This is a genomic window from Streptomyces atroolivaceus (assembly GCF_000717025.1).
Classification (GTDB): Bacteria; Actinomycetota; Actinomycetes; order Streptomycetales; family Streptomycetaceae; genus Streptomyces; species Streptomyces atroolivaceus.
The window spans coordinates 1-57,671 of sequence record NZ_JNXG01000011.1 but is presented as its reverse complement, the minus strand read 5'-3'; the positions used below and the strand labels follow the sequence as shown (position 1 = coordinate 57,671).

Annotated in this window: 41 protein-coding genes and 1 riboswitch (1 of these 42 running past the window's edge); of the genes, 24 read left to right on the top strand and 17 right to left on the bottom strand. The window is 71.5% G+C overall.

Annotated features, from left to right (window positions below):
* Positions 1–1,441 carry the 5' portion of an NADPH-dependent 2,4-dienoyl-CoA reductase gene (locus tag OO67_RS20985; RefSeq protein WP_033302818.1) on the bottom strand. Its footprint begins 575 nt before the window's first position, so only the first 1,441 of its 2,016 coding nucleotides appear in the window; its start codon is at positions 1,439–1,441; its stop codon lies off the left edge, out of view.
* A 206-nt stretch (positions 1,442–1,647) separates the two neighbouring features.
* Between OO67_RS20985 and OO67_RS20980 the strand changes: the two genes are divergently transcribed.
* Entirely contained in the window at positions 1,648–2,190 is a 543-nt protein-coding gene (locus OO67_RS20980; protein WP_033302594.1) for a DoxX family protein, read from the top strand.
* A gap of 39 nt (positions 2,191–2,229) precedes the next feature.
* Entirely contained in the window at positions 2,230–3,072 is an 843-nt protein-coding gene (locus OO67_RS20975; protein ID WP_078598131.1) for a DUF1206 domain-containing protein, read from the top strand.
* Positions 3,073–3,124: 52 nt separating this feature from the next.
* Here OO67_RS20975 and OO67_RS20970 read toward each other — a convergent pair whose 3' ends face one another.
* The 4 genes from OO67_RS20970 to OO67_RS20955 all read right to left on the bottom strand — a co-directional run bounded on the left by OO67_RS20970 (position 3,125) and on the right by OO67_RS20955 (position 7,476).
* The gene (locus OO67_RS20970; RefSeq protein WP_033302592.1) at positions 3,125–4,504 is read right to left on the bottom strand and encodes a cryptochrome/photolyase family protein; all 1,380 of its coding nucleotides are present in this window, start codon (positions 4,502–4,504) and stop codon (positions 3,125–3,127) included.
* Positions 4,501–6,012, bottom strand: a complete 1,512-nt coding sequence (locus OO67_RS20965) for an SDR family oxidoreductase (RefSeq protein ID WP_033302591.1) — start codon at positions 6,010–6,012, stop codon at positions 4,501–4,503. The genes OO67_RS20970 and OO67_RS20965 overlap by 4 nt, the downstream gene beginning before the upstream one ends.
* A 127-nt stretch (positions 6,013–6,139) precedes the next feature.
* On the bottom strand, positions 6,140–6,379 hold the full coding sequence (locus OO67_RS20960; RefSeq protein ID WP_033302590.1) for a twin-arginine translocase TatA/TatE family subunit: 240 nt from the start codon (positions 6,377–6,379) through the stop codon (positions 6,140–6,142).
* Between the two features lie 128 nt (positions 6,380–6,507).
* Entirely contained in the window at positions 6,508–7,476 is a 969-nt protein-coding gene (locus OO67_RS20955; protein WP_033302817.1) for a sporulation protein, read from the bottom strand.
* Positions 7,477–7,649: 173 nt separating this feature from the next.
* Between OO67_RS20955 and OO67_RS20950 the strand changes: the two genes are divergently transcribed.
* Positions 7,650–8,144, top strand: coding sequence for a MarR family winged helix-turn-helix transcriptional regulator (locus tag OO67_RS20950; RefSeq protein ID WP_033302589.1), 495 nt, complete (start codon positions 7,650–7,652; stop codon positions 8,142–8,144).
* Positions 8,145–8,259: 115 nt separating this feature from the next.
* Positions 8,260–10,389 (top strand): MMPL family transporter, encoded by a 2,130-nt coding sequence (locus OO67_RS20945; RefSeq protein ID WP_033302588.1) that lies wholly within the window; start codon positions 8,260–8,262, stop codon positions 10,387–10,389.
* A gap of 58 nt (positions 10,390–10,447) precedes the next feature.
* Here the strand turns inward: OO67_RS20945 and OO67_RS20940 are convergent, their stop codons facing one another.
* The gene (locus OO67_RS20940) at positions 10,448–10,777 is read right to left on the bottom strand and encodes a GrpB family protein (protein WP_078598130.1); all 330 of its coding nucleotides are present in this window, start codon (positions 10,775–10,777) and stop codon (positions 10,448–10,450) included.
* 21 nt (positions 10,778–10,798) lie between these two features.
* Between OO67_RS20940 and OO67_RS20935 the strand changes: the two genes are divergently transcribed.
* The 3 genes from OO67_RS20935 (at position 10,799) to OO67_RS20925 (ending at position 13,345) form a co-directional block, all read left to right on the top strand.
* Positions 10,799–11,467, top strand: a complete 669-nt coding sequence (locus OO67_RS20935) for a TetR/AcrR family transcriptional regulator (protein ID WP_033302586.1) — start codon at positions 10,799–10,801, stop codon at positions 11,465–11,467.
* Positions 11,464–12,240, top strand: a complete 777-nt coding sequence (locus OO67_RS20930) for an SDR family NAD(P)-dependent oxidoreductase (protein WP_033302585.1) — start codon at positions 11,464–11,466, stop codon at positions 12,238–12,240. The genes OO67_RS20935 and OO67_RS20930 overlap by 4 nt, the downstream gene beginning before the upstream one ends.
* Positions 12,241–12,304: 64 nt before the next feature.
* Entirely contained in the window at positions 12,305–13,345 is a 1,041-nt protein-coding gene (locus tag OO67_RS20925; RefSeq protein WP_033302584.1) for an NAD(P)-dependent alcohol dehydrogenase, read from the top strand.
* Between the two features lie 54 nt (positions 13,346–13,399).
* Here the strand turns inward: OO67_RS20925 and OO67_RS20920 are convergent, their stop codons facing one another.
* From OO67_RS20920 to OO67_RS20895, 5 genes are all read right to left on the bottom strand, one after another.
* Complete coding sequence (locus tag OO67_RS20920) at positions 13,400–14,884, bottom strand: SulP family inorganic anion transporter (protein WP_033302583.1); 1,485 nt, start codon at positions 14,882–14,884, stop codon at positions 13,400–13,402.
* A gap of 1,286 nt (positions 14,885–16,170) precedes the next feature.
* Positions 16,171–17,037: an energy-coupling factor ABC transporter ATP-binding protein gene (locus OO67_RS20910; RefSeq protein ID WP_033302582.1), complete on the bottom strand. Its 867-nt coding sequence runs from the start codon at positions 17,035–17,037 to the stop codon at positions 16,171–16,173.
* Positions 17,034–17,783, bottom strand: a complete 750-nt coding sequence (gene cbiQ, locus OO67_RS20905) for a cobalt ECF transporter T component CbiQ (protein ID WP_033302581.1) — start codon at positions 17,781–17,783, stop codon at positions 17,034–17,036. The genes OO67_RS20910 and cbiQ overlap by 4 nt, the downstream gene beginning before the upstream one ends.
* A 6-nt stretch (positions 17,784–17,789) precedes the next feature.
* A complete protein-coding gene (locus OO67_RS20900) occupies positions 17,790–18,158 on the bottom strand; it encodes an energy-coupling factor ABC transporter substrate-binding protein (protein WP_033302580.1) in 369 nt (122 codons plus the stop codon).
* The gene (locus OO67_RS20895; RefSeq protein WP_033302579.1) at positions 18,155–18,862 is read right to left on the bottom strand and encodes an energy-coupling factor ABC transporter permease; all 708 of its coding nucleotides are present in this window, start codon (positions 18,860–18,862) and stop codon (positions 18,155–18,157) included. Before OO67_RS20895 ends, OO67_RS20900 begins: the two co-directional genes overlap by 4 nt.
* 30 nt (positions 18,863–18,892) lie before the next feature.
* Positions 18,893–19,076, bottom strand: a riboswitch (cobalamin riboswitch).
* Between the two features lie 283 nt (positions 19,077–19,359).
* Here OO67_RS20895 and OO67_RS20890 point away from each other — a divergent pair.
* Positions 19,360–21,018, top strand: a complete 1,659-nt coding sequence (locus OO67_RS20890; protein WP_033302813.1) for a catalase — start codon at positions 19,360–19,362, stop codon at positions 21,016–21,018.
* Between the two features lie 282 nt (positions 21,019–21,300).
* Here OO67_RS20890 and OO67_RS20885 read toward each other — a convergent pair whose 3' ends face one another.
* Positions 21,301–21,939 carry a Dps family protein gene (locus OO67_RS20885; protein WP_033302578.1) on the bottom strand — a complete coding sequence of 213 codons (639 nt, stop codon included), beginning with the start codon at positions 21,937–21,939 and terminating at the stop codon, positions 21,301–21,303.
* A gap of 225 nt (positions 21,940–22,164) precedes the next feature.
* Positions 22,165–22,815 (bottom strand): hypothetical protein, encoded by a 651-nt coding sequence (locus OO67_RS20880; protein WP_033302577.1) that lies wholly within the window; start codon positions 22,813–22,815, stop codon positions 22,165–22,167.
* Between the two features lie 125 nt (positions 22,816–22,940).
* On the opposite strand from OO67_RS20880, the gene OO67_RS20875 reads away from it, so the two are divergent.
* Together OO67_RS20875 and OO67_RS20870 are read left to right on the top strand one after the other, a co-directional pair.
* Entirely contained in the window at positions 22,941–23,375 is a 435-nt protein-coding gene (locus tag OO67_RS20875; protein WP_033302576.1) for an Hsp20/alpha crystallin family protein, read from the top strand.
* A gap of 285 nt (positions 23,376–23,660) precedes the next feature.
* Positions 23,661–24,095, top strand: a complete 435-nt coding sequence (locus OO67_RS20870; protein ID WP_033302575.1) for a DUF2267 domain-containing protein — start codon at positions 23,661–23,663, stop codon at positions 24,093–24,095.
* Positions 24,096–24,285: 190 nt separating this feature from the next.
* Here OO67_RS20870 and OO67_RS40505 read toward each other — a convergent pair whose 3' ends face one another.
* A complete protein-coding gene (locus OO67_RS40505; protein WP_279626906.1) occupies positions 24,286–24,414 on the bottom strand; it encodes an LPFR motif small protein in 129 nt (42 codons plus the stop codon).
* A gap of 976 nt (positions 24,415–25,390) precedes the next feature.
* Here OO67_RS40505 and OO67_RS20865 point away from each other — a divergent pair.
* The gene (locus tag OO67_RS20865) at positions 25,391–27,007 is read left to right on the top strand and encodes a phytoene desaturase family protein (RefSeq protein WP_033302574.1); all 1,617 of its coding nucleotides are present in this window, start codon (positions 25,391–25,393) and stop codon (positions 27,005–27,007) included.
* 60 nt (positions 27,008–27,067) lie between these two features.
* Here OO67_RS20865 and OO67_RS20860 read toward each other — a convergent pair whose 3' ends face one another.
* Positions 27,068–29,464, bottom strand: a complete 2,397-nt coding sequence (locus OO67_RS20860) for a SpoIIE family protein phosphatase (RefSeq protein ID WP_033302573.1) — start codon at positions 29,462–29,464, stop codon at positions 27,068–27,070.
* Positions 29,465–29,715: 251 nt separating this feature from the next.
* Positions 29,716–30,723: a mannose-binding protein gene (locus tag OO67_RS20855; protein ID WP_033302572.1), complete on the bottom strand. Its 1,008-nt coding sequence runs from the start codon at positions 30,721–30,723 to the stop codon at positions 29,716–29,718.
* Positions 30,724–31,238: 515 nt separating this feature from the next.
* Here OO67_RS20855 and OO67_RS20850 point away from each other — a divergent pair.
* From OO67_RS20850 to OO67_RS20835, 4 genes are all read left to right on the top strand, one after another.
* Positions 31,239–32,042: a type VII secretion system-associated protein gene (locus OO67_RS20850; protein ID WP_033302811.1), complete on the top strand. Its 804-nt coding sequence runs from the start codon at positions 31,239–31,241 to the stop codon at positions 32,040–32,042.
* On the top strand, positions 32,039–33,325 hold the full coding sequence (locus tag OO67_RS20845) for an RICIN domain-containing protein (RefSeq protein WP_033302571.1): 1,287 nt from the start codon (positions 32,039–32,041) through the stop codon (positions 33,323–33,325). Before OO67_RS20850 ends, OO67_RS20845 begins: the two co-directional genes overlap by 4 nt.
* 146 nt (positions 33,326–33,471) lie before the next feature.
* Entirely contained in the window at positions 33,472–36,783 is a 3,312-nt protein-coding gene (locus OO67_RS20840) for a right-handed parallel beta-helix repeat-containing protein (RefSeq protein WP_033302570.1), read from the top strand.
* A complete protein-coding gene (locus tag OO67_RS20835; protein ID WP_033302569.1) occupies positions 36,780–38,027 on the top strand; it encodes a S8 family serine peptidase in 1,248 nt (415 codons plus the stop codon). The genes OO67_RS20840 and OO67_RS20835 overlap by 4 nt, the downstream gene beginning before the upstream one ends.
* A gap of 68 nt (positions 38,028–38,095) precedes the next feature.
* Here OO67_RS20835 and eccCa read toward each other — a convergent pair whose 3' ends face one another.
* On the bottom strand, positions 38,096–42,142 hold the full coding sequence (gene eccCa / locus OO67_RS20830) for a type VII secretion protein EccCa (RefSeq protein WP_244300275.1): 4,047 nt from the start codon (positions 42,140–42,142) through the stop codon (positions 38,096–38,098).
* 409 nt (positions 42,143–42,551) lie between these two features.
* Between eccCa and eccD the strand changes: the two genes are divergently transcribed.
* From eccD to OO67_RS39945, 9 genes are all read left to right on the top strand, one after another.
* Positions 42,552–43,961, top strand: coding sequence for a type VII secretion integral membrane protein EccD (gene eccD, locus OO67_RS20825; RefSeq protein ID WP_033302567.1), 1,410 nt, complete (start codon positions 42,552–42,554; stop codon positions 43,959–43,961).
* A gap of 45 nt (positions 43,962–44,006) precedes the next feature.
* Positions 44,007–45,617 (top strand): type VII secretion protein EccB, encoded by a 1,611-nt coding sequence (gene eccB / locus OO67_RS20820; RefSeq protein WP_033302566.1) that lies wholly within the window; start codon positions 44,007–44,009, stop codon positions 45,615–45,617.
* A gap of 467 nt (positions 45,618–46,084) precedes the next feature.
* On the top strand, positions 46,085–46,420 hold the full coding sequence (locus OO67_RS20815; RefSeq protein ID WP_033302565.1) for a hypothetical protein: 336 nt from the start codon (positions 46,085–46,087) through the stop codon (positions 46,418–46,420).
* Positions 46,421–46,513: 93 nt separating this feature from the next.
* Positions 46,514–46,822: a WXG100 family type VII secretion target gene (locus tag OO67_RS20810; protein WP_033302564.1), complete on the top strand. Its 309-nt coding sequence runs from the start codon at positions 46,514–46,516 to the stop codon at positions 46,820–46,822.
* Positions 46,823–46,956: 134 nt separating this feature from the next.
* Positions 46,957–47,421 (top strand): type VII secretion system-associated protein, encoded by a 465-nt coding sequence (locus tag OO67_RS20805; protein ID WP_033302563.1) that lies wholly within the window; start codon positions 46,957–46,959, stop codon positions 47,419–47,421.
* Positions 47,422–47,548: 127 nt separating this feature from the next.
* Positions 47,549–51,343 carry an AAWKG family protein gene (locus tag OO67_RS39340; protein ID WP_033302562.1) on the top strand — a complete coding sequence of 1,265 codons (3,795 nt, stop codon included), beginning with the start codon at positions 47,549–47,551 and terminating at the stop codon, positions 51,341–51,343.
* Positions 51,344–51,522: 179 nt separating this feature from the next.
* The gene (locus OO67_RS20795) at positions 51,523–51,975 is read left to right on the top strand and encodes a YbaB/EbfC family nucleoid-associated protein (protein WP_033302561.1); all 453 of its coding nucleotides are present in this window, start codon (positions 51,523–51,525) and stop codon (positions 51,973–51,975) included.
* A 2-nt stretch (positions 51,976–51,977) separates the two neighbouring features.
* Positions 51,978–52,349, top strand: a complete 372-nt coding sequence (locus tag OO67_RS20790) for a hypothetical protein (RefSeq protein ID WP_033302560.1) — start codon at positions 51,978–51,980, stop codon at positions 52,347–52,349.
* Between the two features lie 81 nt (positions 52,350–52,430).
* Positions 52,431–57,671, top strand: a 5,241-nt coding sequence (locus OO67_RS39945; RefSeq protein WP_037665632.1) for a WXG100-like domain-containing protein, incomplete at its 3' end; no start/stop codon positions are given.

Sequence of the window (57,671 nt, the reverse complement as noted above, 5' to 3'; positions counted from 1 at the left end):
TCGGGTGCTCGACGCCCGGGATCGCGGGGGAGCGGGGCTCGACCCCGGTCGCCAGGACGATCTCGTCGTAGCCGTCGAGTTCGGTGGAGGTGGCGGGCGTGGCCAGACGGAGTTCCACTCCCTCCTCGGCCAGCCGGGTACGGAAGTAGCGCAGCGTCTCGTCGAACTCCTCCTTGCCGGGGACCCGGCGCGCGACGTTCAGCTGGCCGCCGATCTCGTCGGCCGCGTCGAACAGCGTCACCGCGTGCCCGCGCTCGGCAGCCGTGACCGCGCACGCCAGCCCCGCGGGCCCGGCGCCCACCACCGCGACGCGTTTACGGAGGCGGGTCGGCGCGAGCACCAGTTCCGTCTCGTGGCAGGCACGCGGATTCACCAGGCACGAGGTGATCTGGAGGCTGAAGATGTGGTCCAGGCAGGCCTGGTTGCAGCCGATGCAGGTGTTGATGGCGTCGGCGCGGCCCTCGGCCGCCTTGGCGACGAAGTCGGGGTCGGCGAGGAAGGGCCTGGCCATCGACACCATGTCCGCGCGGCCCGAGGCGAGGACCTCCTCGGCCAGTTCGGGGGTGTTGATGCGGTTGCTGGTCACCAGCGGTACGGAGACCGCTCCCCGCACCTTCTCCGTCACCCACGTGAAGGCGCCGCGCGGCACGGAGGTCGCGATGGTCGGGATGCGGGCCTCGTGCCATCCGATACCGGTGTTGATGATGGTCGCCCCGGCCGCCTCGATCTCGCGGGCGAGGTGCACGACCTCCTCCAGGGTGGAACCACCGGGCACGAGGTCCAGCATGGACAGCCGGTAGATCAGGATGAAGTCGGGGCCGACCCGTTCACGGACGCGGCGCACGATCTCGACGGGGAAGCGGATGCGGTTCTCGTACGAGCCGCCCCAGCGGTCCTCGCGGTGGTTCGTCGCCGCGACGATGAACTCGTTGATCAGGTAGCCCTCCGAGCCCATGATCTCGACACCGTCGTAGCCCGCGCGCCGTGCGAGTTCCGCGGCTCGGACGAAGTCCTCGATGGTCTCCTCGACCTCGTCGTCGTCGAGCGCGTGCGGGGTGAAGCCGCTGATGGGGGCCTTCAGCGCGCTCGGCGCCACCAGTTCGGGGTGGTGGGCGTAGCGCCCGAAGTGCAGGATCTGCATCGCGATCCGGCCACCCGCCGCGTGCACGGCCGCCGTGACCTCGGCGTGCTGCTCCGCCTCCGCCTCGGTGGTCATCTTGGCGCCGCCGGGGAAGGAGCACGCGCGCTCGTTGGGCGCGATCCCCCCGGTGACGATCAGGCCCACCCCGCCGCGTGCGCGAGCGGCGTAGAACGCGGCCATCCGCTCGAAGCCTCGTTCGACCTCTTCCAGGCCGATGTGCATCGACCCCATCAGCACCCGGTTCGGGAGCGTGGTGAAGCCGAGGTCGAGCGGGCTCAGCAGGGTGGGGTACGGGCTCATCCGGGTCTCCTCGCAGGTGTCGTCGAGCCAGTTGTAGACCACCCGCCCTTCGTTATGCAACTAGTTGCACAATGACGTACGTCGCAGTCCCGGCACGGCTCGGTCCACGGACGGAGCAACACCACCCGGCCCTGCCGCCCGGCCGGGACGAGAGTGGATCCGTACGGCTCACCGTTGCTGTTCCTCCTCGTCGTCAGGAGACACCCATGACCTGCGTCAACCGTCGTGACCTCGGACTTCTCGTGCTCAGGGTCGGCACAGGCGCCGTCCTGGCTGCACACGGCAGCCAGAAGCTGGGCGGGTGGTTCGGTGGCGGGGGCATCGAGGGAACCACCGCGGCGATGGAGGCCATGGGCTTCCACCCGCCGAAGCACAGCGCCCTGGCGGCCGGACTCGGCGAGGCGGGCGGTGGGATCCTGCTGGCGCTCGGTCTCGCCACCCCCGCGGCCGGTGCCGCCGCGGCCGGAACGATGGCCGGTGCCGTCGCCGTGCACGCGCCCGCCGGATTCTTCGCGATGGGCGGCGGTTACGAGTACCCGGCATTCCTCGGCTTCACCGCTGCCGCGATCGGGGTGACGGGTGCGGGCCGCTACTCCCTGGACCACGCCACCGGGCACGTCCTCGACCGGCCGTGGGTCGTCGCACTCGCGTTCGCGGGCAGCGCCCTGGCCGCGGCGGCGGTCGTCGGCCGCCGTGCGAAGGCGCAGGCGTCGGCCCCGGGCGAGGCCGTTGACGAGGGCGTCCAGTGACCCCGCATTGATCGCCGTTTCAGGGGCATCCGGCAGAGCATGAATGCGAACGCGCTGTCGATCAACGCACGTGGCCAGGCCAGAAGAGCCGCGCGCAGCAAGACCATGGATGTGGGGGCCCGGGCCGGTTTCGTGGCGCGGGGAGTGATCTATCTGCTGGTGGGCCTGCTGGCGCTGCGCATCGCCTTCTCCGACGGCGGCGGGAAGCAGGCGGACCGAGGTGGCGCCATCGCCGAGATAGCGGAGAAGCCCTTCGGGAGCGTCCTGCTGTGGGCGCTCGGCGTGGCGCTGGCGGGCATGGCCCTGTGGCGCCTGTCCGAGGCGCTCTTCGGCCAGGCGGGCCCCGACGGCCACAAGGCGAGCAAGCGGGCCATGGCCGCAGGACGCTTCCTCTTCTACGCCTTCGTGTCGTACTCGGTTCTCTCCTACGCCGCCGGCGCCCAGAGCAGCGGCAGTGGATCGAGCGATCAGCAGACCGACGACGTCACGGCGCGTGCCCTGCAATGGACCGGCGGTCAGTGGATCGTGGGGATCGCCGGCGCCGGTGTGATCTGTGCCGGCCTCTGGATGGCGTACCGGGCCGTCACACGTAGGTACCACAAGCACCTCAAGATGGGCGAGATGACGAAGAAGGTCCGTCAGGCCGTGGACGTCACCGGCGTCTTCGGCGGGACCGTCCGCGGCGCCGTCTTCGCCACGGCGGGCGGGTTCGCCGTGGCAGCCGCCGTCCAGCACGAACCGGGCCGCGCCAAGGGCATGGACGACACCCTGCGCTCCTTCACCGAGACGCCGGCGGGACCCTGGCTGCTCGTGCTCATCGCGCTCGGCCTGGCAGCCTTCGGGCTCTTCTCCTGGGCCAACGCCCGCTACCGCAAGATCTGAGCGGAAGGCGGAAGGCGGAACCGGGAGACGCGCGAGGCGTGCTCCCGGCCCGTCAGTCGAGTCCCCTGGCCTCCTTGAACCGGGCCAGCCCGTCCTGCAGCCGGACCACCGGCTCCGGATAGTCGTAGCGGGCCCGCTCCCGCCCCGGCAGCTTCCACGGCTCGTGCACGGCCGGGCCGGAGATCCCCGCGAGTTCGGGCACCCAGCGGCGTACGTACGCACCCTCCGGGTCGTAACGCCTGGCCTGCGTGACCGGGTTGAGCACCCGGTTGGGCCGGCTGTCCGTACCCGTCCCGGCCACCCACTGCCAGTTGAGCTGGTTGTTCGCGATGTCCCCGTCGGCCAGCAGATCCAGGAAGTGCCGCGCCCCGGTCCGCCAGTCCACGTACAGCGTCTTGACGAGGAAGCTCGCGGTCAGCAGCCGTCCCCGGTTGTGCATCCACCCTTCGTGGAGCAGCTGTCGCATCGCCGCGTCGACCACCGGGTAGCCCGTGCGGCCCTCCTTCCAGGCGGCCGTCTCGTCCGCCGCGGCGCTCCCGGTGCGCCAGCGGTCCTGCCTCGGGCGGTAGTCGGAGCGGGCGGCCGCGGGGCGCGCGGCCAGGACCTGGTGGTGGAAGTCCCTCCAGCACACCTGCCGTACGAAGGCCTCCGCACCCGGTCCGCCCGCGGCGCGGGCGCGGTGGACGAGTTCGGTGGGGGAGAGCGTGCCGAAGTGGAGGTGCGGCGAGAGTCGCGAGGTCGCGTCCCCCGCGAGGTCGTCGTGACGCTCCTCGTACGACGCCAGTCCGTTGCGGCGCCACGCGGCGGACCTCCTGCGGCCTTCGGCCTCCCCTCCTTCGGCCAGGCCCGGGGACAGCCCCCGGACGCCGGCCCGTGAGGGCAGCCCGGCGGATGCCGGGCCCTCCGGAACGCGCACCGTGCGAGGTGCCCCGAAAGGAGACCGGAGCCCCTGCTCGGACCACCGGCGGAAGTACGGGGTGAAGACGGCGAAGTGGTCCCTGTCCGCTCCCGAAGGCATCACGGCGCCGGGCGGGACCACGTTGCTCACCGCGTCGTGCACACTCAGCCGGCAGCGGAGCGGCGTGAGCGCCTCGCGCAGCCGCTCCTCCCGGTGCTGCGCGTAGGCGCTGACGCCCGCCGCCACGTGGACCGCGCCCGCACCCGTCTCGGTGACGACTCCGCCGACCTCCTCGGCCACGTCCCCCTCACGGACGACCAGACGTCCGCCGCGCTCGCGCAGCCCCGCGTCCAGGTCCCGCAGGCAGTCCGCCAGGAACGCACGCCGGTTGGGAGCGCCGAACCCGGCGGCCTCCACACCGTCGTCCAGGACGAAGAGGGGGACGACCTCGTCGGCCGAAGCGAGCGCCGCGTGCAACGGCGGATGGTCGTGCAGGCGCAGATCGGACGTGAACAGGACCACGGCCACGGTCATTTCGGCTCACCTGCCGCCCTCCGGGCCGCCGCCAGCGCGATGTTGCGGGCCATCCCGCCGAAGACCACCGCGTGGAAGGGCGACACGCTCCACCAGTACGCGTGGCCGAGCAGTCCGGCCGGGTGGAAGATGGCCCGCTGCCGGTAACGGGAGCGGCCGTCCTCGCCTTCCTCGGCGTACATCTCCAGCCAGGCCAGACCGGGCAGCCGCATCTCCGCGCGCAACCGGAGCAGCCGGCCGGGCTGCAGCTCCTCCACCCGCCAGAAGTCCAGCGAGTCCCCCACCCTCAGCCGTTGGGCGTCCCGTCTGCCGCGGCGCAGGCCCACGCCGCCGATCAGCCGGTCCAGCCAGCCCCTGACGGCCCAGGCCAGCGGGAACGAGTACCAGCCGTTGTCACCGCCGATCCCCTCCACGACCTGCCACAGCGCTTCGGGCGAGGCGTTCACGTCGAGCTCGCGCTCATCGGTGTACAGGCTTCCGCCCGCCCAGTCCGGGTCGGTGGGAAGCGGATCGCTGGGAATGCCCGGGGTGGAGGCGGTGGACCACCGAGTGCTCACCCTCGCCTCACGCACCCTCTGGAGCGCGAGCGAGAGAGCGGTGGCGAAGGAGAAGGGCTGCCCGGGGCCGTCCGGGACGTGGTCGGCGATGTCGTGTTCGTGGCAGACGACCTCGTAGCGCAGGGACTCCGCGAGCGGGCGGGCGATCGACGCGGGCACGGGGGTGACCAGACCGACCCAGTGACTGGAAAGGCCCGGTGAGAGCATCGGCACCGGCAGGATCAGCCGGTGGGGCAGCCCGGCGACCTGCGCGTACCTCTGCATCATGTCGCGGTACGTCATGACGTCGGGACCGCCGATGTCGAAGGTGCGGTTCACACCGTCGGGCATGTGCGCACTGCCCACGAGGTAGCGCAGCACGTCCCGCACGGCGATCGGCTGGATCCGTGTCGACACCCAGCTGGGGGTGACCATGACCGGCAGCCGCTCGGTGAGATAGCGCAGCATCTCGAAGGACGCGGAACCCGACCCGATGATGACCGCGGCACGCAGCGCGGTGGTCGGAACGCCGGAATCGAGCAGGATGCGACCGACTTCGGCACGTGACCGCAGATGCGGGGAGAGCTCCCGCATGGGGACGTCGGCGGGGGTGAGACCGCCCAGGTAGACGATGCGCCGCACGCCGGCTGCCTTCGCCTGCTCGCCGAAGGTCCGCGCCGCCTCACGGTCGGTCTTCTCGAAACCCGGCCCTGCGGCCAGTGCGTGGACCAGGTAGTAGGCGACGTCGATGCCGAGCATGGCCGCGCTCACGGACTCCGCGTCGGTCACGTCCCCCTTGACCACCTCGGCCTCGCCCGCCCACGGGTAGTCCCGCAGCTTCTCCGGGGTCCGCGCCAGGCAGCGGACCCGGTGACCGGCCTCCAGGAGTCCGGGCACGAGGCGGCCCCCGATGTATCCCGTGGCGCCCGTCACCAGGCACCGCAGTCCGCCGCTGTCGTCCTTGCTCTCCATGGCTCCTCACTCCGGCCGGCGGTTGGTGTCTCCTCCGCCCACGGTGCCCCCATGCGGGTGATTCCGCTTGCCGAAGGGGTCCGACACGCCGAAGCCCACCCCACCGGGTGGCGGGGCGGGCAGGGGCTCAGCGCGGTCCGGGTTTCTCGGTGGCGGTCCCCCTGATGACGCGCGGGTCGTCCGTTCCGCCCGCAGGCGGTTCCGCCGGCACGGTGGGGGAGACGCCGTCGGACTTCAGGGCTCGCGCCTCGCTCTTCAGGATCCGGGCCGACTTGCCCAGTGAGCGCGCCAGTTCGGGAAGCTTCCTGGCACCGAACATGAGGACGGCGATGATGAGGAAGATCGCGATCTCGCTGATTCCGAACATGGCGGCTCTCGTCTCCCTGGTGGGTGTGGTTCGCTCTCCCGGCAGCCCCGGAGCTTCCCGGTGCCGCAACGGCGCGCCAAATCTACAGCACTGTAGAAGGTGAGGGCGGGGCTTCTCCAGGCCCGGTCTCAGCCTTCGCCGCCCTCCTCTTCCTCCTCGTCGCCCTCGAAGAAGTCACCCACCTCGTCGATGACTTCTGCGGCGACCACTCCTCCCACGACGCCCACGGCGAGACCCGCCGCCCCTGCGGCGACCACGGCGCCCGCCCCCGGCCCGGAGTGGTGCCCCGGATGTCCGCCGTCGTGTCCGTGGCCCCCGTGCGAAGCGTGTGCCTGGACCAGTTCCTGGATCCAGCCGTCGACCTCGGTGACCCAGTCGCGGCCTCGGACCTCGTGATGGCCGACGGCGAAGCGGCTGAGGGCATCACTTCCTCCGGAGAGGAGGCCTCCCCGCTTGTCGGTCTCCAGTACGACCTCCAGGCCGTCGGGGCCCGCCAGGAACGTCACCTCGATCTCGTTGATCCGGTCCGCGTACCTGGGGGCGGGGGAGAGCTCGATCTCCTGGTAGAAGGGCAGTTGCTGACCGCTGCCCCGGATCCGGCCGAGTTCCAGGTCGGCGGACCGGAAGCCGAAGCCCAGCTGTCCGAGCGCCTCGAGCACTGCTTCCTGGGCGGGCAGGGGGCCCACCGTGAGGCGGTCGAGATCGCCCTTGTCCCTGGCGCCCCCCACCGACAGCTCCGTGCGTACGCCGAGGACGATCCCGAGGTCCTGGCCGTAGAGCTCGGTGATCGGGGTCTCCCACGGGAGCGTCGCAGCGAAAGGAATGCTCCGCTCCTCGCCCTCGGTCAGTGTGAAACCACCGGCGACGGTGAAGCGCTCGAAGGCGACCGCCCCTTCCGCCTCGCCGTCCTCGTGCTCCGACTCGACGCGTGCGACGAGCTCCAGCGTGATGTGCTCGACGGTGAAGTCGGCGTTGCCGCCCTGCAGCCGGACCTCGCCGCTCAGGCTGCCGCCGGGAACAGCGGCGCCGGGCCGCAGCACCGTGTCGACGGTGGGACCGCCGACGCCGAGCGAGCCGAGCAGCTTCTTGAACACCATCGTGGCGTCCACTCCTTCTTCCGTACGCGGAGAACGCGTTCAGCCGAATTTCTACACAACTGTAGAAGCATAGGGGGGATGGGCTGTCGAAGTGGTCTCCGCGCAGGCGGGGGAGGGGGCGCGCACATGGCCGCGCGTGCCCCGCGCTGCGGGGCGCGTCCTAGTATGGGGCGGTGAACAGTGCAGACGGCCCTCGCGACGGATCTGGTATGGATGCGGCGGGGGTGTCGGAGCTCCAGGCCCTGGCTGTGGAGCTCCGCCGGATGAACGGTGAGATCAACCGGCTGGTTCACTCTTTCGCGCACTCCCAGGGCCTCCATGCGACGGACGTCCAGGCGCTGGGCGCGATCCTCGACGCGGACGCGCCGCTGACCCCTGGGCGGCTCCGTGAGCACCTCGGTCTGACGTCGGGCGCTGTCACCGCGTGCCTGGACCGGCTCGAGCGCGCCGGGCACATCAGGCGCGCGCGGGAGAGCTCTGACCGTCGTGTCGTGCACCTCTACTACGAGCCTGGGGCCAGGGCGGCCGCACGTTCGTTTTTCATGCCCCTCGCGGAGGCGGCGGCCGGTGCTCGCGCCACGTCGGAGCCCCAGGAGCTGGAGGCGGCTCTCCGCTTCCTCGGCCGGATGAACGGTGAACTCGCTCGCGTGCAGGTTCCCCGCCGCTGACCCCCTGAATCGAGCCGCATCGCCGTGCCGGTGCACGGGCACATCCGTGGGGCATGTAATCTCAATCATTGAGATACATCATGATTGAGAGATCGCGGCTCGTCCCAGGAGTGCCATGTCCACCGCATCGAGGCCGGCTCGCCGGCTGATTCTTGTTCCTGTGTTCCTCGTACTCGCCTGGCTCGTCGTCGGCGGGTCGTTCGGCTCGTACGCCGGGAAACTCGGGGAAGTAGCTACCAACGACCAGGCCTCGTTCCTGCCCCAGAACGCCGAGTCCACGCGTGTCGTCGAAGCCCAGAAGGCGTTCAGCCAGCAGGAGACCATGCCTGCCATCGTGGTCTGGACGTCGGGCAAGGACGGTGAGGAGCTCGGTGCGGAGCAGCAGAAGGAGGCGACTGCCGCCCTCGCCTCGGTCAAGGGCGAGCCGGGGGTCACCGGCGAGGTGAGCCCCGCGCTGCTGTCCGAGGACCGCGAGGCGCTGCAAGGCGTCGTCCAGCTGAGGCCGGATTTGGAGGAGGAACTCCCCGACGTCCTCGCGCAGATCCGTACAGCTGCGGAGGAAGTCCCGGGAACGGTGGTCGGGCTCGCGGGCCCCGCGGCCTCCCAGGCCGACCTGTCGGACGCCTTCGCCGGTATCGACGGGCTGCTGCTCGGCGTGGCGCTGGTGACCGTGCTCGTCATCCTGCTCCTCGTGTACCGGAGCGTCCTGCTGCCTTTGATCATCATCATCGGTGCGGTCTTCGCACTCGGCGTGTCCTGTGCGATCGTCTACGTGCTGGCCGACAACGACGTCCTCCGCGTGGACGGCCAGGTCCAGGGCATCCTGTCGATCCTGGTCATCGGAGCCGCCACCGACTACGCGCTGCTGCTCACCGCGCGCTTCCGTGAGGAGCTCGGGCGGCAGTCCGACCGGTGGACCGCGATGCGCTCCGCTCTGCGTGAGTCCATCGGCCCGATCACGGCAAGCGCCGCCACCGTGGCCCTGGGTCTGCTGGCTCTGCTGCTCAGCGACCTGACCAACAACCGCGCGCTCGGGCCCGTGGGCGCCATCGGCATCGTCTGCTCCGTCCTGACCACCCTCACCTTCCTGCCCGCCGTGCTGGTCCTGCTCGGCAGGGCCGCGTACTGGCCGTCCGGTCCGAAGAAGGGGCAGTCCGAACCCGAAACGGGTTCGACGGGCATCTGGTCCCGGATCGCGAAGCTCGTCGACCGCTCCCCGCGCAAGGTGTGGGCCGTCACGCTGGCCGGCCTCGTGGCGTGCGCGGCCTTCGCTCCCACGCTGAACTCCAAGGGTGTGCCTCTCGAAGAGATCTTCGTCAACGAGACGCAGTCCGTCACCGCTCAGGAGACCCTCGGCCGTCACTTCCCCGGCGGATCGGGCAGCCCCGCCGTCGTGATCGCCGGGGCGGCCGAATCGAAGCAGGTCGTCGCCGCGGCCGAAGAGGTTCCCGGTGTCGCGAGCGTCGCTGTCAGGACGGTCTCGGGGCGCCCGGGCGGTGGAGAACCGCTCGTCGTCGACGGGCGGGTCCGTATCGATGCCACCCTGGCGGACCCGGCGGACAGCGACGCCGCCAAGGAGACGGTCACGCAGCTGCGCGACGCGGTCCATGCCGTTCCCGGCGCACAGGCACTCGTCGGTGGCACCACCGCTCAGCAGTACGACACGCAGAAGACCGCAGAGCAGGACCGCAACATCATCGTGCCGGTGGTGCTGGTCATCATTCTCCTCATTCTGATCGGCCTGCTCCGGTCGCTGCTGATGCCGGTGCTCCTCGTGGCCACGGTGGCGCTCAACTTCCTCGCCACTCTCGGTATCTCGTCGCTGGTCTTCGAGCACGTCTTCGGCTTCAGCGGCACCGACTCCTCCGTGCCGCTGTACGGATTCGTCTTCCTGGTCGCCCTCGGCGTCGACTACAACATCTTCCTGATGTCCAGGGTCCGCGAGGAGTCCCTGATCCACGGCACCCGCGAGGGCGTGCTGCGCGGACTGACCACCACGGGCGGGGTCATCACCTCGGCGGGCGTCGTGCTGGCAGCCACCTTCGCGGCCCTGGGGGTCATCCCGCTCGCCTTCCTGCTGCAGATCGCGTTCATCGTCGCGTTCGGAGTCCTGCTGGACACCCTCGTCGTGCGCTCGCTCCTGGTGCCGGCCCTCGTCAGGGACATCGGGGCCACCGCCTGGTGGCCCGGTGCGCTGAGCCGGGGCGGTCGGAAGGAACCGAAGGGGCAGGAGTCCATGTCGTAGCCGGAGGCCGGGCCCTCTGCCCCGCACCGCCCGGCGGATCGCCGGGCGGTGCGGGGTTTCACATGGGCCGCGAGGCCCGGCGAGCGGCCGTCGCGATCCCTTCGACAGAGCCTGCCTCGAGTGCGGAGCAGGCGAGCGGCGCCCGTGCCCGGCCGGCCGCCTCGCGCTTGGCGGCGGCGCATCCCACCTGTACGTCGACCACGGGCTTCGCGTCGAGCCCCGGGACCGACGTGGATCCGATGTGTTCCCCGGCGGCGGCAGGCCAAAGCCGGCTCCCGGACGGGTCCCGCACGAGCGCTCGGCCTGTCCACCCCGGTCGGCCGTCCGTCCGCGCGCCCGTCCGCCCGCCGGACCATGTCCCGACGGGACAGAAGTCCCATCGGGACATTTAAAGGTGTATGCTGCAACTATGCAGGAAGCAGGGAAGGCCCCGGAGCGGCGCAGTCGCAAGGCGCGCAGGACCCGGGACGCACTGGCGCGGCACGCGTTCGATCTCGTACTCGAACGAGGTCTGCGGAGCGTGACGGTCGAGGAGATCGCGCAGGCGGCCGATGTCGACCGGCGCACCTTCAGTCGGCACTTCCCGAGCAAGGAGGCCGCCGTCCTCGACGCAGTCCGGGGCGACGGCGACAGAATCAACCGAGCGCTCCGCGAGCGCCCGCCGGCCGAGCCACCGCTCACCGCCTATCGCCGGGCCGTCCTGGACTGGCTCGACGACACGGCGGCGGAGCCCTGGCATCTCCGGCCGCGCGTCTTCGACCTGCTGGTCATGGCCGAGGAGGAGCCCACTCTGTACGCGGCGTACCACCACATCCGTGTGGACGCCCAGGAGGAGTCGGTGGCGATCCTCGCGGAACGGCTCGGTGTCGACCCACGGCAGGACCTCCGTCCCGCCGTGGCCGTCGCCGCGGGAGCCGGAGCGCTCCTCGCGGCCCAGGCGGCATGGGTGCGGGGCGGCCGGCCGGCCGCCCTGCCCGAGTTCGTCGTACAAGCATTCGACGCCCTCTCCGCGAACCTGCTGGAAACCCGGCAGGACGGGCCGGCGCCCCACAGCACCACGCAAGGAAGCACATCATGAGCACCAACCTCCCCACCGCCTACGAGGCGGAGTTCGCCGGCAAGGTCGCCCTGGTCACGGGAGGCGCGTCCGGCATCGGTCTCGCGCTCTCCCGCCGGCTCGCCGCGAGCGGTGCGGCCGTCGTCGTCGCCGACTACAACGAGGAGAGCGCCCGCAAGGCCGCGGACGAGCTCCAGGCAACAGGCGCCCGCGCCGCCGCGGTCGCCCTGGACGTCACCGACCCCGCCTCCGTCGAGGCCGGCGTGCGGTTCGCCGTCGACACCTTCGGCGCCCTGCACCTCGCCGTGAACAACGCCGGCATCGGCGGGCCCGCGCAGACCACCGGCGCATACGCGATCGAGGACTGGAACAGAGTCGTCGCCACCAACCTCAGCGGCGTCTTCTACTCGATGCGCTACGAGCTCCCGGCCATCCTGGCCGCCGGCGGCGGCGCCGTCGTGAACATGTCGTCGATCCTCGGCACCAACGGCTTCGCCAACTCCCCGGCCTACGCCGCCGCCAAGCACGGTGTCGTCGGGCTCACCAAGACCGCCGCACTCGAGTACGCGGCACAGAACGTCCGTATCAACGCGGTGGGCCCCGGCTTCATCGACACCCCCCTGCTCCGCGACACCGACAGCCCGGCACGCGACCACCTGATCTCCCTGCACCCGGCCGGCCGGCTCGGCACGTCGGAGGAGGTCGCCGAGCTCACCGCGTTCCTGCTCTCCGACCGCGCCTCCTTCATCCACGGCAGCTACCACCTGGTCGACGGCGGTTACTCCGCGTCCTGACCCCCGAGTGGCGCACCGCCACCCCGAGGGCCACAAAGGAAGTACGGAGAAACGAAGGAGAGTCATGAAAGCCGTCCAGTACCGCACCATCGGCGCCGCGCCCGAGGTCGTCGAGATACCCGAGCCCGTGGCGGGCCCCGGCCAGATCCTGCTGAAGGTCAGCGCCGCCGGCGTCTGCCACTCGGACATCGCGGTCATGAGCTGGCCCGCCGAAGGGTTCCCCTACGAGCTGCCGCTCACACTCGGCCACGAGGGTGTCGGAACGGTCGCCGCGCTCGGAGAGGGCGCGGTGGGCGTCTCGGTCGGGGACGCGGTCGCCGTCTACGGCCCATGGGGCTGCGGCACCTGCGTGAACTGCGCCGAGGGCCGGGAGAACTACTGCCTGCGCGCCGCCGACCTCGGGATCAACCCGCCCGGACTCGGCAACCCGGGTGCCATGGCCGAGTACATGATCGTCGACGATGCCCGTCACCTGACGCCCATCGGCGACCTGGACCCCGTCAAGACGGTCTCGCTGACGGACGCGGGCCTCACCCCGTACCACGCGATCAAGCGCTCGCTGCCGAAGCTGCTGCCCGGCGCCACCGCCGTGGTCATCGGTACCGGCGGCCTCGGTCACGTGGCCATCCAGCTCCTGCGCGCCATGACCGCGGTTCGGGTCATCGCGCTCGACGTCACCGAGGAGAAGCTCGCACTCGCCCGGACCGTCGGTGCCCACGAGGCCGTGCTGTCCGACGAGAACGCCGCCGCGAAGGTCCGTGAACTCACCGGTGGCATCGGTGCGAAGGTCGTCTTCGACTTCGTCGGCGCCGAGCCGACGGTGAAGACGGCCGGTGCGATCGCGTCCATCGACAGCGACATCACCATCGTCGGTATCGGCGGCGGCCTGCTGCCCGTGGGATTCGGCGTCCTGCCGTTCTCCACGTCGGTCTCGGCGCCGTACTGGGGCTCGCGCAAGGAGCTCGCCGAGGTCATCGAGCTGGCCCACGCGGGTTCCGTCGACGTCCACGTCGAGACGTACTCCATCGACGAGGCCCCGCTCGCCTACGAGCGGCTGCACGCAGGCAAGATCAACGGCCGAGCGGTCATCCTGCCCAACGGCTGACCGCCGGGAACGACTCGCCGCCCGCTGAAGGCGTCCGGCGAGTCGTTCGCGCTCTCAGGGAGCGGACGTCATCACGCCCGTCCGGGTCAGCTGTACGGGCTCGGTGCCGGATGAACTGTGCCGCTCCGCCCAGCTCTCCAGAGCCGTGCGACAGGCGTGGTCCAGATGGTGCAGACCGGAGAGATCCAGGGCGATGGGCCGGTCCGTGGGCAGGGACTCCAGGCTGTCGAGTATTTTCGGCAGCCGCAGGAAAGTCGCGTTGCCCGACAGGCGCGCCCGTACACCGTCGGCATTGCTGTCGACGACCTCCAGTCCGATGTGCGAGGCGTCCCAGGCCGCCTTGGCCACCGACAGGGCCAGACCCGTCAGCACCCCCTCGAACATGTTCACCGTGACGATCGCCAGGGCGGTGACGACCAGGATCAGCGCCTCACCCCGGTGTTCGCGCCACAGCGCCACGAGCTGGCGCAGTGGGATCAGCTTCCAGCCGGCGTGGATGAGGATGCCGGCGAGGGCGGGCAGAGGGATGAGCCCCAGCGCGGACGGGAGCAGTGCCGCGAACAGCAGCAGCCACACACCGTGCAGCACCCGGGAGGCCCGGGTGCGTGCGCCCGCCCGTACGTTGGCGGAGCTGCGCACGATGACCGCGGTCATCGGCAGGGCGCCGAGGAGTCCGCACACGGTGTTGCCCGTCCCCTGGGCCATCAGCTCCTTGTCGTACTCGGTACGCGGCCCGTCGTGCAGCCGGTCCACCGCGGCCGCGCTGAACAGGCTCTCCGCGGAGGCGATCAGGGTGAAGGCGGCCACGGTACCGAGCAGGGCCAGGCTCGCGAGCCCGCCGAACTCGGACAGGGCGGGGGCCTGGACGGCGTCCAGCAGCCCCTGGACCTGAACCGTCCTGACCGGCAGGTCGAACGCCGGAGCGGCGAGTGTGGCCAGTACGACCGCGGCGAGGGCGCCCGGAACGGCCCGTACCCGCTTCGGCATCCTGTCCCAGCCCGCCACCAGGGCGATGGTCCCGGCGCCGACCGCGAGCGAGGCGACAGCTGCGGGACTGGACACCGCGTCGGCCAGCAGCCCCGGAATGCCGGCCATCTTGCCCGTACCGGAGAGCGGCGCCTCGACGCCCGCGGCCGCGTAGAGCTGACCCGCGATGAGGACGAGGCCGATACCGGCGAGCATGCCCTCGACGACCGAGACCGAGATGGCCCGGAACCAGCGGCCGAGCCGCAGGGCTCCCATCGCGAGTTGGAGCAGCCCCGCCGTCAGCACGATCACCCCGAGCGCGGGCAGTCCGAAGGACTGGACCGCTTCGAAGACGAGCACGGTGAGGCCGGCGGCGGGCCCCGACACCTGGAGGCTGCTGCCGCGCATGAATCCGGTGACGAGACCGCCCACGATGCCGGTGATGAGACCCAGCTCCGCCGGGACCCCCGACGCGACGGCGACGCCCACGCACAGCGGCAGGGCGACCAGGAAGACGACGAGCGACGCGGCGAAGTCCTGCCTCAGGTGGGGAAGCCGGGCGACACGGTCCATGGCGGCCTTCATCCCGTGCGGAAGGGGGCCGAGCGGACGTCGCCGGGCGGGGGAGCCCAGACGGCGCTGTCGCGGACGTGCGGGACTTCCACCGCGGAGTGATCGACGTGGAATTGCATACCAGTGGTTCCTCCCGGCGCGCTGAAGGGCGCGCGTAGGCATACGTATGAGAACTGAGGTCCTGGAGGCCGGTCGGCACGGCCCCATGTCTGTGAGTTGTCCGTCAGTCCCGGGGGACCGTGGGCACAGGGGCAGTGTCCGAGAGCCTGGGATCAGCTCAGCACCGGAACACCTGAAGTACGGGGGAGGAATGGGCCGTCGAGGATCTGGAGGTGTGGTGTGCGCTGCCCATCGCGGTGACGGCCGCCGTCGGGAGCATTCCGCCGGCGTCACCCGTCACCATGGAACGCGACGGCACCTCGGGAGAGGGAACGGTCGCCGAGCGATGCCGGTCGCGATGGCGCAGAAGGCCGTTCGACTCACCCCCGCGATCCGGTGTGCCGCAGGTGACGTACTCACCGTGCGAATTGTCCGCGGGCGTCTTCGAAGGACTGCCTGCCCGAATTTCCGGAGTGTGTGCGTGCGCGTCCGGTGACGGTGCGCCGGAGTACGGGGCCATGGGGAGGCCCATCAGGAAGGCGAGCACGAATCGGACCGCCGCTGCCCGCATCATTCGCCTCCTTTTGGACTTCCTTCTTTCCTCGGGACGCTAACAGGCCGGACCGCTTATGGAGTTCACCCTTTGTGAAGAGTCCGAAAGTCGATGCCCGACGAGCCGCATTATGGGAAGCCCCGTGGCCTGGGGACGTTGCCCGCCGCGGGTTGTCGTTGTTCGAGATCAATCGCGACTGCGTGGCTCGTGCATATTTTGATCGATTGGAAATCGTAAATTCGCACGGAAGTTCGGCTCCTGAGTAAGGGGTCGATTCTCGCGAAAGGTGACTGGGGTACAGCGGAACATGTGTCGAATCGGGTTCCTGCGAGGAGCACTTGGCCCCGTGGCGCCCGCCGGCTCCGCCGCCCGGACGCCGGCGGCGGCCGACAGTGTTCCACTCGGGGAGGCTTCCGTAGGAAGGCGACCCGGAGGAACGGCGTGACGCCCCACGCACGCTCGCACCCTCGCACCCGCGACCGGGGTACCGCCGAACGTGTCCAGGACGCCCCCTCGCGGGCGGACCGCGAGGGTCCCGTCGAGCGGACGCCCGCAACCCCCGGCCCGGGGTACGAGCCCGCTCGCCACCGCCCGCGCGCTCCCGTGGCCGCGGGGAGAGCTCGACGGAGGGGCGTCAGCCTTCGGACGGTGCCCGTCCGGCGACGGCCGGCAGTGCGAAGTCGGCAGCGAGCTGTTCCGGGGTGCGGGGGCCAGGTGCGGTGGCGTCCAACAAGCCGTGCGCGCGCAGCAGCTGAGCGGTCGCGACACCCCATGGGAGCCGGAGCCCCGCCTCCCGCAGGAGATCCGTACGGGCCAGGATCGTGGCCGCGGGGCCGGCACGCACGCCGGCCGGCGTGAGGAGCGCGGCGTCGTCGGCCCAGCGCAGGGCGAGATCGACGTCGTGCGTGGCCATCATCACCGTGGTGCCGCTGTCGCGCAGGGTGCCGAGCGTGTCGAGCAGTCGTTCCTGACCGTCCGGATCGAGCCCGGCGGTCGGCTCGTCGAGGATCAGCACGCGGGGCCGCATCGCGACCGCGCCCGCGATGGCGGTCCGTTTGCGCTGGCCGTAGGAGAGGAGGTGGGTGGGCCGGTCCGCCAGTGCGGTGATGCCGAGGGCCATGAGCGCCTCGTCCATCCGGGCTCGCACCTCGGCGTGGGGCAGGCCGAGGTTCAGCGGCCCGAACGACACGTCCTGGGAGACGGACGCGGCGAACAGCTGGTCGTCCGGGTCCTGGACCACGAGTTGAACCGTGGTACGCAGTCGGGTCAGCCCCTTGCGGTCGTAGGTCACAGGGCGGCCCTCCACCGCCAACTTCCCGTCCCGTGGGCGCAGTCCGCCGCTGAGGAGCCGCATCAGTGTGGTCTTCCCACTGCCGTTCCGGCCGAGCAGCGCGAGCGCACGCCCTTCGCGCGCCTCGAAGTCGAGCCCGCTGAGCACGGCAGGACCGTCCTCGTACGCGAAGGACGCGCCATGCAGGGCGAGCAGCGCTGGTTCGCTCATGACAGCGGCCTTTCCAGGGCGAGGGTCAGGGTGGTGAGGGCCGTGAGCAGCATGACGCTCACGGCCACGAACCGGACGGATACGCGAGCCTCGGGCACCAGGACCCGCAGGGTGCCGTCGTAGCCGCGTCCGGCCAGCCCCGACTGGAGCCGTGCCGCGCGGTCGAAGGCCCTGACGAAGGCGGTGGACCCGAGCCCCGCCAGGGACCGCCAGGCGGCTGCCCGCGTGGTGTGCCCGAGACGGGCCGCCTGCGCCTCCCTGATCCGGCGTACCGAGTCGAGGAGCAGAAAGCTCATGCGGTAGGTCACCAGGGCCACGTCCACCACCGGCGCGGGCACCCCCGCCTTCACCAGACGGGGCAGCAGGTCCGACATCGGGGTGGTGAAGGCGAACAGCAGGACCCCGAGCGACGCTGCCGAGGTGCGCAGCAGCAGTTCACCGGCACGGACCGGCCCTCCGTCGGCCAGGGTGACGATCCCTCCGGGCCCGCCGACCTGGACGAGGAGCGTCACTGCCCCGGTGACACAGAAACCGAGAGGCACCCGGTAGGCCTGCCACAGGTCGCGAGGGCTCACGCCCGCCGGCCCCAGCAGTACGCCGAGGGCGGCGACGAGCACGAGGACGGCGCCCGGCCAGGGCGGCAGGGAGATGGCCAGGACGGTGAGGCCCAGGCCCAGCACCGCCTTGTCCACAGGATGGCGGCGGCGCCAGCGACTGCTGTGCGCCGCCGCGTCGATCGGCAGCATGTGAGCTCAGGACCTTCGGGCCGCGGACTCTCCGGCACCGCCTTCGGCGGCACCGCCGTCCTGCTCCGCGCTCGCGTGCGGTTCGCCCTGACGGCGCCCGCGCCGCAGGCCGAAGTAGTAGGCGAGAACACCCGCGCCGAGCGCGGCCTGAAGGGCGAACAGCGCCGACTCGATCTCGCCGGAAGGAGGTTCGTACAGCGGGGAGAACCAGGGTTCGTAGTCAGGATCGATCTCGGTGATCGCCGTCTCGGCCTGGGCGTCGGCGCCCGCGAACGGCTCCTCCTCGCCGTCGCCGAGGCCGAGAGCCAACGGCAGGACGGCCAGCGCGGCCACGACGAGCAGCAGGAGGGCGTTGATCTTCGTGTTCTTGTTCATCGCGCGACCGCCTCGGTCTCCGCCCGGGTCCCGGGCCGTTTGTCGGCGAGGAAGACACCGAGCCGGGTCAGATCTCCCTTGCTGGACTGCACGAGGAGTCGCATCACCAGCACGGTCAGAAGCCCTTCGCTCACCGCGAGCGGGATCTGGGTGACCGCGAAGATGGAACCGAACTTGCCGAGCGCGCCGAGGAACCCGCTGCCCGGGTCGGGGAAGGCGAGCGCCAGCTGCACGCTGGTGACGCAGTAGGTGGACAGATCGGCGACGAACGCGCCGGAGAAGACCGCCACCATCAGCGGCACCTCGTACCGGCGCAGCAGCCTGTAGACCGCGTACCCCGCCCAGGGCCCGACGACCGCCAGCGAGAAGACGTTGGCTCCGAGTGTGGTCAGGCCGCCGTGGGCGAGCAGCAGCGCCTGGAACAGCAGGGTGATGGTGCCCAGGACCGCCATGATCGGAGGGCGGAACAGGATGGCGCCCAGCCCGGTGCCCGTGGGATGCGAGCAACTCCCCGTGACCGAGGGGATCTTCAATGCGGAGAGAACGAACGTGAAGGCCCCGGAAGCCCCCAGGAGCAGTGTGCTCTCGGGATTCTCCCTGACTTCACGCGTCAGTGACCGGACTCCGTGGACGACGAACGGCGCGGACGCGACACCCCAGGCGATCGCGTGCGCCGGGGGCAGAAACCCCTCGGCTATGTGCATAGCTCAGCAGACCCTCTCCAGCACCTCGTGGATGGTTGAAGTGCCTTGGCCGGTCTCCTGGCTTACGGGTACCACCGCCCGGGCTCCGCCTTCCCGGGTCACAAGGACCCAGTGGCTGCCCGCGAGGGCCGGAGCCGGACTTCCCGATCACAGTGGCGAGGGCCGCACCGGCATCACACCGGATTTCCCGTTCACCAAGGCGTGGCGACAGTAGTGCCAGGTGGGGGCGGAAGACAAGCAGGGCCTCCGCGCGACGGGCGGGCCGTCGGCAGGGCTCCGGGGACGGTTGCCCGCGACCTCGGCAGGAGGGGAACACCGGCTCGTCCCCGACGCACCGGCCGGGATGATGTCGGCGTCGTCGGGCGATCGCCTGCCGTGACGGCCAGTCGGATCGTTTTGGCGCGGCGGATGGCGGACGTCGGCCCGTATTTCCGGTCCGTCGCGTTATTCGGGGAACAGTCGGTCGACGTATTCCCGACGGAGAAGGAGTGCAGGCCATGACCGATACCGAGAGTGCGCGGCCCGACGAGGACGCCGGGCGTCCGGTGCTGACCAATCGGCAGGGGCATCAGGTCTACGACAACCAGAACCAGCGTACGGTCGGTGCCCGGGGCCCCGCGACCCTGGAGAACTACCAGTTCCTGGAGAAGATCAGCCACTTCGACCGGGAGCGCATTCCGGAGCGCGTCGTGCACGCGCGCGGAGTGACCACGTACGGCTTCTTCGAGGCGTACGGCAAGTGGGGCGACGAACCGATCGGCCGGTACACCCGTGCCAGGCTGTTCCAGGAGGCGGGCAAGCGCACGGACGTGGCCGTGCGCTTCTCCACCGTGATCGGTGGACGGGACTCCTCCGAGGCGGCTCGTGACCCGCGCGGGTTCGCGGTGAAGTTCTACACGGAGGACGGCAACTGGGATCTGGTCGGCAACAACCTCGGTGTCTTCTTCATCCGCGACGCCATCAAGTTCCCCGACGTGATCCACGCGCTCAAGCCCGACCCCGTGAGCCACGAGCAGAAGCCCGCCCGGATCTTCGACTTCATGTCGCAGACCCCGGAGAGCATGCACATGCTGGTGAACCTGTTCAGTCCGCGCGGCATCCCGGCCGACTACCGCCATATGCAGGGCTTCGGGGTCAACACCTACAAGTGGGTGAACGACGAGGGCAGCACCGTACTGGTCAAGTACCACTGGATGCCCAAGCAGGGCGTCAGCAGCATGACCGAGGAGGACGCGGCGAACGTCCAGGCCTCCGAACTGGGGCACGCGACGAAGGACCTCTACGAGGCGATCGGACGCGGAGACTTCCCCGAGTGGGAACTCCTCGTGCAGATGATGTCCGACGACGAGCACCCGGAGCTGGACTTCGACCCGCTGGACGACACGAAGACCTGGCCCGAGCAGGACTTCCCGCCCCGGGCGGTGGGCCGCATGGTCCTGAACAGGGTCCCGGACAACTACTTCGCGGAGAACGAGCAGGTGTCCTTCGGGACCGGTGTGCTGGTCGACGGGCTCGATTTCTCGGACGACAAGATGCTGGTCGGCCGGACGTTCTCGTACAGCGACACACAGCGGTACCGAGTGGGCCCGAACTACCTCCAGCTCCCGGTCAACCAGGCCAGGAACGCGCGCGTCGCCACCAACCAGCGGGACGGTCTGATGGCGTACGACAACGGCCACGGAGGTGAGAACCCGGAGGTCAACTACGAACCGTCGATCACCGGCGGCCTCCGGGAGGGCAGGTACCCGGCGCACGAGGAGCAGGGCCCGGAGATCCAGGGCCGGCTCACCCGGGCCAGGATTCCGCGTACGAACGACTACCTGCAGGCAGGACAGCGTTATCAGCTGATGGAGGAGTGGGAGCGTGACGACCTGGTCAAGAACTTCACCGACCTGTTCGCCCAGTGCACCCGTCCGGTCCAGGAACGCATGGTGTGGCACTGCCTGATGGCGGACAACGATCTCGGCCTGCGCGTCGGCGAGGGCTTGGGCATCGGCCCCGGGGACGTCTCCCACCTGCCACCACTGGCCACCCAGAACCTCGACGACGACGAACGCAAGCGGCTTGCCCGCCTGGGCGACAACCCGCCGCGGGACGTCACCGGGCTCACCATGACCCACTGCGTTCCCGACAAGCGCCGTACGGTCACCCGCTGAGCCCTGGCATGCCGGACGGCCGGGCCGTGGGACCGCAGCCCGCCCGTCCTGACGAGTAGGGCCGGGCCTACGAGCGGTGCTCGTACGCCCGGCCCGTCGGCCCGGGGAGCGCCGGTCACGCCACGGGGGACGGCGTCCCGCCCGTGCCGCAGAAGGTCCCTGCCGCAGCAGCGCGGTCACGCACGCGGGCGGCGGACGCCCAGCCGCGGGGCAGGTCCGCCACCCCGGGCCACCTCCCGTGGTCGGCCTACGCCGGCCCCGCCCGCCCCACCGTGCCGCAGGTCACCGGGCGCGTTTGCCCGCGGTGACCTTCTTGGCCGCGCGCTTGGTGCCGGCCGTCTTCTTCGCCGGGGTGGTGCGCGACGGCCCGGCCGCCTCGGCGGCCTGCTTCTCGCTGCCCGCGTCTGCCGTGCTGAGGGCCCCGGCACTGTTCTCCAGGTGGGCACGGACGAACCACTGGAACTGTTCCAGGGAACGGAGGTGCTCGATGAGCAGGTCCTCGGTGACCGGGTCGACGGAGGCTGCCTTCGCGGCGGCTTTCCGGTGGTCCTCGATGATGCCCGTGTAGACGAGGTCGAGGGCCCCGAGGTGGGCGATCGCGTCAGCCCTGCCGACGCTGTAGTCGTCCCACGTGCGCTCGGCGACCAGAACGCCCGCGGTGCCACGGGGCTCACCGCCCAGGGCCGAGATGCGTTCGGCGGCGGAGTCGGCCATGTCCCGGACGGCCACGGTCTGCGGGTCGAGCATCTCGTGCACGGCGATGAAGTGGGGGCCGGTGACGTTCCAGTGGATGTGCTTCAGCGTGAGTGCCAGGTCGTTGAGCGAGTGCAGACGCATACTCAACAAGTCGATCATCCGCCCGCCTTCCCTGGTGCTGAGGCCGGGAACGGTGTAGCGCGGAGGGGAACTCTGAGGCGACATGATGCTCCTGCAACGATGGGACGGTCTGCCGCTACTCATCTGCCACGGGAACTCCGGACGTCACGCATGTCCCCGCTCGAAACCACTTGACCAGCCCTGCGGAAACCGGCCGGGGCACGCACGGGCGGGGGATCGGCCACCGGTCGCGCGCGGCGGGTGTCCGGTCGGCCGCGCCCGGCCCGTTCCTGTCCGTCATCCACCCGGACGCCCGGACGCGCGCCGGTGTCAGGTCGCCGTCCGCTGGTCGTCGCTGTCCTGGCGGAGCCGCTCGGTGTGCCGGGTGATGGTGTCGACACGGGCTGCCAGGTCGGGGTGGTCGGCCGTGAGGTGTGTGCGGGTGTCGGCCAGCGGGGTGATGAGCTTCGCGGCGTCGTTGTCGGCCAGGGCGGCGGAGAGTCGGCTGACCGGCGCCGTCGGCAGGCCGGTGAGGGCGGTGATCTGGCCGGCGAGCCGGCGCAGATCGGCGGCGTTGTCGCGGGCCCAGGTGCTGATGGAGCGGTCGGCGGCGCGGTGGCTGCGAGTGGCCTCCACGCGTTGTTCACCGGTGGCGCCGGGGGCACCGGGGCGTACGCGCAGGTAGCGGCGTTCGGCGGCCTGGCGGCTGGCGACGCCGAGGGGCTGGGCGAGATCGGCCCAGCTGGTGCCTGCCGCACGGGCCGCTTCGATCAGTCCCGGCTCCCATCCGGCCAGCCGGTCGCGCAGTTGGCGGAGCAGGAGCAGGGCAGCCAGCGCCTGCTCGGAGTCGGCCTGCCCGTCGTCGGTGCCCGCACCGCGCCGCCCCGACTGAGCGGCTCGGACGGCCTCGTCGATCGTGTTCAGCGCTGCGGCGGCGGCCGCGAAGGATGTGGGCTCGCCGGTTCGGTGGGATGCGTTCATGGAAGCCCCTCAGGGTGTCACCCTTTCGATGACACTCCAGTTGTCATCGTTTGGATGACATGGTACAACGGTGTCAGACGAAGCGCATTGGCAGTTTCTGCCAGACCAGTGGAGGTGTTTTCGCAATGTTGATGCGCACTGACCCGTTCCGCGAACTCGACCGGATCGCGCAGCAGCTCACGGGTGTGCCCGGGACCTGGTCCAAGCCGTCGGCGATGCCGATGGACGCCTATCGCGAGGGCGAGGAGTACGTGATCGCCCTCGATCTGCCGGGTGTCGCGAAGGACGCCATCGACATCGACGTGGAGCGGAACATGCTCACCGTCAAGGCGGAGCGCCGACCTGCCGCGACGGGCGATCACGTCCAGATGGAGCTCGCCGAACGTCCGTTGGGTGCCTTCTCCCGCCAGCTGGTCCTGGCTGACACCCTGGACACCGAGCGCATCCAGGCCGATTACGACGCGGGGGTGCTGACCCTGCGGATCCCGATCGCCGAGCGCGCCAAGCCTCGGAAGATCGCCATCGGAGGAGAGTCCGCCCCCAGGCAGATCGGAACCTGACGCGCGGGCCCTGCCCGCCCGGACGAGCGGGCTGCGGGGGACACCTCCCTCCGCGCTCCGCACCACGTGCGGTGAGCCTCAGGTCGACGCCCCCCCCCGGGGCCCGCTCGGCACCGGGGGGCACGTCGCGGGGCAAGACCTCCGACCGGACACTTCGCAGCAGCCCTGAGTGCTCACCCACCCCTTCGACACGTCTCCCTCCAAGATCAGCAGCGCGGCTGCCGGCATCCGCTTCATCGGGCCACAGCGCAGCAGCCGCCGCTCGGCGAGAAAGGCACTTCACCGATGCGCTCCCTGCGTGAACAGCTCCGCGCCACAGCGGGCGTGACGTTCGACCAGATGCTGGAAACAATCAGGTACGAGGGCGCGTACCCCACGCGCGAACGAGCCGAGACCGTCACCCACGCCGTGCTGGCCGGCCTCGGCCGTCAGCTGACCGGGGACGAACGCGTCGACCTCGCTGCCTGCCTCCCCGCCGAGGCCGCCCTCACCCTGACCGCCCAGATCCCTGACCCTGACCCGCTCACCGGCTGGGGGTTCGTCAAGGACCTCGCCGCCCGCACAGGAGGCACCGCCGCCACCGCGCGCTGGGACACCGGCGCGGTACTCGCCTCCGTGGCCCGGCTGGTCGACTCCGACCTCCTCGACCGGATCCTCACCCAGCTCCCCTCCGGCTACGCCCTGCTGTTCGGCCGCGCGGAACTCGTCCAGGCCGCGTGACCGGGCCGAGCGGCCATCGGCGCCCCGGCACGGACGCTGCCGGGCGATGACCCTGACATGCTGCGGGGCTTCGGCGAACACCTCCGCCGAAGCCCCGCAGCATCGCGCTCCGACGCGGGAGCACGCACCCGAAAGCCCCGTCCGGGCCGGACAGGCCGGCCCGGACGGGGCTGCGGGGAGGCGGTGCTGATCAGTGGCGGCCGTGGGCCGTGTCGGCGGCCCCACCGAAAAGCCGTGCGACGGCGCGGAAGGGCAGGGTGACGACGGTGGCGACGGCCCCGCCGACAGAACGAATCACGTCCGCGATTGCCTTCAGCATGCGAGTTCCTCCCTTACGGTGGCACCGCGGCGCTCCTGAAGCCGCGATGCGGTGTTCACGGGGCTCGTACCCGGATGAGGCACGAGAAAACTCACCCCTTCCGGCCCGTGAAGAAGGGGTCGATCACTGCCCCGACGGAATTCCGTCGGGACGGTCGCATGCATTTCCAGCGGATGCGCAGGAGGCTCCGGAAACCGCGGCGCCTGAACCGCTCGCAGCGCACCGCGGGCAGGTCGTCATGAACGCCATGGACGGAGCGCACAACTGCGGACGGGGCAGGCTGCCGTACGCGTCCGACGGGCGAGTCGCGGACGGGTCAGCGTGCGCCCGCCCCAGGCCATGGCTCCGCTCCGGATGTGCTGACCGGAAATCCCTGGAACGCAACGCCAGGGGAGTGGAACCGATAACACGGAGTCGGTGAACAGGAAACACGGGACGCGGAGGTGACTTAGCCCGTCCGGCCCCGTACTCCCTCACCGCCGTATCTCCGAGCGGAATGTGCGGGGTTTGCCCGTGCTCGGCCGGTGCGGCGCACGAGGCGGCAATGGGGGCTGTTTACCGGGTGCGGATTCCCGCAGGCGGCGAATTCCCCGGACGCCTGGGAGAGTGATAGGCGAGTGGGACAAGCCGGACCGGGCAGTCGTGGCAGACGGCGTTGCGAGGTGCCCGGGGTACTGGAACTGGAAGCGGACGGCTCGGCTCGGTACGGCGCGGATCGCCGTGGAGCTGCGGCCACGGGGGAAGGACACCCTGGTGATCATTGACGGACCCCCCCTGCGAGGGCCTGCCGCCGCGCTGCACGACCCGGTCGCGGAAGCGCTGATCCGGTTGCGCCGCCGTCGTGTGCCGGCCCGATCGGCGCGCCTGGTGGAGAGGACCACGGCTCAGCCCCGAAGGTCCGGTCCGGGAGAGGGCCGAGCCGCCGCCTGAGAGCCCGCGTCATCGACAGGCCCGACGAGAACGCCAGGAGGTACGGATGCCGGACGCGGTGATCATCGGTGCAGGTCCCAACGGCCTCGTGGCGGCGAATCTGCTCGTCGACGCGGGCTGGAGCGTCGAGGTTCTGGAGGCGCAGCCGGTACCGGGTGGCGCGGTCCGCAGCGATCGGGCCCTCCACCCGGACTTCACGAGCGACCTCTTCAGCGCCTTCTACCCCCTCGCTGCCGCCTCCCCGGTCCTGGCACGCCTCGAGCTGCGGGAGGAGGGTCTCAGCTGGAGCCGCGCCCCGCGCGTGCTGGCACACCCCCTGCCGGACGGCCGGTGCGCCGTCCTCGAAAGCGGGGCCGAGCGCACCGCCGTGGGTCTGGACTCCTTCGCGGCGGGCGACGGCGCGGCCTGGCTGGACCTGTGCACCACGTGGGAGCGCCTCGGCCCCGACATCCTGGACGCTCTCTTCACTCCCTTCCCGCCGGTACGTCCGTCCGTCCGCCTCGCCGCCAGGCTCCGGGCAGTCGGCGGCCTCCGGCTGGCACGGTCCCTGCTGCTGCCCGTCCGTCGCCTGGGCGAGGAGCAGTTTCGCGGCGAGGCCGGACGGCTGCTGCTCGCGGGGAACGCCCTGCACGCGGACCTCGGCCCCGAGGCGGCGGGGAGCGGAGGCTTCGGGTGGCTGATGTCCATGCTCGGACAGACGTACGGCTTTCCGGTGCCGGTGGGCGGGGCCGGTGCGCTCACCGGGGCCCTGGCGAGGCGGCTCGAGCGGCGCGGCGGCGCCGTCCGCTGCGGGGAGCGCGTGGACGAGGTCGTCGTACGCGGCGGACGGGCCGTCGGCGTGCGCACGGCGGGGGGCGAGGCCGTGCCGGCCTCCCGGGCCGTGCTCGCCGACGTGTCCGCACCGGCCCTGTTCGGTGAACTGGTCGACGCACGCCATCTCCCCGGCCGCCTGCTGGGCGATCTGCGCCGCTTCCAGTGGGACTTCGCCACCTTCAAGGTCGACTGGGCGCTGAACGGGCCGGTGCCCTGGACCGCAGGCGAGGCGTCCACGGCCGGGACGGTCCATCTGGCCGACGGGGTCGACGGCCTCACCCGCTTCGCCGCGCAGATCGCCACAGGTCAGGTGCCGGACCGTCCCTTCCTCCTCTTCGGGCAGATGACCACCGCCGACGCGACGCGCTCACCGGCCGGCACCGAATCGGCGTGGGCCTACACGCACGTCCCGCACCGGATCAAGGGCGATGCGGGTGAGGACGCGCTGACGGGACTCTGGGACCTGCGGGAGCAGGAGGCCATGGCGGACCGCATGGAGAACGAGATCGAACGCTGGGCGCCCGGTTTCCGCTCGCTCGTCGGATCCCGGCGGGTCCTCGCGCCGCCCATGCTCGAGGCCATGGACGCCAACCTTCACGGCGGAGCGATCAACGGAGGGACGGCGGCGGCCCACCAGCAGCTGATGTTCCGTCCCATGCCCGGCACCGGACGGCCCGAGACGGCGGTGAAGGGCCTGTACCTCGCCTCGGCGTCCGCACACCCCGGCGGCGGTGTGCACGGCGCACCCGGTGCCAACGCGGCCCGAGCAGCACTGCGCGGCCGGTATCGCTGCTCCCGGCCGGCCCGGGTCCCCTGGCGGATCCGCGCAGGGCAGGGGACCGAGGGATGATCCGGGAGCCGGACGGTTCCCGCCCGGACCATCCTCCCGTCGGAGACGACCCAGGGCCTTTCATCCCCGCGCGGGGAAGGCCTGTTCGGTCCAGATGGTCTTCCCGGAGGGGGTGTGGCGCGTACCCCACCTCTGGACGAGCTGCGCGACGATGAACATGCCGCGCCCGCCTTCGTCGTCCTCGCCGCTGTGACGCAGGTGCGGTGAGGTGTGGCCCGTGTCCGCGACCTCGCACAGGAGGTTGCGGTCGCGGATGAGGCGTACGTGGAGTGGTCCTCCGGCGTACCTGACCGCGTTGGTCACCAGCTCGCTGACGACGACTTCGGTCGCGAACGACAGTTCCTCGAGTCCCCAGTGACGCAGCTGTCCGGTGGCCAGGTCACGGGCCCGGCCCGCGGTGACCGCTTCTGCGGGCAGCTCCCACTCGGCGACCTGCGCGCTGTCGAGTTCGCGGGTGCGGACGAGCAGCAGGGCGGTGTCGTCGGCCGCCGAACCGCCCGGCAGGAGTTCCTCCACGGCTCGGTCGCACAGCTCTTCGAGCGACGCGTCCCGGTCGCCGAGTACACGTCCCAGTGTGCCGAGTCCGTGATCGATGTCCCGGTCGCGGGCCTCGACCAGACCGTCGGTGAAGAGGGCCAGCAGGCTGCCCACCGGCAGTTCGACCTCCATGGACTCGAACGGCAGTCCGCCGAGGCCCAGGGGCGGGCCGGCCGGCAGGTCGGGGAAGGACGGCCGGCCGTCCGGGCCGACGACCGCCGGCGGCAGGTGCCCGGCCCTGGCCATGACGCAGCGCCGTGACACCGGGTCGTAGACCGCGTAGAGGCAGGTTGCCCCGGTGGTCACATCGACGTAGGTGCCGTCGGCCGTGCCGGGCTCGGCCCACTGCTCCTCCGCCGGCTGGCCCACCAGATCGTCGAGCCGTGACAAGAGCTCCACGGGGTCCATGTCCATCTGGGCGAACGCGCGCACGGTCGTGCGCAGCCGTCCCATGGTGGCGGCTGCCTGCAGACCGTGACCGACCACATCCCCGACCACGAGACCGACCCGGGTCCCGGACAGTGGGATGACGTCGAACCAGTCACCGCCGACCCCGGTCACGGCGTCCGTGGGCAGGTAGCGGTAGGCGAGGTCGACCGCGGACTGTTCCGGTACGTGCTGCGGCAGCAGCTGGCGCTGGAGGGCCAGGGAGGCGGTGCGTTCACGGGTGAAGCGGCGGGCGTTGTCGATGGAGACCGCCGTACGGGCGACCAGCTCGTCGGCCAGCGCGACCTCACCGCTGTCGAAGGCGGCGGAAGGGGTGCCGCGGACGAAGGTGACGAGTCCCAGCACGCCGTTCCCGGCCCGCAGCGGCACGACCAGAGCGGCGTCGTCGAGCACCAGCCCGCCCGAGGAGAGGCTGCGGTCCTGAGGCGAACCGGACTCGTACTCCACGGGCGAGTGCTTCACCGGGGAAGACTGCTGCCCGGGCTGCCCCCGGCCGGTGTCCCCGGCTGCGGAGCGGTGGGCGATCCGGACCAGGGACATCGCCGCTGAGCCGCCGGTGGCAGGCACCTCGCCCTCCAGGACCGCTGCCGAGAGGTCGACCGTGACCGTGGCGGCGAACTCCGGCACCGCAACCTCCGTGATCTTCTCGGCGGTGGCCGTCACGTCGAGGGCGGTGCCGATACCGCGGCCCGCCTCGACGAGCAGGGCCAGACGCCGCTGGGCCTTGTGACGGTCGGAGATGTCGAACGCGTCCTCACACACCCCGAGCACGCGCCCGTCGGCGTCCTGGAGCCGGTAGTAGGCACAGGACCAGAGGTGGTCCGTCTCCGGATCGCTGGGCGGTCGACCCTGGAAGTTCAGGTCCAGAAACGGCTCTCCGGTGTCCAGGACGTGACGCATCACGGCGTCGAGAGTCGGCGGATGTCCTCGGGTCACGAAGGTTCCCTCGGAGTACAGCTCATCCGCCCGAAGGCCGCGGAACTCGGCGAACGGGCGTCCGATCTCCTGTTCGTACGCCGCGTTGCACCAGGTCAGGCGCAGGTCGGTGTCGTAGATGGCGAGACCGACGGGCGACTGGGTGGCCAGTCCGTGCAACAGGGCCAGCCGGGACTCCCACAGCCGGAGATCCTTCAGCTCGGTCATGGCGAGGACGCGTTCCGCCGTGCCGGCGCCCGGCAGGGGGCACACCGCGACGGCGACGATCAGCTCATGCCCGTCCCGGTGCCGGGCGACGCGGACCTCCCTGCCCGGAAGCCGGGCAGGGAGCGGAGGGACGGAGGCTGCCGGGCCGGGTGACAGGAACGTGGACAGGGTCCGGCTCACGGCCTCGCCCGCCCGGTACCCGAGGAGCCGCTCCGCGGCGGGGCTCCATCCCACGACCGTGTCCCGGGCGCCGATAACCGCCGTGGCCGCCCTGGTGACGTCGAGGGGACCACGGAAGTCGGCACCTTGCTCCGCGTTCCGTGCAGTCATGGCGCGACACCAGCCCCGTTCATCCCCTTCAGGTTCCGCCGCCCCGGGTGGAGGCACAACCGCGAGGGGCGTGACGGCCGGACCGGGTCCGGTGTCCCGCCTGCCCGGCGGGCTCGCCGGCGTGGGCTGCCGGCGCCGTCCGGCCGCCCGGCCGATGCCGCCGACGGCCAGGGCGGCTGATCGTCCGCTGCTCCGGGAGGCCAGGCGAACGGGACCGCGCACAGGAGGGCTCGGCGCGCCGGCGGCCGGTGTCAGGTCGACCAGACCACCCTGCCGTTGTGCACGATGACCACCTTCGCGTCGGCTCGGAGGACCAGTTGGGCGCCCCCGTGGTCGTGCGTCTTGGTCGCCCAGATCGCCCGGTCGTCGCCGTTGTGGACGACGAGGTTGCCGTCGGGCTGGAAGATCGCCCGGTGGTTCGGGCCGAAGGTCATCGACGCCCAGATGGGTTTGCCGTGCTCGTTGTGGACGACGAGGTTGCCGTCGGTCTGCATGACCATGCTGATGCGGTTGGTGGTCCAGGCCTGGTTGACGTGCAGGACGCTGGGTGCGGAGAAGGACACGGTGGACCAGTCCGGCTTCGGGGACGCCTTGGGCTTGGGCTTGGGCGTGGCCTTCGGCTTCTTCGCGGCAGGGGCACTTGTACTGGGCTCGGGCGCGGGCACGGCGGGCTTGGGAACGCTCGCCCTCGGGGACTCGGTCTTCTTGGGCTTCTCCTTGCTCGGGGACGCGCTCGGCTTCCCGGCCACGTAGTCGTCGAGGGCTGCGGGGGCGGAGTTCGGGTTGAGAACGGTGTCGGAGCCCCCCGCCGCCGGTCGCATGGCGGTGTTCTCCGGCTCCCTGTCATTCGCGCTACCGACCAGTAGCAGGGGTATGGCGACCAAGGCGGCCCCCAGGAAGGCGGCACCCGCCAGGATGGGCGTGCGGGGGCGCCCCCCGTCCACGCCCGTACCCGTCTTGGCGCCCGGCGCCGTCTCGGCGGCCGCCGCCACACCGATGCCCTCCTCGGGCGCCTCGGTCCTGGCGGCGGGTGACGGCGGGGTCGGGGTGGCGGCGGTCTCCCCGGCCCCGGCAGGGGCGCCCGCGGCGGTCTTTCCGGCAGGTGCGGTGCCGGACTCAGTCCCGGCGGGGGCGGCCGGGCTCGGCGTCTCCCCGGCCGGTGAGGACGGCGAGGACGGGGAGGCGGCCCCGCCCTCCTGTACGCCGGAGGCGGCGGCAGCCGCCGCGTTCGCGCCGGGGGAGGGGTGCTGGGAGGACATGCCGGTTACTTCTCCTCGGGTGGCGGTTCTGCCGGTGGGCGGTGGTCGGGCCGGACGAACGCCGGGGAGCCCCGCGGAGGTGGCTGCCGACGCGAGGGCGGGCCGGCCCGGTCCTCGTCGCCGAAGTGCGCGTAGCCGGCGCGGCGGTGGCCGGCACCACGCCTTTCCCTGCTGCGAGGTGTTCCCGTACGGCCTCGGCCCGGACGACCGGGCCGGAAGGCGCTGTTCGTCGCAGAGGCCGATGGCATGACCAACGTAGCCCGTTCCGGGGGCGAAGGCCGCTCTCCCACCTCGAACGCCTCCGTCACTTTGTCCTCCCGTGCCTCACTGGTCCCGGAAAGTTCTTTGTTCGGGCAGGAAACGGGCACGTGGGCGCCCGATACGGACCCACCGCCAACTCCAACGGTCGGGGCTCATATGACATCCTGTTGGCTCCCCGTACTGATCGGTGCCGGCGTGCGCTCATGCCGTTTCGGCACCTGATACTGCGTACAGACCCAAGAGTTCAGGTGGAGATGCGGCCCGGAGAACGGCAAGAGGGCGCCAATGGCGCCCCGTTCGTCATTCCCGATGCCTCCGGCCCGGCCGCCGGACCCGACTCCGGCGGCGCCGGGGTGGCCGACGCCTCGGGGATACCCGAGGCCGTGAGGTCCGCTGCCCGCCGGGCGCCGGGGCACTGGGTCGGAGTGGTGGACCCGGAGTGGACCGAGGAGCGGACGCCACCCGAGTGGGCGGTGCTGGGGGAGTGGCAGTCGGACGAGAGCGGGGGCGTGGGGGAGTACCGCGCCAATCCGGAGTACCGTCCCTCGGCGCGGGTCCTCGGCTGGCCGGAGCCCACCGATCCGGTGGACGCGGCAGCCCAGCGAGCCGCCACCGGCTACGGCTCTGTCGAGGCGGCGCTCGCGGCGCTCGCGGAAGCGGACGTCACCGTGGTGCGCGGGCCGGACGGCGGGCCGCTCACGGCCACCGGGCGGGACGGGGCGCCGGTGGTGCTGTTGTTCACCTCATCCGCACACGAGTTCATGTCCGCGGCACTTCACCATGACACCCTGCCGGCACGGGAACTGGCCCGCTCACTGAGAGGTTCCGGCACCATGCTGATGGTCAATGCCGGTGCCGCGGCCCCCCTGTTCGTCCCTGCGGACAGTCTTGTCTCCGTGCGCGCCGCGAGTGACGAGACCGGTTCCGCGGCCGGCGCCCCGGCGGAGGAGGGCATCGGCGCGCCGGACGGCACCGGCGTCCGGGCCGCGTCCCCTTCCGCCGACCGGTCCGTCAACTCTTCCGACATCTGGCCCCACACCACAGGGAGGACCCCGTGACGCGTTCGTCCCAGCAGCCCCCCGCCTCCCCGCGGCCGTCCGCGGAGTCCGCGTCCAAGGGCTCCAAGGGCTCCACGGGCTCCACGGGCGAGGAGACGACGGTGACCGCCGAGTCCGGCTCCACCGCCGCACCCTCCACCCGCACCGTGCCGCCGTCCGAGCCGGCAGCGGCGAGGACCGGGGCAGAGGCCGGAGAGGCCGGCGCGAAGACCCCACCGGCCGGAAAGAAGGCCGAAGCGGCCGAGGCGGAATCTCCGGCGGGAGGGTCCGCGGAGCCCGCGAACACCGGGCCGGACGCCGAGCGGGAACCCGCGGCGGGCGGGGCCGCCCAGCGCGGGACCGGAGCCTCCCCGGGTGCCCGGTCCGAGTCCGAGCCGGACCCCGGTGCCGCTGCCGCCGCCCAGAGCCGGCTGCCGGCGCTGGTGCGGACCATGACCGCCACCGCGATCGGCCGGCCGCAGCAGGAGGCCGGGCCGGTGGGCCGGCCGGGCAAGGCGGTGCTGGCAGGGGCGGCGGTCGCGGGGGCGCTGCTCGTGTCGGTGCCCTTCCTGGTGTTCGCCGGGAACGACGACAAGGACCCCGAACAGCCTTCGGTGGCGGCGGCGGGAACCGTGCTCGACGGGAGTACGCAGGAGACACCGGGAGAGTTCGCGGTGACCCCGCCGGAGACCCGCTCCCCGGACGCGGACGCGGACGTGAAGAACACCGCGAAGCCGGACAAGCCCGTGAAGCCGGTGCAGCAGGCACCCGCCAAGGCCCCGGCCCCGGAGCGTGAGGCGACCGAGGACGCGCCCGGGAAAGCGGCCGACACGAAGGACGAGCCGAAGAAGCAGAGCGACGAGAAGAAGTCCGGCGGTGCGAAGAGCCAACCCGCGAAGGCAGCTTCCGGCGTCACCTTCAGTGACCCCGTCTCCTTCCGCAGCCATCTCTCGGGCCGTTGCATCGACGTCCCGGACCATGACTTCAGCGACGGCAAGGCGCTGCACGTCTGGGACTGCAACAACGCCCCCGCACAGAAGTGGCGGTTCGCCTCGGACGGCACCGTCCGCATCGCCGACAAGTGCCTGGACGTGGCCAACGCGAACTTCAGCAACGGCACCCCCATGCAGATCACCTGGTGCAACGGCAACGCCGCCCAGCAGTTCGCCCTGAACGGCAGCCACGACCTGGTCAACACCGTCGTCGGCATGTGCGTCGACATCGCGGGCGCCAGCCGGAGCAACGGGGCGGCCCTGCAGCTGCTGACCTGCACGGGCAACCCCGCCCAGAAGTGGAGCACCTGACCGCAACGCCTCGACGCCGGGAGCACCGCTCCTGGAACCCGTACGCACCGGGAACGAGGCATGATGGCACCGTCGGCTCGCCGACACGCGCCCCCGGCGAATGGGGGCGTCCGTAGAAGAAGCCGCCGTAGCAAGGAGGTTGGTGCGTGTCGCGCCAGGTACTGTCGGTCGGCCCCGAGGGCCGCTATCGGACGATCGGTGAGGCACTCGCCGCCGCCCGGACCGGGGCCCTCATCAGCGTCCGGCCCGGGACGTACACGGAGAACCTGGTGATCCAGACCAGGGTCACCCTCACCGCGGCCGAGGGGCGGGGCACGGTGGAGATCCGGCCGCGCTCGGGCAGCGTGGTCGCGTTGCGTGCCGACGCCGTGATGTTGTCCGAACTGACCCTGCGCGGCGGTGACGCCGAGCTGCCGGCCGTGGACGTGCGGCGCGGGCAGGCCGCGTTCGACGGCTGCGAGATCGTCGGCGCCGCCTGGACCGCGATGCTGGCCGGCGGGACGGGGTCCCTCGCGCTGCGGAACTGCCGGGTGAGCAACCCGCAGGGCGCGGGCATCGTGGTGACCTCCACCACGCCCACCACCGTCGAGTCCTGCACGCTCGAACACCTGGGCACCAGCGGGCTGGTCCTCGCCGAGCAGGGCGAGGCACGCATCCGTGACTGCACGGTGCGCGACGCCCGTGGCAACGGGCTGCTCGCCAACGGCGAGTCACGCGGCAGTGTCGAGGACTGCGACATCTCCTCCACCGACAAGCCCTCCATCGCCCTGGAACAGAGCTGCGCCGTCTCGGTGGTCCGCACCGTGGTGCACGACACCAGCACCGGCGTGCACCTGAGCAGCACCGGCCGTACGACGCTGGAGGACGTCCGCGTCACCGGCGCCTCCGGAAACGGGATCGCGCTGGCCGGAGGCACCGACCCGGTGCTGCGCCGCTGCCGCGTCTCACGCGTCCGCGGCCACGGTGTGCTGGTCACCGACCGGTCGCGCGGCACCTTCGAGGACTGCTGGGTGGACGGCGCGCAGGGCGCCGCGCTCCGGGTCGCCGGGGCCGCGTCCCCGGCGCTGACCGGCCTGACGGTCCGCGACTGCGACGGGCCCGGGCTCCTCCTCGAGGAGGACTCGGCGCCGGAACTGGACCGCCTGGAGGTGATCGGCGGTTCGCCCGCTGTCGCGGTGCTCGGCGGCGCCAACCCGCTGCTGCGACGGGCCCGGCTGGTGGAGCCCTCCGGTGACGGCATCGCTGCCACGAAGGACGCCCGGGGCCGCGCCGAGGACTGCGAGATCGTCCGTCCGAAGGGCGCGGGTGTGCGCGTGGCCTCCGGCAGCACCCTCTACCTGGCCGGCGGCGGGGTCTCCGACACCGCCACCAGCGGCCTGGTCGTGGAGGACGGCGGCAACGTCACCGTCCGCGACTTCCGCGTCGAGATCTCCGGCGAGGAGGGAGTGGTGGTCGCCGCGGGCGGCGAACTGACCGCCAACCGCACCGCGGTGCACGCGCCCAAGGGGCACGGCTTCCTGCTCCATGAGGGCGCGCTCGCCTCGCTCAGCGGCTGTGAGGCCACCGGCGGCGCCCAGGACGGCTTCCGGGTGGAGTCCACCGCGCCGGTCTCGCTCGTCAACTGCCTCGCCCGGGAGAACGAGGGCGGTGGTCTGGTGCAGACCGCGCCCGGCGAACGGCTCGCGGTGGAGGGCCTGAGCAGCACAGGCAACGGCAAGCGGGACGCGTGGGGCACCGGCAGCGCCGAGAACACCGACCCGGCCGGCTCCGGCGCCGCGGACGCGCCCGCGCCGGACCGTGCGGACGGCCCGCTCGGCGCCCTCAACGCGCTGATCGGCCTGGAGAACGTCAAGCAACAGGTGCGCACCCTGGTCAACCTGACCCAGCTGGCCCAGCGCCGCGAACAACTCGGCATGTCGGCCCCGCCGATGAGCAGGCACCTCGTCTTCGCCGGCCCGCCCGGCACCGGCAAGACCACCGTCGCCCGTCTCTACGGCGCGATCCTGGCCGAACTGGGCTCGCTGCGCAGCGGGCACCTGGTGGAGGTCTCCCGCGCCGACCTGGTCGCCCAGATAGTCGGCGGAACCGCCATCAAGACCACCGAGACCTTCCAGCGGGCCCTCGGCGGCGTCCTGTTCATCGACGAGGCGTACACGCTCACCTCCGACAGCGGCAACGGCGGCGCCGACTTCGGCCGCGAGTCGGTGGACACCCTGCTGAAACTGATGGAGGACCACCGCGACGACGTGGTGGTGGTCGCCGCCGGCTACTCCAACGAGATGGACTCCTTCCTCGGGTCCAACCCCGGTCTTGCGTCCCGTTTCTCACGGACCGTCGAATTCGAGAACTACTCGGTGCCCGACCTGGTCGCGATCATGGAGAGCATGTGCGCCCAGCACCAGTACGAGCTCGGTGAGGGCACCGCGGCCGCTCTGGCCGCGCACTTCGAGGCGATGCCGCGGGACGCGGGCTTCGGCAACGGCCGGGCCGCGCGAGGGGTGTTCGAGGAGATGGTGGACAGACAGGCGGTCAGGCTCTCCGAGCAGCCGCAGGTCAGCGAGCACGATCTGCGACTGCTGCTGCCGGACGACGTGTCCGCCACCGCCGCCGCGACGGCCACCGGCTCCGGGGCGCCGGACGACGACCCGCTGACCCGCCTCGGCGACATGATCGGTCTGGCCGAGGTGAAGCGCGAGGTCGCGGATCTGGTCAACCTCATCACCACGGCCCGCCACCGTGCCGCCGCCGGGCTGCCGGTCCCCTCGCTCAGCAACCACCTGGTCTTCACGGGCCCGCCCGGCACCGGCAAGACCACGGTCGCCCGCCTCTACGGGGAGGTCCTGACGCAGCTCGGCGTCCTCGACCGGGGCCAGCTGATCGAGGCGGCCCGCGCCGACCTGGTCGGCCGCTACATCGGCCACACCGCCCAGCTCACCCGCGAGGTCTTCGAGCGGGCCCGAGGAGGCGTGCTGTTCATCGACGAGGCGTACACCCTCACCCCGCGCGGCGGCGGCGCCGACTTCGGCCAGGAGGCGGTGGACACCCTGCTGAAGCTGATGGAGGACCACCGCGACGAGGTGGTCGTCATCGTCGCCGGCTACACGGACGAGATGGAACGCTTCCTCGCCTCCAACCCGGGCCTCTCCTCCCGTTTCCCGCGCCGGATCGCCTTCGCCGACTACTCCTCGGAGGAGCTGGTCACCATCGTGCGCACCCAGGCCGCGAACATGGGCTACGAGTGCGGACCCGGCACCGGCCCGCTGCTCAAGGAGTACTTCGACGCGCTGCCCCGGGACCGCTCCTTCGGCAACGCCCGCCTGGCCCGTCAGGTGGTCGAGTCGATGGTCACGCGCCAGGCGGGACGGCTCAGTTCGGTGGCCGCGCCCACGCTGGACGACCTGCGCGTCCTGCTCCCCGCCGACGTCACGGCCGCGGCACCGAAGGTGGCACCCCGATGACGAGACCTCCCGTCCGCGAGGCCGCCCGCCTGCTGTCCGGCGCCGGTCTCGCAGCCGCGCTGCTGCTGCCCACGGCCGTTCAGGCACAGGCGGCCTCCCCCTCGCGCGTCCCCGCCGCCGACGGGAAGAAGGGCCAGGAACTGCCCGGTATGCCCTCGGCTCTCGATCCGGAGGCCGAGTTGGTCTGTACCCCCGCCTCCCGCGAGAAGGCGAAGAAGCAGGACTGGTCGCGCCAGCGCCTCGACCTCGACCGACTGCACCGGCACGGCACCGGAGCGGGAGTGACCGTCGCGCTCATCGGCACCGGTGTCGATCCTGAGGCGGCCGGGCTCGGGGGCCGCGTCACGGCTGCGGGTCAGGCCGCGGACGACTGCGTCGGGCACGGTACCTTCCTGGCCGGGCTGATAGCCGGGACCGGCGGGGACAGCCCCCGTCTCGCCGGGGTCGCCCCGGGTGCTGAGATCCTCGCCCTGCGGGGCACCGACCGGCGCGGGCAGGCGGACACCGACCTGGTCGTCGAAGCCGTGCGTGAGGCGACGGCGGCCGAGGCGGACGTGATCGCCGTCGCGGTGGCCCTGCCGCGCCAGGATCCGGCGCTGAGCGGCGCGGTGGCCGAGGCACGCCGCTCGGGCGCCGTGGTGGTGGCCGCGGCCGCCCCGGACCCGCCGGCCCAGGGCGGCACCGAGGAGATCCCGTCGCGCACCTACTGGCCGGCCGGTGAGCCAGGCGTCCTCTCGGTCGCCGGCATGCTTCCCGGCGGCGCCCGCCCGGACGGCTCCCTCCCCACCGGCGGGATCGACCTGGCCGCTCCCGGCGCAGGGGTGGTGTCCGGCGGCCCACGGGGTGACGGACACTACCTCGGGGGCGGCGTTCCGGTCGCCACCGCCTACGCCGCCGGGGCCGCCGCGCTGGTCCGCGCCGCCCACCCCGACGACTCACCCGAGGACGTAGTCCGCCGGCTGACCGCCACCGCCTATCCCGCCGACATCCCGCAGCTGGACGCCTATGCCGCCGTCACCACGGTCCTCGGCGCCCCGGCCGGGCCCGCCGGCGCCGAGCGTGCCGCGGATCCCGTGACCGTCCGCGACACCTCCGCGGCGGACCGGGCGACCGGCCGCGCCACCCTCTTCGTCCTCCTCGGCTCCGCCGCCGTGCTCTCCGTCCTCTGGGCCGGTTTCGCCCTCACCCGGGCCCGCGCGCGGGGATGGCGTCCGGCGGGAGCGGCCGGGACGCCCACGGAGTGAGCTGAGGTCCTGAGGACGAGGACACCCTCCCGAGGCGGGCCTCGGGAGGGTGTCCTCGTCGCGTTCTCTCAGTCCTGCTGCCCCTGGCCCTCCTCCACCAGCGCCGTCTGCATCAACCGCGGCCGGCGGCGGGCGATGTGGAGGGCGCGGCCCGGCGGGAGGTTGAGGGGTTTGGCGTCACCGAAGAGACGGCCCTCCGTGGGCGGGCAGGAGAGCAGCACCGCCGGGTTGTTGGCCTCGTCGAGGCGGCGGATGAGGCCGTCGCTGAGGCCGCGGCCGGCGCCCATGGCGCTGCGGGCGACGATCAGGTGCAGACCCATCTCGAAGCCGAGAGTCAGATTCTCGAAGAGCGGCTCGAAGGGACTCTGGAAGGAGTTGCTGGAGACCATGTCGTAGTCGTCGACCAGGACGAACAGACGTGGGCCGGTCCACCAGTCGCACCGGCGCATGCGGGCCGGGGCGATGTCGGCGCCGGGAACGCGGGCCTTCATGGCACGGGCCGCGCCCTCGATGGTCTCCTTGAGGTTGTCCAGGGAGATCACGTGCCCGATGCGGTACTCCTCGGGGACGGCGTCCACCAGGGTGCGGCGGTAGTCCACCGCGATGATCTTGGCCTCCGCCGGGGTGTAGCGGGCGGTGATGCCCTTGGTGATGCTCCGCAGCAGGTTGGTCTTGCCGCTCTCGGTGTCCCCGACCACGATCAGGTGGGGAGTACGGCTGAAGTCGTGCCAGACCGGTTCCAGGGCGTCCTGGTCGATGCCGAGCGCGAGACGCATACCGCCGCCCTCGGTGGCCTCGGGCGCGGGGAGTTCGGAGAGGGGGAGCCGGTGCGGCAGCATCCGGACCTGCGGGGCGGGTGCGCCCTTCCAGTGCCGGGCGATCTCGGCGACCAGGTGCGTGACACCGTCGCCGAGGTCGTCGAGGGAGCCGCGGCCGTCCAGCCGGGGCAGGCCGGCGAGGAAGTGCATCTTGCTGTCGGCGGTGATGCCGCGGCCGCCGCTGCGCGGCACCGACCGGGCCTTGCGGGTGTCGATCTCGGAGTCCATCGGGTCACCCATCCGCAGTTCCAGGCGGGTGGCCGCCTGGTCACGGACCTGGGCGGACAGCTCCACCCAGCGGGTGGTGGTGATGATCAGGTGGATGCCGTAGTTGAGGCCCCGGGCGGCGAGTTCGTTGAACTTCGGGATCAGGCCGTCGTAGTCCTGGCGGACCGTGGACCAGCCGTCGACCACCATGAACACGTCGCCGAAGGGCTCGTCGGGGAACTCCCCGGCGGCCCGGCGGCGGCGGTAGGACTGCATGGAGTCGAGGGTGTGGTCCACGAAGAACTGCTCACGGCGGGCGAGCAGCGTCATCACCTCGGCGACGGCCCGGTGGACCCGCTCCGGGTTGAGCCGCGCCGCGACCCCGCCGACGTGCGGCAGGGCGGCGAGCTGCGACAGGCCGCCGCCGCCGAAGTCGAGGCAGTAGAACTGGATCTCGGCCGGGGTGTGGGTGAGGGCGAGCGCGGCGATCAGTGTGCGGGCGAGCGTGGACTTGCCGCTCTGGGAACCGCCCGCGACGGCGACATGGCCGCCGGCCCCGGAGAGGTCCACGACCAGCGGGTCACGGCGCTGCTCGAAGGGCTTGTCCACGAGCCCGACCGGTACGCGCAGCCTGCCGGTGCCGGACCAGCCCGCGGCGGAGAGGCCGCGCTCCGGGTCGGAAGCGATGCCGGGCAGCAGGACGTCCAGCGGGGAGGGCTCGTCCAGCGGCGGCAGCCACACCTGGTGGGCGGCGGGGCCGGAGTCGCGCAGCCGGTCGAGTGCCACGTCCAGCAGGGCCTCCTCCTCGGTCTCCGGCTCCGGCTCGGTGGCGGGGTCCAGGGTGCGGGGCACCACCCACCCGCTGGTCCACGGCACCACCTGGCTGGCCACCCGGGCCTGGACCACCGCGCCGGTGCGGCGCCGGTACGTTCCCGAGGAGTAGGCGGCGCGGAACCGGGTCAGGGCCTCCACACCGGACTTCAGATAGCCGCTGCCGGGCTGGGCGGGCAGCTCGTAGGCGTCCGGAACACCGAGCACCCCGCGGCTCTCCATGGCGGAGAACGTACGCAGGCCGATGCGGTACGACAGGTGGCTCTCGAGCTGGTGCATACGGCCCTCGTCCAGGCGCTGCGAGGCGAGCAGCAGGTGTACGCCGAGGGAACGGCCGAGGCGGCCGATCATCACGAAGAGGTCCATGAACTCCCGGTGTGCGGAGAGGAGTTCGCTGAACTCGTCGACCACCACGAACAGGCTGGGCAGCGGTGCGAGGTCCGCCCCCCCGGCGCGGGCCCGCTCGTACTCCAGGGCCGACGTGTAGTTGCCGGCCGAGCGCAAGAGCTCCTGCCGGCGGATGAGCTCACCGTGCAGGGCGTCCTGCATGCGTTCGACCAGTGCGACTTCGTCGGCGAGGTTGGTGATGACGGCCGAGGTGTGCGGAAGTTCCTCCAGACCGAGGAAGGTCGCGCCGCCCTTGAAGTCGACCAGGATGAAGTTGAGCGTCTCCGAGGAGTTGGTCAGGGCGAGTCCGAGGACGAGGGTGCGCAGGAGCTCGCTCTTGCCGGAGCCGGTGGCGCCGATGAGCATGCCGTGCGGGCCCATGCCGCCCTGAGCGGACTCCTTGATGTCGAGGTCCACCGGACGGCCGTCCACGCCGACCGCGATCGGCACCCGCAGCCGGGTGGACCCGGTGTGGCGGTTGAAGAGGGTGTGCGGGTCGTGCCGGTGCAGGTCGGGGATGCCGAGCAGCGTGGTCAGCTCGACGTCGGTGTCCATCGGCTGTGCGATGTCGGTGCCCAGACTCATCCGGCGGGGGGTGAGCAGCCTGGCCAGTGACTCGGCGCCCAGGGGGCCGAGCCGGTCCGGCCGGCCGAGCGGCACGGAACGCTCCTTGCGGCTGCGGTCGGTCCGCACCAGGTTCACCTGGTCGGGGCCGACGGTCAGCCGCAGCGTGTTGCGGCCGGGGCGCCAGCGCAGCGCGCCGGATATGTCGAGGGCCAGGGCGTTGCGGTAGCCGTGCCCCTCCCAGCGGTGCCCCTCGGGCACGGTGACGCCGTCCAGGAGGACGATGGTGTAGGGCTCGTCGCGGCCGGGGCGGGCCTCCGGGTCGAAGCCGGGGCGCTCGGCGAACTCCGCACCGAGCAGATCGTCGAGCTCGGTGAGGTCCGCGGTGATCCGGCGCGCCTGGCCGGCACCGTCCTCCTCGTGCGGGTCCAGCGTGTGCGGCAGCCACTTGGCCCATTCCCAGTCGGGCCGCCTCTCGTCGCTGACGCAGAGGGCGATCCACAGCTCCTCGGGCGCGTGGAACACCGCGAGCTGCCCGAGCACGGCCCGGACCAGGGCGCGTACCGCTTCGGTGCCGGGGCCGTCGCCCTGACCGTCACCGCTCTCACGGGTGTCCGGCTCGGCGGGCTCCTGGCCGGGTGCCTCCTCCGGGCGCAGCAGGATCCGTGCCGAGGAGCGCAGGTAGAGGCCGAGGGGCTGTTCGGGGATCGTGGAGTAGGCGCGGATGAAACGGCGCAGGGCGTGCGCGCAGAGGGGTTCGAGGTCCTCGACGGGGCGGGTGGAGACCGGGCTCAGGGTGAGGGCGAGCTGCTGCTCGCCGACCGCGAGCCGCACCTCACCGAAGTCCTCGTCGGCCGGACGGCGTTCCCACAGCCGTGAGGTACGGGCCAGCGAGCGGAGCGACGCGGGCTCCGGGTGGCGCCAGGCGAGTGCCCGCTGCTGCTCCGCGATGGTGGTGCGGACCCGCTTGCGGATCTGTGCCAGGTATCGCAGATAGTCGCGGCGTTCACCCTTCAGGCGCTGCTTGCGCTCACTGGAGCGGCGCATCAACTGCCCCAGCAGCATGGCACCGGCGGAGAGCGCCATGACGCCCATCGCCAGGTACATGAAGACGCTGTTCCCGCCGCCGGGGCGCAGGAACATCAGCATCATCGACACCGACATCAGCGCCATCGGCAGATAGGTCCAGATCGCCGAGGTGTCGGGCACCGTCTCGGCGAGGACCGGCGGTTCCTGGAGGGTCAATTCGCCCTCGGGCATCTCCGGCCCGCGCCTGCGGGCGGGGCGGCGAAACAGCACGACACTCAAGGGAACAGAACCTCCGGTTCACTGACTTTCCGGCCCGCACCGAAATTCCGGTGCACCCGGTGGTGGAAAAGGCCGCACCGCGCTGATTCTCCGGGTCCCGCATGACGCGCGGTGAACGCCGGCTGAATGTTTCGAGCGGATGGCGGGGGCGGGCAACTTCCATGATGGCCAACCACATACCGGATAAATGGAGCCCGGTCCGCAGCACGACCCGGTGGTCGTAGGCAGTAGTGTGCATTCACGGAACACGACCTGTCCACGCGGGAGTGGTCGTCGCCGGCCCCGCGGAGGCAAATTCCGTGCCAGGCCCCCCGGTTCGCCGCCGGGCAGACCTTCCGTACTGTTCGCACATCCCCACTCGCGGGGAAGTCCTCCTGTCAAAGCCTTCCGGAAGACGAGAGTTCAGCTGATGACCGACAGCGCGGTGGCCGAATCGTGCCGCCTGACCGTACGTGCACCGAGCGTCAGCATCGATCTGGCGGTGCCCGCCGACGTGCCGGTCGCCGATCTGCTCCCCACACTGCTGCGTTACGTCGGCGAGGAGGCCGAGGAGGCCGGACTCGACCACGCCGGCTGGGTACTCCAGCGACTGGGCGACGCCCCGCTCGACGAGGAGACCACCCTGGCCCGGGCAGGGCTGACCGACGGCGCCGTGCTCTACCTGCGCCCGCACACCGAGGCGCTGCCCGAGGCACGGCTCGACGACCTGGTGGACGGGATAGCCGAGACCGTCGGCCGCCGTCTGCACACCTGGTCCCCCGGGGCGGCCCGGGGCCTGCTGGTGGGCACAGCGGTCGCCACCGTGGTCGCCGCCCTCGTGCTGGTGTTCTGGCCGGGGGTGACGACCGCCTCCGGCGCCTCACGGGCGGCCTGCGCGGCCCTGGTCGGGCTGCTCCTGCTCGCGGGCGCGGGCTCCGCGAGCCGCGCGGTCGGCGACCGTGTCTCCGCGACCGCGCTCGGCCTGCTGGTCGCACCGTGCCTGGCACTGGTCGGCTGGGTGCTGCCCGGCGGTGACCTGACCGGTCCGGACGCCGGGCGGGTCGTGGGCGCCCGGCTGCTCGCGGCGGGCGCCGCGGGCGCGGGCGGAGCGGTTCTCGCGCTCGCCGCCACCGCGGTCGGCGCCCCGGCCCTGCTGGCCACCGCGATGGTCTCGGTCGCCGTCGCGATCGCCGGCGCCCTGGTGGGGTACACGGGGCTGGACGCGCCGGCCGCGGTGACGCTGGTGTCGACCGTGGTCGCGCTCGCCGCGGGGGCGGTGGCACCGTTCGCCTTCAAGCTGGCCGGGATGCGGATGCCGGCGCTGCCGTCCACCGCCGGCCAGCTCCAGGAGGGCATCGACCCCTACGCGGGCGACGAGGTCGCCGAACGCACCGAACTGGCCGGACGCTGGGTCACCGCGCTCTTCGCCGCCACCGGCGTCATCGCCGCGGCCGCCCTCGCGGTCCTCGCCGAGACCCCTGACCTGCCCGAGGTGCTGACCGGACTCGCGCTGAGCCTCCTCCTGCTCCTGCACTGCCGCGGGCTGGTGCACATCGGCCAGCGGCTGACACTTGCGCTGCCCGGCATCTGGGGGCTGCTGCTGATGGCCCGGGCCTGGGCGGTGGACAGCACCGCGGACGGTCGCGTCGTGGTCTTCGGGGTACTGCTCGCGGCGGCGGCCGGATTCGTGACCGCCTCCTGGACGGTGCCCGGGCGCCGCGTGCTGCCGTACTGGGGCCGTGCGGCAGAGCTGGCCCACACCGCCCTCGCCGTCGCCCTGCTGCCGCTCGGCCTGTGGGTGGCGGGCCTCTTCGGCTGGCTGCGCGGCCTCTTCGGCTGAGCACATCCGTACGCCGTTACATGGAAGAAGAGTTGAGGAGAGGCTGTGCAGTCCAAGCGCGACCAGGTACAGGCCCACGGTTTCATGATGGGCAGGCTCAGCTCGGGCCTGCTGACGGCCGACCCGGACGCCCCGGAGAGCCCGCTCGGGCGCACCACCCGGGGCGTGGTCTTCGGGGTGCTGGTGACCCTCCTGGTAGGCGCGGGCGCCACCGTGTACGGGTTGCTGCGTCCCGGCGGCAACGACGGCTGGCGTAACGACAGGCACCTGGTGGTCAACCGTGACACCGGTGCCCGCTACCTGTGGACCGGCACCGACGGAGTGCTGCATCCGGTGCACAACTACGCCTCGGCGCGGCTGATCGGCGGTTCCGACCTGGCCACCGTGGACGTGGCCACCGCTTCGCTGAGGGACGTCCCCGTGGGAGCCCCGGCAGGCATCCCGGGTGCCCCGGACGCCCTGCCAGGACCGGGCCAGCTGGACGACGGCGCCTGGCACATGTGCGTCACGGGGCCCGACGGGGCGGCGCCCAGCACTTCCGGAGCGGTGGCGGGCACCGGGGTGGAGAAGCCGGGAGCCACCACCGTGGTCGCGGGAGCGCCACTGGACTCCCGGGGGATCGGTGGTGACCGCGGGGTGCTCGTGCGCGGCCCCGATCGCATCGAGTACCTGGTGTGGAGGGGGAGCAGGCTGGCGCTGGACCGCGCCTCCGATGCCCGTAACGCTCTCGGCTACGGCTCCGAGCAGCCGATGCCGGTCTCCGCGGCCTTCCTCGACGCCCTGGCCCCGGGCCCCGCGCTGAAGCCGCCGGAGGTTCCGGGGCGAGGCGGGAAGGGCCCCGTGCTCGGTGGTGAAGCCAGCCGGATCGGCCAGCTGTTCAAGGTCAGCGTCCCTGGCGGAGGCAGTACGTACCACCTGCTGAGGAAGGACGGCCTGGTGCCGCTGACCAGGCTCGGCGCCGCGCTGGTCCTGGGCGACCCGGCCACCCAGAAGGACGCCTACGAAGGACAGTCGCCCGAGGTGCGCGAAGTCGGGGCGGACGCGCTGCGCGAGCACAGGGCGAAGGACTCGGGCGCCGCCGGATCCGCGGAGCTGCCGGAGACGCCGCCGGCCCCGCAGCCGGCGCCGCGCGGCACCGCGCTCTGCGCGCAGGTCGACGGTGACAACGGCGGTGCCAGGATCAAGTCGGTGCTGGTCCCGCTGGCCGAGCTCGCACCCGTCGCCGTGTCGGAGGGCACCGCCCAGCCGTTGAGGGCGGCCTGTGTCCGGACGGAGGCCACGGTGGTGCGGCCGGGTCGAGGCGCCCTGGTCCGGGCCCTGAACGCGAGCGGCGCCGCGCACGCCGGCACGACCTATCTCGTGGCGGAGAACGGCGTGAAGTATCGCGTTTCGGCCAAGGACTCCCTGGCGGCGCTCGGTTACGCGGACGGGGACATCGGCTCGGTCCCCGCACCGCTGCTGGCGGCCCTCCCCACCGGCGCCGACCTGGACCCGGCCGCCGCCTCAGGCGCCGCGGAACCCAAGGTCACGGCTCCGCAGTGCGGTGCCGCGACGCGGACGGGGCAGGGCGGCAAGAAGGACGAGGCGGACCAGGGGGACCAGGCGGCCTCGGACGGCGTGGCCGGCACGGTGGACCCCGCCGGTTCCACGTCCTGAAGTCCGGCAAAAACCGCATAGGGCATCGAAGAAAGCGGAAGCGGAGAGCCGGCGTGGCCGGCGGTCGAACTCTCGTCGGCCTGCACTCGATTCGACGTGCATCGAGTGTGAAGGGAAAGCTCAGAATTAGCTCAAATTTTTTCGCGGGCCGTATCCGTGAGAGTCTCGCCGCCCGCGCGCCCGCTTCGCCGCGAACGGGCCGCCCCGATGACCGTTTCCGCTAATCGCCTGCCCGTTTACCGACCGTATGGCGTGGTGCGGCGGCCAGTCGGCCCCTGTGGCCCGGCCGGGCGCACGCGCGAGTTCATTTCGTGGAAACCTTTGAACAACTCCATTGCCGTGAAGTGATTCTGACGGCCTGACCAATGCACAAATCTTCTCTGCAAACGTTGCGCCGGACAGTGGATTCTCTTTAGCCTCAGCGTGCAACGGTGCGAGGAGACTCGCCTGAACGAAGGGAGCGTGACATGGCGGACGGTTCCGGCAGGAAAGCGGACTATGCCAAGGGCTTGGGAGGTGTCTCCTCCCTGGAGTCGGCCCGGGCCGCGGTCGAGAAGATCCAGAACAACGTGGCCGAGGTCGCGGCGCGTTCGGGCGTCGGGGGTGACGAGGGCCAGGCTCTGCTGAAGCTCTTCCGCAGCTGGAACTCCGAGGCGCAGAAGGTCGTCGTCCAGATCAGCACGATGATCGACGCTCTCCAGGAGAACGTGACTTCGGCCAACCGCCTGGCGAAGGAGAACCAGGACCTGACCGAGGTGCTCAACAGCAAGACCAGCCAGGGCGTCTTCGAAGCGCTGCGCTGACCCACCCATCTGCGGTACCGGCCCCCCTTCGGGGGAGGCGGGAACCGGTGAGCTTCCCGGGCCTTGGTGCCCGGCCCCCCGAGAGGAGACGTCATGGCCGACGGCATCATCGATGTGCAGTACTCCACGGTCCGGAACGCGATTGAGGAGCTGAAGGGCCAGACCCAGCAGATCATCACGACCCTCAACAACCTGGAGGACGAGCTGAAGCCGCTCGTGATGTCCTGGGAGGGTGACGACCAGCAGATGTACCGCACCGTCCAGGCGGAGTGGGACCAGGCCACCAAGAACATGGCCCTGCTCCTCGGCGACAGTGGCGAGCTGGTCCAGAGCATCCACGACAACCACTCACGCGACGAGCGCAGGAGCGCCGACAACTGGGGCAACGTGCGGGCTCGCTGAGGCCCTCCGTTCGGACCACGCCGGGGCGCGGATGTCCCGGCACGGTCCGACCGTGAGGCCCCTGGGGCCGGCCGGACTCCTCTTCGTCCGGCCGGCCCGTGTCCCGTCCGTACCGAACGGCAGGAGGACGTCCCATGGCTGGTGAGAAGGCCGACGTCAAGCATTTCGACCTCAAGCAGATGGAGAACTTCCGGGACAACGAGGTGCAGCCGGTCTACACCAAGGCGAAGAAGCACCGCGAGGACGGCGACCTGCCCAACATCCGGCCGCTCGGCCACCTCGTCGACGGGCACACCACACCGGACAACCTCACACAGGGCCAGCAGCTTCTGCGCATAGGCAAGATGACCACCGAACCCCTGGTCTCGGGCCCGAAGCTGATCGAGGGCGTCCGCACCGCGGCCGAGGCCATCGACAAGCTGCTGGGCGACCAGATGGACCTCTTCAAGGAGCTGCAGGAAGCGCTCACCGACACCATCGAAGAGGCCAACAAGACCAAGGACAAGAACCTGAACGCGATCGACGCCCAGACGCTGCTGCAGACCTTCGACGAGGTCGACACGCTCACCAGCGGGTCGTCGGAGACAGAAGGCACCTGATTTCGTGCCCTGTGCGCCGGCGGTGCCTCGGCCGCCCGGCACACGCACGTGAGAGACACCCGGCTGCACGCCCTCGGCTGAGGGCGGTGCGCCGGCACGGACGACAACTGACCTGAAAGGGTGCCCGGTGGCCGATCGGTACGATCCCAACTCCGTCGCCAACATCGACAAGTACGACGACGTCGGCGGCGCGTCGGCCGACACCTGGGCCACCCTGGTCACCCACATCACCGGCTATCCGGTGCCGGACCGTGCCACCGTCTTCGACAAGCTGCGCTCCGACCACGGCGGCAAGCTCTTCCGGATGGACATCAAGGAGCGCAGCCTCAGCCTGCTCGTCAAGGACTCCGGCTTCCTGCAGAACAAGGGCCAGGACTACGACATCTGGTTCTTCGACAGCGGCAAGAAGCGCTCCATCATGCAGGCCCGGATCGTCTTCGAGGGACGGGTGAAGGCCGGGGAGGAGATCATCTTCGCCGGTACCGACTCCAACGATGTCGAGAACGTGCAGGTCCGTGAAGGCAACGAGTTCACGGACTACAACAAGGACAAGATGAGCACCATCCCGCTCGCCCAGTACATGAACGGGCCGCGGGCGGCGCTCCTCGCGCTTCTCAAGGGCGGCACGGAGAACGCGCGCTTCAGCAACCTGGGTGTGTCCGACGAAGCTGTGGTGGACCTGAACTCCTTCAACACCACAGGGGAGTCCTTCGACTTCGCGGCCAAGTTCTTCAAGGACCACGCGCCGCTGCTCAAGGACTGGGAGGACCGCTTCGGCCGGGACGACGCCAGCTGGAAGGGCGAGGCGGCGGAGGTCTTCCGCAGCCTGCTGAAGAAGATCCGTGAGAACTACGACAGCTATGTCGAGACCTTCAACTCCTCGGCCGGCACCGGAGACGCGGCCGGAACGGGCAACACGGTGTACTCGCGTGCGCTGTCCCTGGGCCGCTCGTACCTGGTGGACGCCGCCAACAAGCTGTTGGAGGCCTGGCTGAGCTGGGCGAAATCCTCGTACTACGACCCGCACCGGGTGCTGCGCTACGTCCTGGACGACCTCGCCCAGTGGGTGGACACGAACAACGTCGCCATGACTGACATCAAGTCCTACACCACCCGGTACATGACGACCGTCAGTCACAGCCCGAAGGGCGGCTTCTCCCAGGTGCACCCCGACTACGGAGACCTCACCGACATCGCCAACTGGGCGAAGGTCGGCGACAAGGCGGTCGAGATCTGGAACAAGGGCGTCGACGAGTACCTGGTCGGTCCCGCCAAGGAGGTGCAGTCGGCCCTCAACAACCACTTCCTCGAACTGGGCAAGGACTTCTCCGACAACGTGCCCAAGCCGAAGTCGACCAGCACGGCTTCGGAGGACTACCAGGAGAGGAAGCTCGAGGAGGAGAAGGAGGAGGTCAACCGGCAGAACGAGGAGAACCGCAAGTACCAGGACGAGTTGCGCGAGGAGCAGGAGCGGCAGCGCGAGGAGGACAGGAAGTACCAGGACGAGCTGCGCGAGGAGCAGAAACAGCAGCGCGAGGAGGACAAGAAGTACCAGGACGAGCTGCGCGAAGAACAGCGGCTCGAGCAGGAAGAGGCCAAGAAACTCCAGGACGAGCTGCGGAACGAGCAGAACCAGCAGCGCGAGGAGGACAAGAAGTACCAGGACGAGCTGCGCGAGGAACAGCGGCTCGAGCAGGAAGAGGCCAAGAACCTCCAGGACGAGCTGCGGAACGAGCAGAACCAGCAGCGCGAGGAGGACAAGCAGTACCAGGACGAGCTGCGTGAGGAACAGCGGCTCCAGCAGGAAGAGGCCAAGCGGGAGGCCGAGGAACAGCAGAGGATCGTGGAGGAGAGCCTCGGTGGGATCAACGATCCCAACGCGGTCAAGGAGCAGAACCTCGACGAGCTGCTGAACATCCCGGTCACCGAGAGCAATGGTGACCTCGGGAACCTCAACGGCCAGGGCGGCACCGACGACCTGAACCAAGTGGTGTCCGAGGAGCTCGGCAACCTCGGCGACGTGAACAACCCGGGCGGTGAGAACCAGTCGCCCACGGCGGTCGCACCGCCGGTCGCCCAGAACCTGGGCAACCTCGGAAACCTCAACGGCCCGGGAGGGACGAGGAACGCCACCGACGCGGCCAACGAGGCGATCACCCAGAACCTCGGCAGTCTCGGTGACCTGAACAACGGCGCCGGCGGCTCCCTGGAGACTCCGACCGGTGGCAGTACGCAGCTCAGTGACGGCGCTCTGACCACCGACTTCCCGGATGGCTCCAGCACGGCCTTCGACCCGGACAGCGGGCTGCTGACCACCACCCACCCGGACGGCAGTGTCACCACGCAGGACCTGGGCGACGGCACGCGGGTGACCAACCCGGACGGGTCGGTCACGTCGCTGGGTGACGACGGCAAGCTGACGACGACGTTCCCCGACGGCACCACCCAGGTCGTGGACCCGACGACCGGTCAGGCCACGTCCACCGCCCCGGACGGTACGACCACGACCGAGAACCTCGGCAACCTGGGCGGTCTGAACGGCGCCGGCGGGTCCCTGGAGACTCCGACCGGTGGCAGTACGCAGCTCAGTGACGGCGCTCTGACCACCGACTTCCCGGATGGCTCCAGCACGGCCTTCGATCCGGACAGCGGGCTGCTGACCACCACCCACCCGGACGGCAGTGTCACCACGCAGGACCTGGGTGGCGGCATGGAGGTGACCAACCCGGACGGGTCGGTCACGTCGCTGGGTGACGACGGCAAGCTGACGACGACGTTCCCCGACGGCACCACCCAGGTCGTGGACTCGACGACCGGTCAGGCCACGTCCACCGCCCCGGACGGTACGACCACGACCGAGAACCTCGGCAACCTGGGCGGTCTGAACGGCGCGAACGGTCTCGGCGACCTGGGAGACCTCGGTGGCATCAACGGCCTGGAGACCCCGACGGGCGGGCACACCGCGCTCCTGAACGACGACTTCGCCACCACGTTCGCGGATGGCAGCAAGGGCGTCTTCGACCCGGAGAGCGGGATGTTCACCAGTACCGGCCCCGACGGCTCCACCGTGGAGACCGACCTCACCCACGGGGCGAAGGTCACCAACCCGGACGGCTCCACCACCTTCCTGGACGAAGGCCGGCTGAACACCACCTTCCCGGACGGCAGCACCCAGATCATCGACCCGGACACGGGTGTCGCCACCATCACCGACCCGCAGGGCAGGACCGAGACGGTCGACCTGAAGGACCTCAACACATCTGTCGGCCTGGACAGTCCGGGCACCATCGGGGATCTGGGCGGCCTGAACGACCTCGGCAGTCTCGACGGCCTCGGCGGTCTCAACGGGTCCGGCGGAGGCATCGGTGGCGGCGGTACCACCAGCAGGGACGTGGCGTTCTCCGAGCTCGGTGTCGGCGGTGGCCAGGGAAGCACCGCGGTCCCCGGCGGCGGCCTCTCCGGGGCGGGCTCCGTCTCCCTGAACGGTGGCGCGGCCGGGGTCGCCCCCCTCTCCGACAGCGCCACAGCCGGCGCGGGCGCCCCGCTCGCCTCCTCCGCGGCCGGGGGTGCCCCCGGCGCCCCGGGCATGCCCGGCAGCCCCGGCATGCCGATGGGCGGCGGCATGGGCGGCATGGGCGGGGGCGGCGAGAAGGGCAACGGCGAGCGGGTGCGCGCCGTACTGGTCGACGCGGCCGAGGAGAGCGAGCGTCGCAACCGGCGCCGACGCAGCCCGTGGAACCGGCAGGAGGACAGCGACACCTTCCTGGCCCCGGCCTCCCGGGTGACGACCACCGGCGGTGATTCCCAGGAGGAGGCGACGGAGCCGGGCCGCAGGCCCACCACTTCCGCCGACTTCCTGGAGGAGGACGCGGACGTGTGGGGCACCGAGGAGGGCGGCACCCCGTCCGTGATCGGCCGGTGATCCCTGCTCAGGTCCGGCGCGGCGGCGCGCGGACGAGGGCCCCGTCCGACCCCGGCTTTCGCGACGGGGCCATCACCAGGCAAGATCATCGGAGCAGTTGACGCCGGTGACCGGGACCGGACCCCGTCGTCCGGACGTACGGACGCACGCAGAGACCGACGGAGAGGAAGGGAGCGAGCATGACGGAACCGCTGGAGAAGCGACTCGAGAAGGCCATGGCCGAACTGCAGGCGGCCCAGGAGGCGGTCGCGCGCACAGAGCGTGAGCTGCGGACGGCGTCGTTCGCGGCGCTCTCCTCCGACCGCGCGGTCCGTGCCACGGCGGGCCCGCAGGGTGAGCTGACCGGGATCGACTTCCTGGAGAACAAGTACCGCGACATGTCCCCGCAGGAGCTGGCCGCCAGCGTTCTGGAGGCGGCGAGCGCGGCGCGCCTGAAGATGAACCGGCACGTGATGAAGGCGATGGCGCCCTTCGCCGAGCCCAGCAGCAACGTGCCGGAGCTGAAGGGTTTCGAGATGGACTGGGAGCGCATCTTCGGTCCCGAGGTGCTGCGCGAGGACGACGGGGACACGGCACGCGGTCAGACCGCCCCCGCCTGGCGGGACGCGCTCGGCGACGAGGGAGAGGACTGACGATGGGACAGCGGTACTACGTAGACCCGCATCGCATCGAGGCTCTGGCGAAGCAGCTGGAGGAGATCGGCACCCTGACCAGGAGCATGACCGAGGAGTTCCTCGACGAGCTGGCACCCACGGTGAAGTGGCCGGGCACGGAGGGCGAGTTCGCGGAGAAGGCCAGGCCGCAGGAGCAGAAGGAACGGCAGACCACCAAGGACACCATGCTGTCCATCCGCGATGCCCTGGTGGGCATCACCGACGCCACTCTCGGTCAGGTCCGGATGATGAAGGACACCCGGGACCGCAACATCGAGGACGTCGAGCAGGGCACCAACCGCATCAACACCGACGGACTCGACGGCGGCCCAGGCGGGCATGGGCGCCGCTGACCGACGCGCCGCAGGCCGCTCCCGCACCACGCCGGGAGCGGCAGCTCCGTCCTGCCCGCGCGGGCTCCTGGACGGTCCCCGATGAGCATCCAGGTGTCGCCCGAAGTCAACGCGATGATCTTCATCCTCACCGGGGAGAGGCTCATGGACGCCGACGAGGATCTCGCGTACGAGAGCCGTCGGCCCTATTCCGGCCTCGGCCGGAAGCTGGACAGGCTGTCCTCGCTGATCGACAAGTCGGTCCACGACATCGGCGAGTCCATGCCGGACGACCTCGCCAAGTCGTACGGCAAGGCGATGGGCATGCTCATCGACGACGGCGGCAAGAACTACCTGCGCGACTTCGCCGAACAGCTCGACAAGATCGCCGAGGGCCGGCGGAAGACCTCCATGGACATCATGGAGTCCAAGTGGCAGGTCATCGCCGAGATCATCAGGCTGCTCATCGAGATCACCATCTATCTGGCGTTGTCCTTCTTCACCGGAGGCGCCTCGGCCAGTCAGATCATGCTGGCCAAGATGCGCAGCCGGTTCTTCATCCTCACCACGCTGAGCCACCTGCTCCAGCGGCTGCACCTCGCGCCCTCGCTGACCGAGGCGTTCGCCGAGGCGTTCACGACCTTCGCGGTGCGGCTGGCGATGATGAACTTCGCCCCGGACGGCCGCCGCCCCGACGGCATCGACTGGAGCGACATCGGCAAGGCCGCCGCGTTCGGCGCCGCGGCGGGCCTCTTCACCAGCGTCTTCGACGATTTCGCGAGGAGCATCGTCAGGAGCTACGACAACAACTTCCTCAAGAACAACCCGGACCTCGACTTCAAGAACAACCCCAACCTGAAGAACAGCCCGGACCTCGACCTCCCGAACAACGGTCCGAACCCCAAGCCGAACCCCGACCCCACCCCGAACCCCGACCGCGACCCCCTCGACCGCCCCGGCCCCACCCCGAACGGGAACGGCCCCGACCTCTCCGGCAACGTGCCGGTCACCTTCCGGAACAACCCGCTCTCCTTCCGGAACAACACCGAGCTGTGGCGGAACAACCAGCTCCTGCGGAACAACGCCGACCGGCCTGGTGCGCTGGCCGGGCACTACGGACTCAAGGGGACGGCCGACTTCCTCGCCGCCGGCTCCGGTGAGGCGCTCGCGGAGATCCTGATCAAGGGCGCCTTCGAGGGCGACTGGTCCACCAGCTGGTCGACCTTCGTCGGCGCGGGCATCAGCAGCCAGGTCGAGGCCACGCTCAGCGACACCGCCGTGAACAGTGCCGCCGAACTGCGCCACGCCATCGACAAGTTGCGCCACCAGCCGCCCACCGTCTCCAGCGGCGACAGCGACGCCGACAGTCCTTCGCGCTCCGGTGGCGGTTCCGACCGCGCCGAGGGTCCCTCGCGTACGGACACCACGGGCGGCGACGGCCCCACCCTCGCCCCGTCCCCGCCGGTCACCCCGCAGACCACCGGACAGGGGGACGTCGCCGGCAGCGAGTCGCCCCCGCCCTACACATCCGGGACTTCGCCCCACTTCTCCGAGAGCCCGCCGCCGTACACGACCCTGGACCCGCCGCCGTACTCGCCGGGCGCGCTGCCCGTGACCGCCGCCCAGAACGAGCTGTGGCAGCAGGTCCACCACGGTTCGGCAGAGGTCCGAGAGCAGGCGCTGCGTGACCTCGCCGCGCTGCGCGGGGCCCAGCCGCCCAGCAGCGCCGAGATCGGTGTCCGTGACGGACTGCACGGCAACCTGTCGCAGCTGCCCGAGGTCCGGGTGGTGCCCGCCGGGAACAGCCCCGCCACCCAGGTCGACACGGACGAGGTCCGCCGCGCGCTCGACGGCTTCGGTACGCAGGTCTCGGTGGAGCCGCCGATCACCGTGGGCGCAGCTCCCGTCACGGCGGACACCGCCACGCCCGGGAACGGCCCGACCGCGGTGGGCGCGCCGGGCACCTCCGGCAGCAGCCCCGTCACGGCTCCGGGAGACACCGCCGCGCGTCCCGCCGGGGGCCAGGCCGATCCGGTGGTGGACCCCGGCCCGGACGCACGGTTCGACGACGTGGCCGAAGAGCAGGGTGCCGCGTCCGGGGCTCCGGAGAACGTCGCCGTGGATGTACCGGCGAACTCTGCCGTGACGCCTCCGCAGAACGACGTCCAGGAGACTCCGGGGAGCGAGGCCCAGGGGCCACCGCGAAACGACGTCCAGGAGTCCCAGCGGAACGACGGTTCCCGGGACGCCAGGACCCCGGAGTCCCTGGACGACGCGGCCGGACAGGACAACGGCTCCCGGGACGGCGGCACCCAGGGATCCTCGGACGAAGCGGCCGGGCAGAACGACGGTACGGCTACGCTGCCCGCCCAGGGGAACAGCGCTCCCGTCGCCACCGGCGGCAGCCCCACGAACTCCGCCGCATCCGGCCCGGGCGCCGGAGCCCGGCCGGGTGGCGTCCCCACCGCCGGAGGCGGCACGGCTCCCTCCGCCACATCGCCCCAGGGCACCCGCACCCCGGACGGCGTGGCACCGGTGGACGGCTCGCCGACGGCGGCGGACGACTCCCCGCAGAACACTGCGCAGGCCGCCGGGTCGACCGGTGCCGGCGTCACGCCGCACTCCGGAGACGGTGACCCTGCCCCGGCCGTCAACCCGGCCACGGCGCCGGCCGTCGACACGACCGCCGTCGTCACCGGGACCGGCGACCCCGCCCCCGCCACCGATCCGGCGGTCGACACCACGACCGCTCCACCGAAGCTGAGCACCACCGGATCGTTCGACAGCACCGGCGACGTACGCGATGGCGATGACGCGGCGGGCGTGCGCGAGGGCAGCGGCACAGCGGACGTGCGCGAGGGCAGCGGCACAGCGGACGTACGGGAGGGCAGCGGCACAGCGGACGTGCGCGAGGGCAGCGGCACAGCAGACGTACGGGAGGGCAGCGGCACAGCGGACGTACGGGAGGGCAGCGGCACAGCGGACGTACGGGAGGGCAGCGGCACAGCGGACGTGCGCGAGGGCAGCGGCACAGCGGACGTGCGCGAGGGCAGCGGCACAGCGGACGTACGCGAGGGCAGCGGCACAGCCGACGTGAAGTCCGGCTCCACCCGCGCCGGGAACCTCGAGCCCACCTCGGCGGCGCCACTGACCATCGTGGTCTCGGCGGTGCCGCCGCCGGGGGAGGGGTCGCCGGAGGCGGCCGAGCTGCTGGACGGGGCCGGGACCGACCGGGCCGTGGTGCTCGGACCGGCGGTCACGCCGGACGGGGCAGGGCGCCCGGTACGTGCCGCGGTCGAGCTGACTCGCGAGGGGCCGGGCGCCCCGGTCCAGGTCCGCCCGCTCACCGGTCCGGCGCCCGCCGCGACGGCTGACGGCACCACCGGCACCACCACGGACACCGCGTTCCCCGGTGCGGACGTGCTGCTGCCGCTCGCGGATGCCCTCGGCCCGACGGACCGGCCCGCCACCGAGAGCACCGCGACGGCCGACAGCGACCCGTTCGTCACCTCCACGGACATACCCCCGTCGGTGGCGCCCCCGGAGAAGTCGACTCCCGCACACAGCAACGGAGTCGGTCCGGACTCCACCGACACCGCCGTATCCGCCCCGGACAAGCTCGCGACCCTGTCGCGTCCCTGGACCGAGACGGCCTCCGAAGTGCACCTTGAGTCGGACAAGGGCGACCGGGGCAATGCCGTGACCGGCGGAGAGGCCTCCAGCCCCGGCGCAGGACACGGCACCGGCACCGTGGGCATCACCCCGCCACCGCCCGTTCTCTCCTCGTCGAGCGGCACCTCCGCGACGCCGTCCGTGCCACTTCCCTCGCCGTCAGCCCGGGTCGTCGTACGCCCCTCCGACGGCGGTGCCGTCGACGGCGAGGGCAACGGTCCCCGGCGGCCGGCGGCCGAGCCTTCCGTCGTCACCCTGGACGGCCTCACGGTGCCGCTCAGTCAGGTGCGGCGCCTGGTGCCGGATGCGACGGTGCAGCCCCCGCCGGGCCGTGCCGTCCACACGCTGACCATCTCGCAGAGCCCGGCTGAGGACGGTACGGCACGTGACGCGGGGCGTCGGGCGCTGATCGGCCAGGACACCTTCCGCGGCGTACGCACCGTGTCCACCGCCGGCTCGTCCGCCCTGCCGCCGTCGACGAACCCCGTCGCGGGGACCGAAGGGGCGCCGAGTACCACCCGAACGGTCTTCACCGGGCCGCCGGCCCCGCTCCCCGGTGCCGGCACCGGACGGGGCGCCGACTACCTCGTGAACCACGGCACTCCCCGTACCGTCACGCTCGGCACCGAGGACGCGGCGCGGCCCAGCGTGGAGGTCAGCGGTGTCCAGCTCGGCAAGCTGCTCAAGTCCTGGGCGGTGGACGGCGATGAGGGCCGGCCGCTGGTGCTGTACTCCTGCAAGACCGGACAGCAGCCGGCGATCGCGGGCCTGCCGGTGGCGCAGCACGTCGCGAACGAAACCGGGCGGTCGGTGTACGCGCCGACAACCGAGGTGGGTACGGCCCGCGACCAGGACGGCGAGGTCCGCGCGGTGCTCACCGAGGGCACGGACGGGCCGGGGCGGTGGCGGCTGTTCACGCCGGAGCCCAGCGGCACCGACCTGGACCGGTCCGCCCGCGATGCCGGTCTGCACTCGGGCCCGGGCCCGGCGGACGTGTTCGCGCGCGCCCGCACCCTCCAGCAGGTCCGTACGCTGCGCGACGCCCTCGGACCGGACGCCGAACAGCGACCGGAGAACGCGGAGTTGCTCGCCGGACTCGCTTATGTGGACGGTCTGCGATGGCTGGACGCGGACAGCGCGGCCCGCTACGGAGACGGCCGCATGACCCCCGATCTGCTGCGCCGGATGGTGACCGACTGGCACACCGTCACCGGCAGCACGACGGCTGGTCCCGCCGCCGACCTCACTCCCGCGCAGTACACCGCGTTCCTGCGCGCGGCAGCCGGCTTGCGGGCGGATGCCGGCCCGGGCACCACGCTCGGCGAACTGCTGCCGGCACCGCCGCCCGAACTCCCCCCGACCACGCTGGTTTCGCGGGAGGACGTGCGCGGACTCGCCTACGCGCCGTCGGCGGAGGTCGTCTGGTCGCTGTCGGGTGCGCCGCTGCCGCTGTCCGATCTGGCTCTCGGCCCCGAGGACACCGCCGAGCTGGCGCGTCGCCTGCAGGACCCGGCGCCCACGGACACCGTCGACAAGGGGAAGCCGACGCCCCCTCCGCTGAACCCGACCGACGTCAACTCCTACACGGCTCGGCATGCGTACGGGATGCCGGAGAAGGCTTTCAAGGGGTTCCGTGATCTGGCGCGGGACAGGAACGTGGTCATCGACGTT

What these genes read in the sequence shown, in the direction of transcription:
- OO67_RS20980 (WP_033302594.1), top strand. Translation starts at nt 1,648, where the DNA reads ATGACCTGCGTCAACCGTCGTGACCTCGGACTTCTCGTGCTCAGGGTC.
- OO67_RS20975 (WP_078598131.1), top strand. Translation starts at nt 2,230, where the DNA reads ATGAATGCGAACGCGCTGTCGATCAACGCACGTGGCCAGGCCAGAAGA.
- OO67_RS20970 (WP_033302592.1), bottom strand. Translation starts at nt 4,504, where the DNA reads ATGACCGTGGCCGTGGTCCTGTTCACGTCCGATCTGCGCCTGCACGAC.
- OO67_RS20965 (WP_033302591.1), bottom strand. Translation starts at nt 6,012, where the DNA reads ATGGAGAGCAAGGACGACAGCGGCGGACTGCGGTGCCTGGTGACGGGC.
- OO67_RS20960 (WP_033302590.1), bottom strand. Translation starts at nt 6,379, where the DNA reads ATGTTCGGAATCAGCGAGATCGCGATCTTCCTCATCATCGCCGTCCTC.
- OO67_RS20955 (WP_033302817.1), bottom strand. Translation starts at nt 7,476, where the DNA reads ATGGTGTTCAAGAAGCTGCTCGGCTCGCTCGGCGTCGGCGGTCCCACC.
- OO67_RS20945 (WP_033302588.1), top strand. Translation starts at nt 8,260, where the DNA reads ATGTCCACCGCATCGAGGCCGGCTCGCCGGCTGATTCTTGTTCCTGTG.
- OO67_RS20940 (WP_078598130.1), bottom strand. Translation starts at nt 10,777, where the DNA reads ATGTCCCGATGGGACTTCTGTCCCGTCGGGACATGGTCCGGCGGGCGG.
- OO67_RS20935 (WP_033302586.1), top strand. Translation starts at nt 10,799, where the DNA reads ATGCAGGAAGCAGGGAAGGCCCCGGAGCGGCGCAGTCGCAAGGCGCGC.
- OO67_RS20930 (WP_033302585.1), top strand. Translation starts at nt 11,464, where the DNA reads ATGAGCACCAACCTCCCCACCGCCTACGAGGCGGAGTTCGCCGGCAAG.
- OO67_RS20925 (WP_033302584.1), top strand. Translation starts at nt 12,305, where the DNA reads ATGAAAGCCGTCCAGTACCGCACCATCGGCGCCGCGCCCGAGGTCGTC.
- OO67_RS20920 (WP_033302583.1), bottom strand. Translation starts at nt 14,884, where the DNA reads ATGGACCGTGTCGCCCGGCTTCCCCACCTGAGGCAGGACTTCGCCGCG.
- OO67_RS20910 (WP_033302582.1), bottom strand. Translation starts at nt 17,037, where the DNA reads ATGAGCGAACCAGCGCTGCTCGCCCTGCATGGCGCGTCCTTCGCGTAC.
- cbiQ (WP_033302581.1), bottom strand. Translation starts at nt 17,783, where the DNA reads ATGCTGCCGATCGACGCGGCGGCGCACAGCAGTCGCTGGCGCCGCCGC.
- OO67_RS20900 (WP_033302580.1), bottom strand. Translation starts at nt 18,158, where the DNA reads ATGAACAAGAACACGAAGATCAACGCCCTCCTGCTGCTCGTCGTGGCC.
- OO67_RS20895 (WP_033302579.1), bottom strand. Translation starts at nt 18,862, where the DNA reads ATGCACATAGCCGAGGGGTTTCTGCCCCCGGCGCACGCGATCGCCTGG.
- OO67_RS20890 (WP_033302813.1), top strand. Translation starts at nt 19,360, where the DNA reads ATGACCGATACCGAGAGTGCGCGGCCCGACGAGGACGCCGGGCGTCCG.
- OO67_RS20885 (WP_033302578.1), bottom strand. Translation starts at nt 21,939, where the DNA reads ATGTCGCCTCAGAGTTCCCCTCCGCGCTACACCGTTCCCGGCCTCAGC.
- OO67_RS20880 (WP_033302577.1), bottom strand. Translation starts at nt 22,815, where the DNA reads ATGAACGCATCCCACCGAACCGGCGAGCCCACATCCTTCGCGGCCGCC.
- OO67_RS20875 (WP_033302576.1), top strand. Translation starts at nt 22,941, where the DNA reads ATGTTGATGCGCACTGACCCGTTCCGCGAACTCGACCGGATCGCGCAG.
- OO67_RS20870 (WP_033302575.1), top strand. Translation starts at nt 23,661, where the DNA reads ATGCGCTCCCTGCGTGAACAGCTCCGCGCCACAGCGGGCGTGACGTTC.
- OO67_RS40505 (WP_279626906.1), bottom strand. Translation starts at nt 24,414, where the DNA reads ATGCTGAAGGCAATCGCGGACGTGATTCGTTCTGTCGGCGGGGCCGTC.
- OO67_RS20865 (WP_033302574.1), top strand. Translation starts at nt 25,391, where the DNA reads ATGCCGGACGCGGTGATCATCGGTGCAGGTCCCAACGGCCTCGTGGCG.
- OO67_RS20860 (WP_033302573.1), bottom strand. Translation starts at nt 29,464, where the DNA reads ATGACTGCACGGAACGCGGAGCAAGGTGCCGACTTCCGTGGTCCCCTC.
- OO67_RS20855 (WP_033302572.1), bottom strand. Translation starts at nt 30,723, where the DNA reads ATGTCCTCCCAGCACCCCTCCCCCGGCGCGAACGCGGCGGCTGCCGCC.
- OO67_RS20850 (WP_033302811.1), top strand. Translation starts at nt 31,239, where the DNA reads ATGCGGCCCGGAGAACGGCAAGAGGGCGCCAATGGCGCCCCGTTCGTC.
- OO67_RS20835 (WP_033302569.1), top strand. Translation starts at nt 36,780, where the DNA reads ATGACGAGACCTCCCGTCCGCGAGGCCGCCCGCCTGCTGTCCGGCGCC.
- eccD (WP_033302567.1), top strand. Translation starts at nt 42,552, where the DNA reads ATGACCGACAGCGCGGTGGCCGAATCGTGCCGCCTGACCGTACGTGCA.
- OO67_RS20815 (WP_033302565.1), top strand. Translation starts at nt 46,085, where the DNA reads ATGGCGGACGGTTCCGGCAGGAAAGCGGACTATGCCAAGGGCTTGGGA.
- OO67_RS20810 (WP_033302564.1), top strand. Translation starts at nt 46,514, where the DNA reads ATGGCCGACGGCATCATCGATGTGCAGTACTCCACGGTCCGGAACGCG.
- OO67_RS20805 (WP_033302563.1), top strand. Translation starts at nt 46,957, where the DNA reads ATGGCTGGTGAGAAGGCCGACGTCAAGCATTTCGACCTCAAGCAGATG.
- OO67_RS20795 (WP_033302561.1), top strand. Translation starts at nt 51,523, where the DNA reads ATGACGGAACCGCTGGAGAAGCGACTCGAGAAGGCCATGGCCGAACTG.
- OO67_RS20790 (WP_033302560.1), top strand. Translation starts at nt 51,978, where the DNA reads ATGGGACAGCGGTACTACGTAGACCCGCATCGCATCGAGGCTCTGGCG.